Source organism: Pseudarthrobacter sp. HLT1-3 (assembly GCF_059383535.1).
The window spans coordinates 55,885-113,555 of the sequence record NZ_JBWZCJ010000004.1; the positions used below are offsets into that span (position 1 = coordinate 55,885).

Annotated in this window: 46 protein-coding genes and 2 tRNA genes (1 of these 48 running past the window's edge); 20 read left to right on the forward strand and 28 right to left on the reverse strand. The window is 64.4% G+C overall.

Annotated elements, in window-relative coordinates:
- From AC50X9_RS04930 to AC50X9_RS04965, 8 genes are all read right to left on the reverse strand, one after another.
- Positions 1 to 1,734: the 5' portion of a penicillin-binding transpeptidase domain-containing protein gene (locus AC50X9_RS04930; RefSeq protein ID WP_494890874.1), read on the reverse strand. 264 nt of this gene lie to the left of the window's left edge; the window shows 1,734 of its 1,998 coding nt (coding positions 1-1,734); it begins with the start codon at positions 1,732 to 1,734; the stop codon falls past the left edge of the window.
- Positions 1,735 to 1,822: 88 nt separating this feature from the next.
- Positions 1,823 to 2,479, reverse strand: a complete 657-nt coding sequence (locus tag AC50X9_RS04935; RefSeq protein ID WP_494890876.1) for a response regulator — start codon at positions 2,477 to 2,479, stop codon at positions 1,823 to 1,825.
- Positions 2,476 to 3,882: a sensor histidine kinase gene (locus tag AC50X9_RS04940; RefSeq protein WP_494890878.1), complete on the reverse strand. Its 1,407-nt coding sequence runs from the start codon at positions 3,880 to 3,882 to the stop codon at positions 2,476 to 2,478. The genes AC50X9_RS04935 and AC50X9_RS04940 overlap by 4 nt, the downstream gene beginning before the upstream one ends.
- 175 nt (positions 3,883 to 4,057) lie before the next feature.
- Positions 4,058 to 5,497 carry a phytoene desaturase family protein gene (locus AC50X9_RS04945; protein ID WP_494890880.1) on the reverse strand — a complete coding sequence of 480 codons (1,440 nt, stop codon included), beginning with the start codon at positions 5,495 to 5,497 and terminating at the stop codon, positions 4,058 to 4,060.
- On the reverse strand, positions 5,490 to 6,956 hold the full coding sequence (locus AC50X9_RS04950; RefSeq protein ID WP_494890882.1) for a glycosyltransferase family 87 protein: 1,467 nt from the start codon (positions 6,954 to 6,956) through the stop codon (positions 5,490 to 5,492). Before AC50X9_RS04950 ends, AC50X9_RS04945 begins: the two co-directional genes overlap by 8 nt.
- A 183-nt stretch (positions 6,957 to 7,139) precedes the next feature.
- Complete coding sequence (locus AC50X9_RS04955; RefSeq protein ID WP_494890884.1) at positions 7,140 to 7,280, reverse strand: hypothetical protein; 141 nt, start codon at positions 7,278 to 7,280, stop codon at positions 7,140 to 7,142.
- A 653-nt stretch (positions 7,281 to 7,933) separates the two neighbouring features.
- Complete coding sequence (locus tag AC50X9_RS04960) at positions 7,934 to 8,518, reverse strand: histidine phosphatase family protein (protein WP_494890886.1); 585 nt, start codon at positions 8,516 to 8,518, stop codon at positions 7,934 to 7,936.
- Positions 8,515 to 9,984 (reverse strand): CCA tRNA nucleotidyltransferase, encoded by a 1,470-nt coding sequence (locus AC50X9_RS04965; protein ID WP_494890888.1) that lies wholly within the window; start codon positions 9,982 to 9,984, stop codon positions 8,515 to 8,517. The genes AC50X9_RS04960 and AC50X9_RS04965 overlap by 4 nt, the downstream gene beginning before the upstream one ends.
- Before the next feature lie 219 nt (positions 9,985 to 10,203).
- On the opposite strand from AC50X9_RS04965, the gene AC50X9_RS04970 reads away from it, so the two are divergent.
- The 5 genes from AC50X9_RS04970 to trxA all read left to right on the forward strand — a co-directional run bounded on the left by AC50X9_RS04970 (position 10,204) and on the right by trxA (position 16,156).
- Positions 10,204 to 10,704, forward strand: a complete 501-nt coding sequence (locus AC50X9_RS04970; protein WP_494890890.1) for an NUDIX hydrolase — start codon at positions 10,204 to 10,206, stop codon at positions 10,702 to 10,704.
- A gap of 80 nt (positions 10,705 to 10,784) precedes the next feature.
- On the forward strand, positions 10,785 to 12,827 hold the full coding sequence (murJ, locus tag AC50X9_RS04975; RefSeq protein WP_494890892.1) for a murein biosynthesis integral membrane protein MurJ: 2,043 nt from the start codon (positions 10,785 to 10,787) through the stop codon (positions 12,825 to 12,827).
- 173 nt (positions 12,828 to 13,000) lie between these two features.
- A complete protein-coding gene (locus tag AC50X9_RS04980) occupies positions 13,001 to 14,662 on the forward strand; it encodes an ABC transporter substrate-binding protein (protein WP_494890894.1) in 1,662 nt (553 codons plus the stop codon).
- Positions 14,663 to 14,836: 174 nt separating this feature from the next.
- Positions 14,837 to 15,793 (forward strand): thioredoxin-disulfide reductase, encoded by a 957-nt coding sequence (gene trxB, locus AC50X9_RS04985; protein ID WP_494890896.1) that lies wholly within the window; start codon positions 14,837 to 14,839, stop codon positions 15,791 to 15,793.
- A 36-nt stretch (positions 15,794 to 15,829) separates the two neighbouring features.
- Positions 15,830 to 16,156, forward strand: coding sequence for a thioredoxin (gene trxA / locus AC50X9_RS04990; RefSeq protein WP_494890898.1), 327 nt, complete (start codon positions 15,830 to 15,832; stop codon positions 16,154 to 16,156).
- 5,117 nt (positions 16,157 to 21,273) lie between these two features.
- Here trxA and AC50X9_RS04995 read toward each other — a convergent pair.
- The 8 genes from AC50X9_RS04995 to rpmH all read right to left on the reverse strand — a co-directional run bounded on the left by AC50X9_RS04995 (position 21,274) and on the right by rpmH (position 26,974).
- Positions 21,274 to 22,494 carry a ParB/RepB/Spo0J family partition protein gene (locus tag AC50X9_RS04995; RefSeq protein ID WP_494890900.1) on the reverse strand — a complete coding sequence of 407 codons (1,221 nt, stop codon included), beginning with the start codon at positions 22,492 to 22,494 and terminating at the stop codon, positions 21,274 to 21,276.
- 68 nt (positions 22,495 to 22,562) lie between these two features.
- Entirely contained in the window at positions 22,563 to 23,630 is a 1,068-nt protein-coding gene (locus tag AC50X9_RS05000) for a ParA family protein (protein ID WP_494890901.1), read from the reverse strand.
- 54 nt (positions 23,631 to 23,684) lie between these two features.
- Entirely contained in the window at positions 23,685 to 24,368 is a 684-nt protein-coding gene (gene rsmG / locus AC50X9_RS05005; RefSeq protein ID WP_494890903.1) for a 16S rRNA (guanine(527)-N(7))-methyltransferase RsmG, read from the reverse strand.
- A 17-nt stretch (positions 24,369 to 24,385) separates the two neighbouring features.
- Complete coding sequence (locus tag AC50X9_RS05010; RefSeq protein WP_494890905.1) at positions 24,386 to 25,009, reverse strand: Jag family protein; 624 nt, start codon at positions 25,007 to 25,009, stop codon at positions 24,386 to 24,388.
- Positions 25,009 to 25,980 (reverse strand): membrane protein insertase YidC, encoded by a 972-nt coding sequence (gene yidC / locus AC50X9_RS05015; RefSeq protein WP_494890907.1) that lies wholly within the window; start codon positions 25,978 to 25,980, stop codon positions 25,009 to 25,011. The genes AC50X9_RS05010 and yidC overlap by 1 nt, the downstream gene beginning before the upstream one ends.
- 16 nt (positions 25,981 to 25,996) lie before the next feature.
- Complete coding sequence (gene yidD / locus AC50X9_RS05020; protein ID WP_494890909.1) at positions 25,997 to 26,392, reverse strand: membrane protein insertion efficiency factor YidD; 396 nt, start codon at positions 26,390 to 26,392, stop codon at positions 25,997 to 25,999.
- Complete coding sequence (rnpA, locus tag AC50X9_RS05025; RefSeq protein ID WP_494890911.1) at positions 26,385 to 26,795, reverse strand: ribonuclease P protein component; 411 nt, start codon at positions 26,793 to 26,795, stop codon at positions 26,385 to 26,387. The genes yidD and rnpA overlap by 8 nt, the downstream gene beginning before the upstream one ends.
- A 41-nt stretch (positions 26,796 to 26,836) precedes the next feature.
- Complete coding sequence (gene rpmH / locus AC50X9_RS05030; protein WP_062008104.1) at positions 26,837 to 26,974, reverse strand: 50S ribosomal protein L34; 138 nt, start codon at positions 26,972 to 26,974, stop codon at positions 26,837 to 26,839.
- A gap of 462 nt (positions 26,975 to 27,436) precedes the next feature.
- On the opposite strand from rpmH, the gene dnaA reads away from it, so the two are divergent.
- From dnaA to AC50X9_RS05085, 11 genes are all read left to right on the forward strand, one after another.
- Positions 27,437 to 28,858, forward strand: a complete 1,422-nt coding sequence (gene dnaA / locus AC50X9_RS05035; RefSeq protein WP_494890913.1) for a chromosomal replication initiator protein DnaA — start codon at positions 27,437 to 27,439, stop codon at positions 28,856 to 28,858.
- A 520-nt stretch (positions 28,859 to 29,378) separates the two neighbouring features.
- Complete coding sequence (gene dnaN / locus AC50X9_RS05040) at positions 29,379 to 30,503, forward strand: DNA polymerase III subunit beta (RefSeq protein WP_494890915.1); 1,125 nt, start codon at positions 29,379 to 29,381, stop codon at positions 30,501 to 30,503.
- Between the two features lie 99 nt (positions 30,504 to 30,602).
- A complete protein-coding gene (gene gnd / locus AC50X9_RS05045) occupies positions 30,603 to 31,487 on the forward strand; it encodes a phosphogluconate dehydrogenase (NAD(+)-dependent, decarboxylating) (protein WP_494890917.1) in 885 nt (294 codons plus the stop codon).
- Between the two features lie 26 nt (positions 31,488 to 31,513).
- The gene (recF, locus tag AC50X9_RS05050) at positions 31,514 to 32,698 is read left to right on the forward strand and encodes a DNA replication/repair protein RecF (protein WP_494890919.1); all 1,185 of its coding nucleotides are present in this window, start codon (positions 31,514 to 31,516) and stop codon (positions 32,696 to 32,698) included.
- Positions 32,695 to 33,258, forward strand: a complete 564-nt coding sequence (locus AC50X9_RS05055; protein WP_494890921.1) for a DciA family protein — start codon at positions 32,695 to 32,697, stop codon at positions 33,256 to 33,258. The genes recF and AC50X9_RS05055 overlap by 4 nt, the downstream gene beginning before the upstream one ends.
- 407 nt (positions 33,259 to 33,665) lie before the next feature.
- Positions 33,666 to 35,750, forward strand: coding sequence for a DNA topoisomerase (ATP-hydrolyzing) subunit B (gyrB, locus tag AC50X9_RS05060; RefSeq protein ID WP_494890923.1), 2,085 nt, complete (start codon positions 33,666 to 33,668; stop codon positions 35,748 to 35,750).
- Positions 35,751 to 35,810: 60 nt separating this feature from the next.
- A complete protein-coding gene (gyrA, locus tag AC50X9_RS05065) occupies positions 35,811 to 38,582 on the forward strand; it encodes a DNA gyrase subunit A (protein WP_494890925.1) in 2,772 nt (923 codons plus the stop codon).
- Entirely contained in the window at positions 38,579 to 39,208 is a 630-nt protein-coding gene (locus AC50X9_RS05070; RefSeq protein ID WP_494890927.1) for a DUF3566 domain-containing protein, read from the forward strand. Before gyrA ends, AC50X9_RS05070 begins: the two co-directional genes overlap by 4 nt.
- 98 nt (positions 39,209 to 39,306) lie before the next feature.
- A tRNA-Ile gene (locus AC50X9_RS05075) sits at positions 39,307 to 39,380 on the forward strand.
- Positions 39,381 to 39,450: 70 nt separating this feature from the next.
- Positions 39,451 to 39,567 (forward strand): DLW-39 family protein, encoded by a 117-nt coding sequence (locus AC50X9_RS05080; RefSeq protein ID WP_494890929.1) that lies wholly within the window; start codon positions 39,451 to 39,453, stop codon positions 39,565 to 39,567.
- A 72-nt stretch (positions 39,568 to 39,639) separates the two neighbouring features.
- Positions 39,640 to 39,715: transfer RNA gene (locus AC50X9_RS05085), tRNA-Ala, on the forward strand.
- Between the two features lie 104 nt (positions 39,716 to 39,819).
- Here AC50X9_RS05085 and AC50X9_RS05090 read toward each other — a convergent pair.
- On the reverse strand, positions 39,820 to 40,188 hold the full coding sequence (locus AC50X9_RS05090) for a cupin domain-containing protein (protein WP_494890931.1): 369 nt from the start codon (positions 40,186 to 40,188) through the stop codon (positions 39,820 to 39,822).
- Positions 40,189 to 40,297: 109 nt separating this feature from the next.
- Between AC50X9_RS05090 and AC50X9_RS05095 the strand changes: the two genes are divergently transcribed.
- Positions 40,298 to 41,212 carry a DMT family transporter gene (locus AC50X9_RS05095; protein WP_494890933.1) on the forward strand — a complete coding sequence of 305 codons (915 nt, stop codon included), beginning with the start codon at positions 40,298 to 40,300 and terminating at the stop codon, positions 41,210 to 41,212.
- Positions 41,213 to 41,261: 49 nt separating this feature from the next.
- Here AC50X9_RS05095 and AC50X9_RS05100 read toward each other — a convergent pair whose 3' ends face one another.
- Together AC50X9_RS05100 and AC50X9_RS05105 are read right to left on the reverse strand one after the other, a co-directional pair.
- Complete coding sequence (locus AC50X9_RS05100) at positions 41,262 to 42,137, reverse strand: glycosyltransferase family 2 protein (RefSeq protein WP_494890935.1); 876 nt, start codon at positions 42,135 to 42,137, stop codon at positions 41,262 to 41,264.
- 153 nt (positions 42,138 to 42,290) lie between these two features.
- The gene (locus AC50X9_RS05105; protein ID WP_494890937.1) at positions 42,291 to 43,283 is read right to left on the reverse strand and encodes a hypothetical protein; all 993 of its coding nucleotides are present in this window, start codon (positions 43,281 to 43,283) and stop codon (positions 42,291 to 42,293) included.
- 156 nt (positions 43,284 to 43,439) lie between these two features.
- Between AC50X9_RS05105 and AC50X9_RS05110 the strand changes: the two genes are divergently transcribed.
- Together AC50X9_RS05110 and AC50X9_RS05115 are read left to right on the forward strand one after the other, a co-directional pair.
- A complete protein-coding gene (locus tag AC50X9_RS05110; protein WP_494890943.1) occupies positions 43,440 to 43,985 on the forward strand; it encodes a peptidylprolyl isomerase in 546 nt (181 codons plus the stop codon).
- A gap of 8 nt (positions 43,986 to 43,993) precedes the next feature.
- Positions 43,994 to 44,875: a rhomboid family intramembrane serine protease gene (locus tag AC50X9_RS05115; RefSeq protein WP_494890947.1), complete on the forward strand. Its 882-nt coding sequence runs from the start codon at positions 43,994 to 43,996 to the stop codon at positions 44,873 to 44,875.
- 1,268 nt (positions 44,876 to 46,143) lie between these two features.
- Here the strand turns inward: AC50X9_RS05115 and AC50X9_RS05120 are convergent.
- The gene (locus tag AC50X9_RS05120) at positions 46,144 to 46,746 is read right to left on the reverse strand and encodes a DNA-3-methyladenine glycosylase I (protein WP_494890949.1); all 603 of its coding nucleotides are present in this window, start codon (positions 46,744 to 46,746) and stop codon (positions 46,144 to 46,146) included.
- Positions 46,747 to 46,864: 118 nt separating this feature from the next.
- A complete protein-coding gene (locus tag AC50X9_RS05125) occupies positions 46,865 to 47,119 on the reverse strand; it encodes a cell division protein CrgA (RefSeq protein ID WP_494890951.1) in 255 nt (84 codons plus the stop codon).
- A gap of 185 nt (positions 47,120 to 47,304) precedes the next feature.
- Here AC50X9_RS05125 and AC50X9_RS05130 point away from each other — a divergent pair, with 185 nt between their 5' ends.
- Entirely contained in the window at positions 47,305 to 47,946 is a 642-nt protein-coding gene (locus AC50X9_RS05130; protein WP_494890953.1) for an aminodeoxychorismate/anthranilate synthase component II, read from the forward strand.
- 52 nt (positions 47,947 to 47,998) lie between these two features.
- On the opposite strand, the gene pknB is transcribed toward AC50X9_RS05130, so the two are convergent.
- From pknB to AC50X9_RS05165, 7 genes are read right to left on the reverse strand one after another with little or no spacing between them, the layout of a single operon-like run.
- Positions 47,999 to 49,951, reverse strand: coding sequence for a Stk1 family PASTA domain-containing Ser/Thr kinase (pknB, locus tag AC50X9_RS05135; protein ID WP_494890955.1), 1,953 nt, complete (start codon positions 49,949 to 49,951; stop codon positions 47,999 to 48,001).
- A 6-nt stretch (positions 49,952 to 49,957) separates the two neighbouring features.
- Complete coding sequence (locus AC50X9_RS05140; RefSeq protein WP_494890957.1) at positions 49,958 to 51,775, reverse strand: protein kinase domain-containing protein; 1,818 nt, start codon at positions 51,773 to 51,775, stop codon at positions 49,958 to 49,960.
- A complete protein-coding gene (locus tag AC50X9_RS05145) occupies positions 51,772 to 53,229 on the reverse strand; it encodes a peptidoglycan D,D-transpeptidase FtsI family protein (RefSeq protein ID WP_494890959.1) in 1,458 nt (485 codons plus the stop codon). Before AC50X9_RS05145 ends, AC50X9_RS05140 begins: the two co-directional genes overlap by 4 nt.
- A complete protein-coding gene (locus AC50X9_RS05150) occupies positions 53,226 to 54,677 on the reverse strand; it encodes an FtsW/RodA/SpoVE family cell cycle protein (RefSeq protein WP_494890961.1) in 1,452 nt (483 codons plus the stop codon). The genes AC50X9_RS05145 and AC50X9_RS05150 overlap by 4 nt, the downstream gene beginning before the upstream one ends.
- Entirely contained in the window at positions 54,674 to 56,389 is a 1,716-nt protein-coding gene (locus tag AC50X9_RS05155) for a PP2C family protein-serine/threonine phosphatase (RefSeq protein ID WP_494890970.1), read from the reverse strand. Before AC50X9_RS05155 ends, AC50X9_RS05150 begins: the two co-directional genes overlap by 4 nt.
- A 2-nt stretch (positions 56,390 to 56,391) precedes the next feature.
- Entirely contained in the window at positions 56,392 to 56,871 is a 480-nt protein-coding gene (locus tag AC50X9_RS05160; RefSeq protein WP_494890975.1) for an FHA domain-containing protein FhaB/FipA, read from the reverse strand.
- A complete protein-coding gene (locus tag AC50X9_RS05165; protein ID WP_494890979.1) occupies positions 56,868 to 57,617 on the reverse strand; it encodes an FHA domain-containing protein in 750 nt (249 codons plus the stop codon). Before AC50X9_RS05165 ends, AC50X9_RS05160 begins: the two co-directional genes overlap by 4 nt.
- Positions 57,618 to 57,671 lie beyond the last annotated feature (54 nt).

Genomic DNA, 57,671 nt, shown 5'->3' on the forward strand with positions numbered 1-57,671 from the left:
GGTGACCGGAGTGCCCGAGGTCGTGGCCGGTGCCGGGGCCGGGGCGGCGCCTGACGTAGTGGCTCCGGCTGGCGGGGCTGCCGTGGTGGAGGCGCCGGCGCCCGCTGCGGCCTCGCCAGTTCCGGGGTTCAGAACGAGCTGCGGCGAGACGGGCGCACCCTTGGCGACCGATCCCGCCATGACGGCGGCGGCCAGGGGGGACATCAGCACCTTGCCCTGGCCGATCATCGAGGCGGCGTGCTCGGTGCCCGTGGCGACGCCCGGGACGGAGCCGAGAAACGCGGATGCACCCAGCGAGGGCGCTTCCACCGCGACGCCCAGGGCGGTGGCGGCGGCTTCCAGCTGCCCCTGGCTGACGGTGCCGCGGGCGTTGATGAACGCGGTGTTGCAGGAGTGCGCGAAGGCATCGCGCAAGGTTACGGATCCCAGCGAGGAGGCCGGGTAGCCTTCGGCGTTTTTAAAGGTCCGGCCGTCGACAGTCAGGGTCGCGGGGCATTCCACCGTGGACTCCGGGGTCATTCCGTTGCGGATCATGGCCAGGGAGTCAACGATCTTGAAGATCGAGCCAGGGGCGTACTGCCCCAGCAGCGCGGTGTCGTATCCGTTGCTGCCCGGTCCGGAGGCGGCGGCCAGGACAGCGCCGCTGGAGGGCCGGAGCGCCACGATGGCCGAGGCCGGACCCACCTTGCCCAGCACGTCTTCGGCCAGCTGCTGGAGGGCCGGGTCGAGGGTGGTTTTCAGCGGGGTTCCCGCCTCCATCGGCACGGTGAACAGGACGCGGCGGCCGCCGTTGGGCAGTCCCTGCCGCTGTTCCGCGGTGAGGCCTGCCCTCTGGGCAAAGACCTGGGTGCCGCTGGTGCCGCGCAGCTGCGCGTCGTACTGCTGCTGCAGTCCGCCCGTGCCGGCGGTGTCCCCGGGCTGGAGTGCCCCGGCGGATTTTTCGATCTGCTCGGCGCTGGCCTCGCCGACCGTCCCCAGCACGGCACGGGCAAAACCGCGGGTGGGAGCGAGCGGAACAGAGTCGGCAACGGCCCGGGCGCCGGGAATCGCGGCAATTTGCTCGTCCGTGATGCTCCGGCCGTCCTCACGCAGGGTGATGGCGGAGACAAAGGCCTCCGGACCGGCGGCCTGGACCTGCTGCGTGTAGGCCGCGGGGTCCACTCCCACCAGCTCGGCGAGCTGGGTGGCGGATGCCGCCGGATCGGCGGACGCCAGCAGGGGTTTGTCGATGCCAACGTTCACGACCGGCCGGTAAGTGACCAGCTTGGCGTCACCGGCGCCCAGGATCTCCGCCCGCTGCGGGGACTCGGTCGACGTGCCGAGGGCTTCACCCGCGGCCAGCTCGGGGACGAGCGTCGCCGGGTTCCAGACGGTCAGCCACTTGCCGCCGGACTTTTTCAGCTCAGCGAAGGTGGTGTACTTCCACTCTCCGGAGCCGATCTTCCAGCTGTAGTTCAGCGGGACCGTGGCGGTGTCCTTCTCCAGTGTCAGCTCCCCGCTTTCCACCGCGGGTTTGGCCGGGGCCAGTGCCTTGAAGACCTCTTTGAGCTGGTCGTTGGCGGCGCCCGAGTCCAAGCCGTCGACCGGCACCGCCCCGACGTCGAGCGCGGCGACGGCGGAGGCAAGCTGCTTGGCCGCATCCTGGGCGCCGGCGCGGCCGTCGTCGCAGGCCACCAGCGAGACGCCAAGAACCAGACCAACAAGGACAGCTGAAAGTTTTGATATGTTCCCCACCGCGCCATTATGCACCGTGCCGCAGACAATTCCCGTGTCACACGGTGTAGGCCGCGGCCCCTGGTGGCCCCAGCGGCGGCGGCCGCACTCAGAAGCGCCGGATGATCCTGCGCTGCGCGGCCACGGAGATCGCGGCCGTGCGGTTGTCCACGCCGAGCTTGCCGTAGATGTGCACGAGGTGGGTCTTGACCGTGGCCTCCGAGATGTACAGCTGCTTGGCGATGGCCCGGTTGCCCAGGCCGGTGGCGAGCAGCTCCAGCAGCTGGATCTCGCGGCCGGACAGGACCGGTTCGGGATTGCGGATCCGGCCCATCAGCCGGGCGGCGACCTCGGGCGCCAGCGCTGTCTGGCCTGCCGCGGCGGAAAGCACCGCCTGGCGGATCTGTTCCGGCGGGGCGTCCTTGAGCATGTAGCCGCTGGCCCCGGCTTCCACCGCGGCGAGGATATCGGCGTCGGAGTCGTACGTGGTGAGGATGAGCACCGGCGGCGCCGGCTGGCCGGCTTCGCCCGCCTTGATCCGGCCCGTCGCCGTAACGCCGTCCATGCCGGTGCCCATCTGCAGATCCATCAGGACGACGTCGACCGGCTCGCCGAGGGTGTGGAGCCGGGAGAGCTCGGCCAGGGCCGCGCCGCCGTCGGCCGCCTCGGCCGCGACGGAGATGCCCTCGAAATCGCTCAGCATGGCCCTCAGTCCGGCGCGGACCACGGGGTGGTCGTCAACCAGCAGTACCCGGATATCGCTCACGGTTCGTTCCCTGCCGGGGAGTCACCGAGCGGCAGCCGGATGGCCACCACCGTTCCTTCACCCGGGGCGGACTCGATGTCCAGGCTGCCCGCCAGTGCCGCCACCCGCTCCTGGAGCGACTTCAGCCCGTAGCCCGACCCGTCGGGGCGCCCGGTGTGGCCCGTGACCGCCGGGGGATCGAAGCCCACGCCGTCGTCGTAGATATCCATCGCGACTTCGCTGCCCAGGAAGGACAGGGTCACGACGGCGGTGCCCGCCTTGGCGTGCACCCAGACGTTCGCGAGGCTTGCCTGGGCGGCCCGGAGCAGGGTGGTGCGGTACGGGTTGGGCAGTTCCACCGGTGTTCCTTCAAGGTCGAAGCGGCAGCGCAGCCGGGCGCCGCGGGCGGCCGCCTCGGTTTCGGTTTTGTCGCAGAGCCGGCGCAGGCTGCTGACCAGGGGATCCTCCGGTGTTTCCCGGGGGGAGTTGCCCGGCTGGATCTCAGCTGAATTCTCTGCTGAGTTCCCCGCCGACTGCTCTGCTGAGTTCTCCGGCTGGTTCTCCGCAAATGCGGGTGGCTGCAGGCCCCGGACGAAGTTGCGGGCCTCGGCCAGGTTGGCCGAGGCCGTCTCCTGGACCGTCCGGAGCCGGTCCCGGGCGGTGGCGGTGTCCCCGTCGTCGAGCGACTTTTCCGCCGAACGGCCCATCAGCACAATGCTGGAGAAACCCTGGGCGAGGGTGTCGTGGATTTCGCGGGCCAGCCTGGCCCGCTCGGCAAGTGTGCCCGCGTTATGCTGGCTGCGCGCCAGTTCCGCGCGGGTGCGGCGCAGTTCCTCGGCCGCGAGCCGCTGCTTTTCCGCCTCCACATAGAGCGCCCGGTACGCCAGCCCGGTGACCACCGCAAAGGCTGCCCCGAACGCCGGCCCCAGCACCATGGGCAGCTGCAGGGCCCCCCCGTCCGCTACGGCGTTGTGGAACCACAGCGCCACGATGACCAGGACCGTGCTCAGGGCGATCGCCGGCAGCGCCAGCCGCAGCGGCAGCACGTGCAGCTGCAGAAAGAAGAGCGGAAAGGCCAGCCACACGAAGTCGGCGCTGGTCCAGATCAGCAGCAGCCAGAGCAGGCAGACGGCACCCAGCCACAGGTCCGAATACGGCATCGGGTCGAACCGGGACGGATCCGTGGAGTGGCGTTTCTCCAGGACGGTGCCCAGCACGTAGACGGCGGCAAGAATCAGCGCGAGGACCAGGGTGACCCAGTTCATGTCCCGGAGTCCCGTCCCCAGCAGCCGCACGAGGGCGACGAGCAGCAGTACCGCGAAGCCGCTGTGAAGGCACACCCGCAGAACGCGCAGTATCACCGCGGCCTCCGTCGTGCCTGCCGTGGCATTCCCTGCCAGCGCACTGCGGTCCTTGTCGTCCATGCTTTCAGCGTAGTGCCGGGCGTGGCCGATTCCGGTCTCAAATGCCGGCCGCCGGACCAGGATCAACCTTTTGGTTGACCGCGTTGATTGGAGCCGCGGGTGACCCGCTCCGGCGGGCCGGCACCAGCCCCGGAACCGCTCGCCGCGGCCCCTGGCCTGACGCCCGGTTGATGACCTAAATCCCGAGCGTCGGCACCCGAAGCCCAAATATGTCCTTTAGGGCATATTTTGCGGCGTGGAACCCTGCCATGCCGGTCACGCCGGGGCCCGGCGGGGTCGAGGACGAGCACAGGTAGACGCCGCGCAGCGGAGTCCGCCACGGGACCGGGCCCAGGACCGGCCGCCGGATGATGCCCCGGAGGTCCACCCGGCCGGCGCTGAAGTCCCCGCCGACATAGTTTTCGTTGTAGTCGGCCAGTCCGGCCGCCGTGGTGACGTGATAACTCACGACGAGGTCGCGGAATCCGGGGGCGAAGCGCTCCAGCTGGGCGATTACCGCCTCGGCCATGTCCACGGTGGAACCGGCCGGCACATGGCAGTAGCTCCACAGGATGTGCCGGCCTGCGGGTGCGCGTCCGGCGTCGAAGCGCGAGGGTTGGGAGGCCAGGACGTAGGGCCGGTCCGGATGCCGTCCGGTGGCGACGAGGTATTCCGCCTCCGCCATCTCCGCACGCGTGCCACCCACGTGGATCGAACCGGCGTCGGCCAGTCCCGGCGCGCTCCAGGGGACCGGGCCGGAAAGGATGAAGTCGACTTTGCAGGCCGCGTTGCCGAACCTGAAGGATTCCAGCGCGCGGCGGTACCGATCCGGGAGTCTGCCGTCAGCGAGCCTAAGCAGCCCGGGCGGTGCCACGTCCAGCAGGGTGGCCCGGACCGGTGGCAGCTCCGCAAGGGATCCGATCCGCACCCCGGTTTCCACTGCTCCGCCGTGGGCTTCAATGTCCGCCACCATGGCCTGCGCGATCGCTGCGGAACCGCCTTCCGGGACCGGCCAACCCACAGTGTGGGCCAGGGCCGCCAGCAGGAGGCCCGCGCCGGCCGTCGCCGGGGCCGGGAGCCGCCCGACCGCATGCGCCGCAACGCCGGTAAGCAGCGCGGGCGCCAGGTCCTCCCGGAATCTGATCCCCCACAGGGGCGAGCCCTGCTCCAGGACCCGGGCGCCGAACAGGGCAGCCGCCAGCGGGTCCTTTGGTATCCGCAGGAGCTGGTTCAACGTCAGGTCCGTGATGCCATCCGCCCGCTGCACGAGGGGGGCCATCAGCCGCCCGAAGGCAGCGCCGTCCCGCCCCAGGCCGGCAACCGTCCGCTCAAGTGAGCGGTACGCCAGCGCTGCCCGGCCGCCGTCGAGCGGCGTACCGTACGAGACCTCAGGAACGTCGAGCCGGATCCGCCGGGACAGCTGGAACTGCCGGAAGAACGGCGAGGCCAGGGCCATCGGGTGCACCGCCGAGCACACATCGTGAAAGTGGCCGGGCTCCAACAGCTCGGTGGTCCGAAGCCCGCCGCCCGCGGTGGGCGCCGCCTCGTACACGTGCACCTTCAGTCCCGCGCGGGCCAGGGTTACCGCCGCGGCGAGTCCGTTCGGCCCTGATCCCACGACTGCGACGTCAGGCATCAGCGGCCTTCCGCCAGGGCAGCAAGGAGGCCGAGGGGTGGAAAAGGTCCACCCGCAAACGGTCCGGAGCACCTTCGAACGGCCCGCCCTGCGGGTCATCCAGCCCGGACACGCGGACGACGTCGTGGCCGGGGTCCCAGATCTCCCAGGCCACCCGCGCCATCAGGTAGGCGGTGGCGATCATATGGAAGACCACGGCGAGGACGTAGTAGGGCATATCAATATTGTGCTGGGCCACACCGCCGCTCGTCACCTGCCCGAGGTACATCCAGACGGCCGCCCAGTGCAGCCCCTCGAACGTTTGCCAGACCAGAAAGTCCCGCCAGCGCGGCCGGGCCAGCGCCAGCAGCGGGATGAGCCAGATGACGAACTGCGGCGAGTAGACCTTGTTCGTCAGAATAAAGGCGGCGACGATCAGGAAGGCCAGCTGCGCAAGGCGGGGCCGCCGCGGCGCAGCCAGAGCCAGAATCCCGATCAGCACGCAGGCCAGCACAAAGAGGTTCAGGGCAAGGGTGTTGATCACCTCCGGCTGCAGCGGAACCCAGGCCAGCCGGCCGGCGACCAGGTTGTAGGCAAACCAGGGGGAGCTGTAGCCGGCAGGCCGGTCCTCGGTGAACTGGTAGAAGTATTTCCAGCCCTCCGGATTGCCGACGGCGACCGGGACGTTGACGGCGAGCCAGGCGGCCGCGGCGGCGCCTGCGGTGACGAAGATGGCCCGGATCCGCCCGGTACGCAGGGCCAGCAGCAGCACCGCGCCCAGAATCAGCACCGGGTAGAGCTTGGTGGCCGTGCCCAGGCCGATCAAGATCCCGGCGAGCACGAGTTTGTCCCGCGAGAAGCAGTACATCCCGAGGGCCAGCAATCCAACAGCCCACATGTCCCAGTTGATGGTGCCGGCAAGGATGATGCCGGGGGCCACGGCGACCATTGCGGCGTCCCACTGCCGGCGGCGGGCCATCCGCGCCGTGGCGAGTACCGTGACGATCCAGACGGCGGCTATGAGAGTGGCGTTGATATCGAAGTAGGCCAGGATCCGGCCGGCCGAGACGCCGTCGCCCGGAACCAGCAGGGCCGTGGCTCCCGCGATGAACCCCATCAGAACGGGGTATTCAAAGAACGTTCCCTGGGTGATGAAGGGGAAGGCACCGTCGCCGAGCCCGCGGTTCTTAAACAGCTCGGGGAAGTCCGAATAGCAGCTCGCGTAGAACTGGCCCGGGGTTTCCCAGCCGTTGAGGCGGCAATACGACTTGAGCAGGATTCCGAGGACAGCTGCCAGGACGGTGAGCAGGATCAGGACGCGTTCCACGGTGAAAAACCCGGGGGAGACGATACCCGGGGCCGAACGACGGCCCATGGGTCCGCCAATCACCTCCGTGAAGTTCCTCAGCAGGGGATCGCTGCGGCTCGGGATGACCAATCGGACCCGTCGGCGGTGCTCCGGCGGCTTTGTCTCCTGCATGCCCCCGAGCTTACCGGGGACGCCCGGGCTCCCGGGTTCGGGGTTGCCCAGTGGCGGGACGAGCGGCGAGGCCGGTGGCGCCGGGGCCGGGTTAAAAGGGGGAGCCCACGCGTCGCCGCGTGGGCTCCATGGCGGTCAGTGCCGGTGTGGTCATCAGGTCCTCCGTCGACGGCCTGGACTGCATCAGCGGATGAAACCCGTCTGGTGCATAGCGACGTAGACGTCCTCACGCTTCTGGTCGAGGAGTTGTCCGTTGAAAAGCGTCGTGTGCCCGGGGGACTGCCGGAGGCTCAGGCGCAGGATTCGCTGGAGTTTCTGCTTCAAGGTGGTCACCTCCCGCCGGTGGCTCTCGGGGCATGGTCGGTCGGTGCTGCTGGCAAGAGTCACAATGGACCTTTCATTGGTTGTGCCGGCGATGCTGGAGCAATTGGGCATGACAATTAAGGCCTCTGTGATTTGAGGAAGAAAAGGCCGTAATTGGGCAGCGAATTACCCGGCGCTAATTAAATGATTTCGCATGCGCGAAAGGCCTGTTACCGAACGCTGGAATGCCGCAACCCCAACAAGAAGCTGGTTCCGAACTTTGGGGATGCGGCGCAACCGCGGGGGTCCGCCTGGGTCAGTCCGCTGTCACCGCACTCCCGGTAACGGTGGTGCCGTTCCCGCCGCGACTCCGGGGTTCCAGGAACTGGAAACCAGGCCGGAGTGGAGGGGTCAGGAGGCAGACGGGCCGAAATTTGGGCGCGGTTCAGCGGCAGAGGCCGGGGTGGCGGTGATGAGATACATCCATCCGCTAGTCAAAGTAATCATTTTTCCCAACCTCCTTTACTGCTCTTCCGCGGCTCCGGCTGACTGGCCGGGCGACGCGTTCCACGACCCCGGCAGAACGCTCTGGGGTCAAACATAAAAATACACCATCAATACGGCCCTTGACTACCGCATTCATAAACTTTTCCCAGCTATTTTCTAAACCGTATTTAGAGTCCCCAGCGGACCACTGCCGGGGTCTTCTTATCCCAGCCGAGCGTGCAGACTTTCGCGGTTCCCAGGATGAAGTGCCGGCCCTCGTGCGCATCGAGCCCCAGCCACCGCGCGGTGAGGATCCGGGAGAAGTGGCCGTGCGCCACGATCAGCACATTGTCCAGGCCGGATTCCAGCACCCGCGCGACGATTTTGTCAGCCCGCGCGGCGACGTCATCAAGGGCTTCGCCGTTCGGCACGCCGTGGGTCCAGATCAGGTACTCCGGATTGTCCTTGCGGATGAGGTCCGAGCTGATGCCCTCGTAGTCGCCGTAGTCCCACTCGACCGCGAGCGGTTCCAGCTGCGCGTCGGGAAACCCGGCCAGTTCAGCTGTCCGGCGTGCCCGCCGCAGCGGTGACGTGAGTACCAGGTCGAAGTCGACACCGTCGAGCACCTTGCGTGCCTCCACGGACTGCTGTTCACCCTCCACGGTCAGCGGGAGGTCGGTGAGGCCGGTGTACTGGCCGCTCTTGGACCATTCCGTTTCGCCGTGCCGCAGGATCCACAGCTGCGGGCGGGGGCCGTTGGAAGGTGCAATCACTGGGACTCCTCGGTTGAGAGTGCGACGGCGGACTCGGGCTGGGCAGCCCACCATTCGTGTAGCTTGGCCTCGGCCACGGCGGGATCCAGCGGGCCGTGTTCCATCCGTTCCTCGAGCAGGAATTTGTAGGCGCGCCCGACGACGGGACCCGGCTTGAGGCCGAGGAGTTCCATGATCCGGCCGCCGTCCAGGTCGGGGCGGACGGCCTCGAGCGATTCCTGCTCGCGCAGGGCGGCGATCCTGGCCTCCAGATCGTCGTAGGCGAAAGCGAGCCTCTCGGCCTTCCGCTGGTTGCGGGTGGTGACGTCCGAACGGGTGAGCCGGTGCAGCCGCTCCAGCAGCGGTCCGGCGTCGGTAACGTAGCGGCGCACGGCCGAATCGCTCCAGCCGGCGTCGCCGTAGCCGTAGAAGCGCATGTGCAGCTCCACCAGCTTGGCCACGGCCTTGATGGTGTCGTTGTCGAAGCGCAGCGCCTTCATGCGTTTCGACGTCAGTTTGGACCCGACCATGTCGTGGTGCCGGAAACTGACCGCGCCGCCCGGCTCGAAACGGCGCGTGGCGGGCTTCCCGACGTCGTGCATCAACGCCGCGAACCGCAGGACGAAGTCCGGTCCGGGCACGGCGCCGTCGTCCCCGGTTTCGAGTGCGGCGGCCTGCTCCAGGACCTGGAGGGAGTGCTGGTAGACGTCCTTGTGCCGGTGGTGTTCATCCGATTCGAGGCGCAGGGCGGAGACCTCGGGCAGCACGAAGTCGGCCAGCCCGGTGTCCACCAGCAGGTCCACCCCGGCCCGGGGGTGTGCGGCGCAGATGAGCTTGACCAGCTCCTCGCGGACGCGTTCCGCGGAGATCATGGTAATCCGTTCGGCCATCCGGGTCATGGCGGCACGGACGTCCTCGTGCACCGTAATGCCCAGCTGGGCGGCGAACCGGGCAGCGCGCATCATCCGCAGCGGATCGTCGGAAAAGGAGGTTTCCGGGGCGCCCGGGGTGGCGAGGAGGGAGGCGTGGAGGTCGCGGACACCACCGAATGGATCCACCAGCTCCAGCGCCGGGAGGCGCAAAGCCATGGCGTTGATCGTGAAGTCGCGACGCAGCAGGTCATCCGTGAGGGACTTTCCGAAGGCCACCACGGGTTTCCGGGAGTCGGGATCGTAAGCATCGGCGCGATAAGTGGTGATTTCGATCTGGAAACCGGCCTTACGCATCCCGATGGTGCCGAAGGCCCGCCCGATTTCCCAGTAATTGTCAGCCCACTTCTTGATCAGGGCAACCGTCTGGTCCGGGGTGGCGTCGGTGGTGAAGTCCAGGTCGGGGGAAACCCTGCCCAGGAAGAGGTCACGCACCGGGCCGCCCACCAGCGACAGTTCATGGCCGGCGTCGACGAATCGCTGCCCAAGCTCCAGAACCACAGGGTCTACCTGGAAATCAACAGTTTGCGAGTCAGTCTCGTGATGTGCGTGCGCCATAGTTTCTTAAGCTTGTCAGAAATCCCGGCCAGCACCACACTGAATCCTTCCCGGAGTCCCGCCGTCGGCGCTGAAGACGGGGGCGTCCCGGGCGATCCACTTTCCCGGCCGTCCACTTTCCTGCCATGTTTAGGTCATCAAGAGCGGACAAGAGTCGTTAGAGTGGACTTCATGGCCCATCCCGTACCGAGCGCTCCCGGCAGGAGGACAAACCCACCGTTGCCTTCGGCAATCGGTGCCCACGTCGCGCCGGTGCAGCACTCCGGACAGGCCTCGCTTCCCACTGTGGAGGAAATCTCCGCCGGCGGCGTCGTAGTGGACACGTCCGACGCCGAGCTCCGCGTTGCGATCATTGCCCGCCTTAATCGGGGCGGGCGGCTGGAATGGTGCCTGCCCAAGGGCCACCCGGAAGGCAAGGAAAGCAACGAGGAAGCCGCCGTGCGTGAGATCGCGGAGGAAACCGGCATCGAGGGAAAGATTCTCGCGCCGCTGGGCAGCATCGACTACTGGTTCACCGTCAGCGGCCACCGCGTCCACAAGACCGTCCACCACTACCTGCTGCAGGCCACGGGCGGGGACCTGACGATCGAGAATGATCCTGACAAGGAAGCCGTGGACGTCGCCTGGGTTCCCATTCTGGAACTGGCCCGGAAACTTTCGTTCCCGAACGAACGCCGCATCGCGGACCTGGCCAAGGAAGTACTGCCCGAACGCCGTTAGGGCAATGCAGACGCTCCGCAACCCTCTTAATAGGATGCCGATAGCGCCCAAAGCCTTGCCCAGGTGAGACGATGAAGGCAATGTCATCTGCCAAACCCACCCCTGCGCCCTCCGGCCCCGCCGATTCTAAAGCTGTCCAGTCCGGAGAAGTCCGTTCCAGCGCGATCATGGCCGCCGGAACGCTGGTCTCGCGTTTCCTGGGATTCGGCAAGACCTGGATGCTGGCGGCCGCCCTGGGTCTCGGTTCCACGGTCAACGACACCTTCATCAACGCCAACAACCTGCCGAACCTGATCTTCCTGCTCGTGGCGGGCGGCGTCTTCAATGCCGTCCTGGTGCCTCAGATCATCAAGGCCAGCAAGGCCCCGGACAAGGGAGCAGACTACATCAGCCGGCTGCTGACGCTGGCGGTCCTCGTGCTGCTGACCCTCACGCTGCTGGTGACGCTGCTGGCGCCCTGGGTCATTGAGCTGACAACACAGGGCTATTCCCCGCAGCAGAAGGCCCTCGCGGTGGCCTTCGCCTTCTGGTGCCTTCCACAGATCTTCTTCTACGGCCTTTACGCCCTGCTGACCCAGGTGCTGAACGCCCACGGGGCCTTCGGGCCCGCGATGTGGGCGCCGATCCTGAACAATATTGTCGCCATTGCCGGCCTTGGCATGTTCATCTGGACGTTCGGCGCCAACGTTGCCAACCCGCACACCCTGGACACGTGGGACTCCAGCCAGACCTTCCTGATCGCCGGATTCTCCACCATCGGTGTCATCTCCCAGACGGCCATCCTGCTGGTTCCGGTGTTCCGGCTCCGGCTCGGCCTGCGCCCACGCTTCGGCTGGCGCGGGGTTGGGCTGGGCCAGGCCGCCAGGCTCAGCGTCTGGACCCTGGCGACGGCCGCCGTCGGGCAGTTGGCTTTCCTCTACGTCATGCGCATCGCCACGATCCCGGGCGCGGAACGGCTCCGTCTGGAACAGGCAGGGGACCCGGCCGCCGGCACGCTGCCCGGCAACGCCGTGCTGGAAGTGGCGAGCCAGCTCTACCTGCTTCCGCACTCCATCATTGCGCTCTCGCTGGCCACGGTGCTGTTCAACCGGATGACCCGGGCCTCACAGGACGGGGACCGGGCCGCGCTGCGCCGCGCACTCTCCCACGGGCTGCGGACCATGGCCGTGGCGACGGTGTTCGGCGCGCTGGCGCTCTTTGCACTGGCCGGACCGCTGGGAATGTTCTTCTCCGGCGGGGTGCCCCAGGACGGCGTGATGCTGGCCCAGACGCTGACCATCCTTGCCCTCAGCACGCCGTTCATGAGCGCCAACTTCATGATGTCCCGTGTGTTCTACGCCAATGAGGATGCCCGGACACCGTTCTTCATCCAGCTGGTGCTGGCCCTCGTAAATCTGGTTGCCGCTTTCATGATCCAGTTCCTTCCGTTCGACCAGATCATCTTCGCCATCGCCACCCTTTATACTGGCGGCAATATCCTGTCCGTGTTCCTCAGCGCCATCTTCCTGCGCCGGCTCCTGGGGCATCTGGACGGTCCGCGGATCGTCAACTCCTACATCCGGATGGGATACGCCGCGCTGGGATCCGCGCTGGCAGGTGCAGTGGCTTTGTGGCTGCTCGGGAGCTACTCCCCGGACGGGTTCGCCTGGAGTACCCCCCTTGCCGCGCTGGTGACGATCGTCGTCGTCGGACCCGTTATGCTGGCGGCCTACCTGCTCCTGCTGAAGCTCTTCCGCGTGACCGAGCTGAGCGACCTGCTGCAGCCGCTGCTGGGCCGCCTGCGCCGCCGCCCGACCGTGGAGCCCACCGCAGATTCACCCGCCGGCGCTGCGACACGGACGAGGCCGGACCGGGCAACTGTTGCGGTGGACACCGGCCTCATTCCCAGAATCTCAGGGGAGTTCGACGCAGCATCCTTCCGCGCCGGCCCGGACCTTGACGAACACGACGAACGGGCCGGGCGCGCGGGACCTGAAGGCGGCTACCTGCCGGCCGAAGATCAGCCCACCACGGCAGAGAACGGCCTGGGCCGCGGCGATGTCCCGCTACCCGGTCGAAGGACCTACCAGGGGCCCGCGGGTCACAACCCGTATTTCCCCTTTGGCGGTAAGAAGAAAAAATAGTTTCCAGCAGGGTACGCGGCGCCGTGCTTCCGCGGCCCGGACACTGCATCGGCTAGGATCGAAGACTAACAAGGGGAGTTGCAGGCTTGGCGTCCACCGGCTTTACCGGGGCGCCCGCGGTCACTGATGAAGTGATCAGTCCGGCAGCTTCCGGACAGTTCTAGGAGGAACCTGTGTCCCACCCGATCGATGTCGGATCAGTACTAGGCGGCCGTTACAAGGTCACTGCCACTGTATTGACTTCCCATGACCAGGATCTGGTGCTGGACGGCGTGGACCAGGTGCTGAACCGATCGGTGAGCATCCTGGTTGCCGGGCCGGACAATGCCGAGCAGGTGGCACAGAGCGCCCGGGAAGTCGCCACGGGCGAGCGTCCCGGCAGCGTGCAGATCCTCGATCTGGGGGTCAGCGATGCCACCACGTACCTTATTACCAACCACACCTCGGCCGCCGATCTGCTCGACCTGGTCGTGTCCTCACATCCGCCCTACGTCGAACCGTTCTTCACGGACACGCTGGGCAGTGAAATCTTCGGCCAGCCGCGCTCCCAGGAACCGGAGACCTACGACGGGCTTTACGACGATGAAGAAGTAGACGCCGGGTACATCAACTACGGGCAGAACCAGCAGCAGGCCGCCCCGGCATCGCGTGTTCCGCCCGCCGCGCCGCGTGTCACTCCTGCCGGCCCACGAAACACACCCGCCGTGCCGCCAGTTTCCCCCGCGCGTGCGCCGTTGCGTCCGGCGACGTCGCCCGCTGCCGGCGCCGGAGCAGCAGGGGTTGCCGGACTCGCCGCGGGTGCCGCCGGTGGTGCGGCCGCGGCTTCCTCCAAGGCGAAGTCCTCCGGAACTACGCCGGAGAAATCCACTCCTGAGGTCACGGCGCCCCAGCCGGTGCAGGGAACTGCGCCGGGCTCCGGTGCACCTGACAGCACGCCGCCCGCCGCCGAAACCGGAACACCCAAGGTGTCGCTGTGGTCCGACGACGACTACGATCATCCTGCTCCCGAGGCATCCCAGACGTCCCGCCAGGGTCGTGCACCGGAGCTTGCTGCAGCCGCTGGCGGTCCAGCCGCCGACACTGCCGCGGCGGACCGCGCTCCCGGAATTTTCCCCGGTTCGGCCCGTAATAGCGATAGCGACGCTGAGGCGGATGACGAGTACTACGGGCAGGATGAAGAACCCCGGCGCGAGCCCCGCTCGATGCGCTGGTTGGTGGGCGGACTGCTGGCCGCGGTCCTCGTGGTCGGTCTGGTTCTTGCTGTCACCAATCTCGGCAGTCTCTTCAAGACCCCGCCGCAGGCCGCCGCGAGCGGCACCACGTCCAGCAGCGCCCCCGCCCCGAGCTCGGCACAACCGTCGGGGACCGCCACCGCCGCACCGGCCGCAGGTCCGCCGGCGATCGCGGGCGTCACCCGGCTGGGCAACTTCGATTTCGCCGGCACCTATGACGCCGACCTGGTCAAAACCTTCGACGGCAATGCCGCCAGCTACTGGTCGGACATGGAATTCGCCACGGACAACTGGGGTGGCCTCGCCACCGAGGTTCCGCTCGTCGTGAAGTTGAAGAGCCCTGCCAAGGTTTCCTCGGTAACCCTGAGCCAGTTGGGGGCCTCAGGCGGCAGCATCAGCGTCTTCACGAACGACCGCCCTTCCCTCGAAGGCGCCAAGCAGGTGGGCAGCAACAGCTTCACTTCCCCCGATCTGACGATGCCCCTGCCCGAACCCATTACGGCGCAGTACGTAATCGTTTCGATCAAGGCCCTGCCCCAGCTGGCCTCGCCAAAAACCCGCTATGGATTTGGCCTGCGTCTGGCTGAGATCAAGGTCCAGTAGCCCGTTCGAATCGACGGGATGGCCGGACGGACTTCATAGCCAGGACGGCCCCTGAGTGCTGGTGTGCTTGTGGGGTGCCCGACCCGACCGGAATATTCAGCACCAAGTAGTAGTTGTGCCATGTGGCCGGCCACCCAGGCGGGCGGATAGACAAAGGAAGAGGTTCACCGTTCAGTGAGCAACGCAGAAAACACCGCGTCCGAAATACGTGATGTCATCATCGTAGGCTCCGGCCCCGCGGGCTACACCGCTGCGGTGTACACGGCGCGCGCCAACCTGAAACCTCTGCTCCTGGCAGGATCAGTAACTGCCGGCGGCGAACTGATGAACACAACCGACGTCGAGAACTACCCGGGATTCCCGGATGGCATCATGGGTCCGGACCTCATGGAGAACTTCGAGAAGCAGGCCGCCCGGTTCGGTACCGAAATCCAGTTCGAGGACGTCACCGAACTGGATCTCGACGGCGATATCAAGACCGTAACCATCGGCACGGGGGAGACCTTCCGGGCACGCTCCATCATTCTGTCCACGGGTTCGGCCTACCGCGAGCTCGGGCTGCCCAACGAAAAGCGCCTCTCCGGCCACGGCGTGAGCTGGTGCGCAACCTGCGACGGTTTCTTCTTCAAGAACCAGGACATCGCAGTGATCGGCGGCGGGGACTCCGCAATGGAAGAGGCACTCTTCCTCACCAAGTTCGCGAAGTCCGTTACCGTGGTTCACCGCCGCGACAGCCTGCGGGCGTCCAAGATCATGGCCGACCGCGCACTGGCCCACGAAAAAATCAGCTTCGTCTGGAACGCCGGCGTCGAGGATGTCCTTGGTGAGGACAAGGTCACCGGCCTCCGGTTGAAGAACCTCGTGGACGGCACCGAAACGGAACTCGCCGTCAGCGGTGTCTTCGTGGCGATCGGCAACGATCCCCGCACTGAACTCATCAAGGGCAAACTGGACCTGACCCCCGAGGGCACCATCGCCGTCGACGGCCGGACCTCCAAGACGAGCGTCCAGGGTGTCTTCGCGGCCGGAGATGTCATCGACCCCAGTTACCGACAAGCCATCACCGCCTCAGGCTCCGGGTGTGTAGCCGCACTAGACGTCGAGCACTACCTCGCAGACTTCCACGCCTAAACGGCGCAGCAATCAACCGAAGAGAAAGACAGGGCTATGAGCAACGCAAAAGACGTAACGGATGCTAGTTTCGGCACCGACGTACTGGCTTCTGAGAAGCCGGTCATCGTGGACTTCTGGGCCGAATGGTGCGGACCGTGTCGCAAGCTCGGACCGATCCTCGACGAGATCTCCGTGGAGTACAGCGAGAAGGTGGACGTCGTTAAGGTAAACGTTGACGACAATCCGGCGATCGCGGCCCAGTACGGCATCACCTCCATTCCCGCTGTCTACCTGTTCCAGGGCGGCGAGGTGAAGGGCACTGTCATCGGAGCCCGTCCCAAGCAGTACTTCGAGAAGGAATTCGCGGACGTTCTGTCCTGATTCTTTGGTTGGGTCTGCACGCTGTGCGGACCCAACCCTGAGTGGCCCCGCTTCCTCCCAGGAAGCGGGGCCATGTTTCTGTACGCTGCCAAGTACCGGTCCGGTACTAGCCTCTGCGTCCCCACGGACTTTCTGATTCCGGTGTATTCAACATCCATCGGCTGTCTTTTGCTGAACAATCTCGCTCTTCCGGCCTGTACGCCCAAGTGCGGGCCGGCAGGAGAAGGGGAATCCCAACTCTTGGGCCGGATGATGCCAGTCTCCCGGACGAGCCGCACTTCCTGCTCGGTCCGTTGGAGCCGAAGTGTTGCCCATCTAGTTCGCCTTCTCACTTGCGGGCTCCGGCTACGGTTTCACGTGAAACATTACTGGCGGCGGCATCGACCGGGACATGTCTATCCTTGCAGCCCGCGATTCCGATTAGGAGTCGCACGTTTCACGTGAAACATAGGTGGGGAGTGGTTATGGAAATCAAGATCTACGGGAATTCTTGATGTTCGCAAGACGCCGTGATGGTGGTCCTGCTCAGGATTCTTTCGGCGGTACCCACACTGGGCACATGAACTACGCTCAGACGGCCATTCTCCAATCGCCGTAGTCGGGCAACAGCCCGTCGGCAGAAACCGGGAGGGCAGGGAAAGTGTTCATTCAGCTAGCTTCGCGTCCGCGTCTGGGGCCTTGTCCGGCTCTTGATCCAGCTCGTCGGCTACGAATCAACTTCAGCCCACTGACAGCCTTGGATCACCCGCATGAAACCCGCACAAACCCATACATCAGCCATCCTGGCCATGATGCGGGATCTCCATAGCGAAGCTACGTTTCACGTGAAACCATGCTGTGGCACCCACGGCGCACCTGGCCACCTCGAACTGCCTGCAGGCACGTGACTAAAGTCGGTGAAGGGAAGCGGGATTCGGGCGTGTGTGCCGGTGGACCACGTTGTTGGGTACCGCTGATCCGGGGACCCGGCCGGCAAGGCGGGTTGGCCAGACCGGCCGGGATTCGCTGTCGCCGCGGGTCTGGGGGCCTATTCCCGTAGCCGGTGGCGGCCTTGGCTTCCTGGCTGCGCAGCCGTCGCATATCCATCGCGCCGAGGTTGAGTATGCAGGGCTTGGCGCCATCCGATTCACGGTGGAGTCGGCGGCGATCCTTTCGGGAAGGGTTTCGACCCAGCAGGCGGCGCCGGACTGGCTGACCATGAGTGTTGTCAGTCGGTGGTCACGGTTGGCCAGGACCGCGAAGAAGGTCGCTGGCGGCGATCGGGTCGATTCCCACGGTGAGCAAGTCACCGATACTGGGTAGGTCAACGTCGCTGAATTTGATGAGCAGTTTTTGGTGGCCGACCCAATCCCCGCGTGAGATGACAACGTCCAGCAAAGAAGCGGCAACGCCCGATGTGCCGCGATTCGAAAAGAAAAGCACCCAAACTGAGCACAGTCCCAACCACGGGAAGGCGGTACCAACTACGGGTACTACCAGTACCAAATCGGACTATCCGCCCGGGTCTACTGTCGTAAAGGTCGCCTTTCGGCCGCTTAGTCACAGCGTTTCACGTGAAACGGTCCGCCATCAACGCCTTCTCACGCGAAGTCACAATTTGCCCTTGTTCGAGCCGCGGCTACGGACCGGAAAGCTCACCTGATATTGGACTCTCAAATAGGCCTCATCAGTCAACAGTCTAACGACGAAGTGCTTGACGCGAGACACACACACCCGGACATATCGGATTCATCGCTCACCCACTTACAAAGCGTCGCCAATCAGCACCAACGTCCGTCAAGACCTGGTTTTCCGACTCTTACAGCACGGCCCGGCCGCATTTGCTCCCAGGCGGCGTACAAGCCAGCACCCTGGATGATTCACGTGAAACAGGGTATCCCCCCGGCAGGAGGCTGGTGGGGGACAGGTAAGCTCACTTCGCTGCCCCAGCGACCGGCTTCGCTGGAGTTGAGTGGGTTCCCGAAGGCGTATCGGAGGTGATTCCGAGACCCTAACAAATGGCCAGGCCCAATTCATTGTGACATCAGTAGGGGGAGGGCTTACATTGTCCAACCAAGTGCTCCTACTTAGTGGCATTCGAAGATCGGTACCAGTTCGGCCCAGGGCTGGCCTGACAGAGGGGGGCATCCCTAGACGGTTCCAGGCAGCGTCGAGAACCGCTTAGGCGCAGTGCCGATGGACGCAGGACGAAAGCAAACTAATCTGCAAGACAGTTATCTGGAAGACCCGATCCTCGACATCTGTTGAATGCGACCCGCGCGGTGATGAGCTGCAGAGGCTATGAGCAGCAGAGGTTATGAGCTGCAGGCCCGCGGGGGATCTTCAGCCAGACCTCGTAAACAGGGATCCTCGAGTTCGAAAGTTCAGATCCTGTCGTCGGCGCTGACGAAGTTCCACCGGCAAGAGCTTCGGCGCTCCTCAGGGGAGCCGCTGAGGAGCCTTCCGGTTCCTACCGCGCCCTGTCCTACGCTCGACAGCCACTAGACAGCAGACGAACAGTTTGGCTGTCGACCGATGACTGATGCGCAAACAGGGACGCATACTCATACACGGGAGGGTGGGCTTTATACCCACCCGAAGCGTGCCACAAACCCGCACCACGGGGCTGCGCCGCAGTAACCGTCGTACCCGGCGCAGGCAGCAATTTCCCCCACCTTCTTTCACGTCGGGTCCTCCGACTTCCGATTTCCACATGGTTCTCCACAGAGGTTATTCACATAGTTATCCACAGCTGATGCGACTGTTCTCACAGCACCGCTCAGCTTGACTCCAGCCCAGGCAGGCCCGGAGCCGCCGATCTGGCATTGCCCATACCCAGTCTTCGTAACAAGAAAATCGGGATGATCAGCTACCGCAGCGTGAGCAATTCGCAGGGGTGGCCGGGAAACCCGGCTAGTTCCGACCAAAAATTAACCTACAACAGGGGAGTTTTGGCTTTGTGAGCGCAGCTTCCGCATCAACCCTCATTCGAACGGAACATGTTTCACGTGAAACACGTCGCTGCCCAAATCCAACAAGGCGCAGTGACCTCCCCATCGTCACCTGAATATCCTCCAAGGTCAGTAGGACACAGGGGACAGACCCTCGACGTAATCCACAAAGTTATCCACAGCGATATCCACCGGGCTATCCACCGCTAGACACTGAGCCCCCCAGCGCCGTGGCCCGAGGCTGCAGCTTCTCCAGACCTCTCGGGGTGACCCCTGCCAACCACACTCCACGAAGTGGAGCTGTAAGGCCGCCGCGTTCAACGGACAGGATGTACATAGGTGCGCGTAGTGTCCGTCCATACTGTCGTCTCGTTGATCAATTCCGCGAGCCCAGCAGTAAGTCAAAAACCAGGTCGGGTGTGCCCAGTCCTTATCCGAGCTATCCCAGATGGCACCCTCCCATACTGCCCGGCCCGGCGCTTGGGGGCTGCAGGGGCCGGCACAAACAGGAAAATGATGGGAGCTCAACACCGTTGGGGACAGCCCCAGTGTGGAAGGCATACATACGAGCCAACATGCCTTCTCAGGCAAGCAGACACGGTCAGGAGATTCCTGCAGGCACCACATCCACAAATGGCGTTCTGCGGCCACTCCCACTGGCCATTACGTACGCTCGACCTTCCGGACCACAACCATTGCATCCGTGGTCATCACCCGGCACAGGGATGTGGACAATTGCGCCTGCCTACCCGGCCGGGAGATCTCGACACGGGGGCGCTCAGCGATCTCACCGCGATATTTGCAGCCGGAGCCGGCAGCATCCTTTACCAGAGCCTGAGGGGGGCTGGAGGATCCAACGCCCCTCTTTAGCGGCCATGTATCTCGACGCCGCTTAACGAGCCGGTACCGTCCTGCTGATAACCCTGGTTGGCCCCCACGGGACGCACAGCCACCTCCGTGACCCTTCCCAGGGGATCCACCAGCCNCCCGGCACGCCGTTGCCTGCCATTCACTCGCCCGTGGGTTCCGACCCCATGGCTCTGTCGCCTCCGAGCTGCCCAGTCACCTAGGGGACTCATGCTGCGCATCACCCAACTGCCGAACCGAATAGGAACGTCGAAACCCGCTCCGAATAGGGACGTCGGAACCCGCTGGCCGCCCACTGTGCCGCTGAACGGGTTTGGTTTTAGGCATGAAGGCATTGGCGTCTCCATAGGCGATCCCGGCGCGGTTATGCCGACGGGGGATTTGGCCAAAACTCCATTTCGCAAGTGCTGTTCAGCCCTGTTCTGATGCCCTGCAGAGACAAAGTGCGGGGACGGGAGCCAAGGATGACCTTGGGGCTCTCAAAGCGCGTCCTGCGCCCTGCGACGGCTCGTTTGCCTCCTGTCTACGGTCTGCTCCGACCGGGAGCCCCCTGTCACGGGGAACCAATGACAGGAGCCCAAGTGTTGTCCCGACGCTAAGATGTTTCACGTGAAACCGTGTGTCTGTCAGAGGCGGCGGTGACAGGGCTTCGACCACATCCGAGCGTCCTATCTGGCTATTTCTAAGGCAGGTGAGCTATTCGCTGCAGTTCGGCCCTTTAGGACCCCGAATTAGCTACCCAGAAGTCGAGGAGTCGAAGTGTCGAAGTGCTATCGGGCAAATCAAACCAAAACGCGCACAGGAACGCCTGCAGAAAATGTATTGTCCAGTCGCAGAACACATGTTTCACGTGAAACACAGTGCCTCACCTGTGTGTCCTGTGCCCTGCTGTGTCCTGCCACACCCTAGGCTGCGGTGCCTACAGATGCCCCGGGCTTGCCAGGATGAAGCATCAATATCCAGGCCGTGTGAGTCTGCGCACAAGAGAATAGCGAAATTCTGGACTGAACCAGGGGCGGCCGACGCCTGCCCCTCGAATTTCGCTCAGCCTGAAGCCGTAGGAGCCTTGATCCTGTGGAGGGCATCGCGTTCAGGCTGGTGTCGAGCTGATTCAAACGGCCTGCGAGCCCGCAATCGCTTTGGGTGGTCATGCCACGGCCCACTCTGGCCCCCCGCCCCAAAAGGCTCGTCAGTCCCGATCCACGCCCGCCAACCGAACGCGAGATGAACTCCAAATCTCCTGTCCGAAGCAAGGCTTCCCCCAACAAAGGAGGGGCCGGTTTCACGTGAAACCGGCCCCTCAAAGATGAACGTGTTGAATCAGCTGGCCGCCCCGGGCGTGAGGACGTCCATAATCCGGTTCAGGTCCTCGACACTTGCGAACTCGATGCTGACACGTCCCTTGCGTGCACCAAGCGATATCTTGACGTTGGTATCGAGCCGGTCAGAGAGCGAAGAAGCCAGATAATCAAGGCGTTCGTGTCGAGCGCCTGGGCGGGGAATATTGTTCTTGGGCGTGGAAGCAGGATTCTGATACAGCGTTACGGCTTCTTCGGTGGCACGAACTGACATGCCTTCTGCCACAATCTTCTGGGCCATGCGTTCCATGGCGGCGGCATCCGGTAGTGCGAGCAGGGCCCTTGCGTGGCCGGCAGAGATGACGCCGGCCGCGACGCGGCGCTGTACCAGCGGCGGGAGCTTGAGCAGCCGGAGTGTGTTCGACACCTGAGGACGTGAACGACCGATCTTGTCTGCGAGCTGTTCGTGGGTGGTGCCGAAGTCCTCCAGCAGTTGCTGGTAGGCAGCTGCCTCTTCAAGCGGGTTCAGCTGACTCCGGTGAAGGTTCTCCAAGAGGGCATCCCGAAGCAGGTCATCATCCGTAGTGTCACGGACTATCGCGGGGATGGTTTCCAGGCCTGCAGCCTGTACTGCCCGCCACCGCCGCTCGCCCATGACGAGCTCGTACGGTTCGCCACCTTCTTCGGTTGAAGTTCGCACAACAATTGGCTGCAGGACGCCGATTTCGCGAACCGAATGCACCAGCTCGGCCATGTCGTCCTCATCGAAGATCGACCGTGGCTGTTTTCGGTTGGGGTGGATGTCTGTCACCGGGATTTCCGCAAAACGGACACCGGGCACTTCTACTAGTTCCACTCCCGAATTGTTGTCTTCTCGAACAGTTGGATCCTGCTCTGCGGTCTGCTTCGGCGAACCTGGATCCGCCGCGGCAGGCTGACTCGCACCCTTGGCGGCGGCAGGCTTACGCGCAGGTGCCTTCCGGTCCGCGGCAGTCGCCTTCGTTTCCGCAGCGGGGGAGGCCGCCGTCGGGGAAGTCGACTGCGATGCCGAGGTCACTTCCGCGCCGGACAGCGGATCGGTCTCTTCCGGGACCGCGACCCCGGTGGTGGGCGTACGCTTTCGGGACTCGGGAAAGAACAGATCCACGGGACGGGACGGCGCTGATCCGTTGCCGGCAGGCGCGGCGGAACTTGGAATGAGTGCCCCAAGTCCACGGCCGAGGCCGCGTCGCTTATCGCTCATGGATAAATCCCTCCATTGGAAGAGCCGCGCATCACCGGACTCTAGCTAGTGCAATTCTTGAAAAGATTCTAACGTTCCGCGATTTCGGCTGCGGCCTCAAGGTAGGACAGGGCGCCGCTGGAAGAGGGATCGTAAGTCATCACGGTCTGCTGGTAGCTGGGGGCTTCGGAAATACGCACCGAACGGGGAACAACAGCGCCGAGGACCTGCTCGGGGAAGTGCTCTCGAACCTCGGCGGCCACCTGGGCAGCCAGATTGGTACGGCCGTCGTACATGGTCAGGAGGATGGTGGAGACGACCAGATCGGCGTTCAAGTGCTTCTGGATCATTTCGATGTTCTTGAGCAATTGGCTCAGTCCCTCGAGCGCGTAGTACTCGCACTGGATCGGAATAAGCACCTCGTTGGCCGCGCAGAAGGCGTTGACAGTCAGTAATCCGAGGCTGGGCGGGCAATCGATGAAGATATAATCCAGCCGTTCCTCACCGTTCTTTGCCCGCTGTTTGGCGTACACATCAATGGCACGGCGGAGGCGCTGCTCTCGGGCAACCAGGCTGACGAGTTCGATCTCCGCACCGGCGAGGTGGATGGTAGCCGGCGCGCAGATCAGATTGGCGATATCCGGGCACAGCGCCACGACATCCTGCAACGGGAAGTCGTTGATGAGCACGTCATAGATACTGTCAACGTCTGCGTGGTGCTCGACTCCAAGGGCCGTGGAGGCATTTCCCTGCGGATCGATATCGATGACCAGGACCTTCAGTCCCGCGGCGGCCAGGGCGGCCGCGATGTTGACGGTGGTCGTCGTCTTCCCGACTCCGCCTTTTTGGTTCGAGACAGTGAAGATTCGAGTCTTCTCCGGCTTGGGAAGTTCGCGGCCCAGAAGACGATCGCGGCGCCTGTTCTCACGGGCCAGTTCCCGGGCGATGGGACTGGAGTCATCGATCGAGTCCAGGACGTTCGGGCCGGCATCAACTGATGTTTCACGTGAAACGTTCATCATTCCGGTTGTCTTCGCAACCGCAGCCGGATGTTTTGCGGGGATATCGCGACCGACGGGAGGCACACTGAAGGCCCGTGCTGACCCCAGGGACACAAACGGGGGAATCCGCTGTGTGGAGGCTTCGCTACTGGTCACTGTGACACACTCACTCTCGTTCGGCTTCTAGCTGCCGGTTACTAGCCTAACCGCTTAGCCTTGGCGTCCGCGGGCACCGGGCTGATGCTTGGCAATCTTTTGAGGCTTATTCACAACGATTCGGACAACGGTCGTCGGTTCTTCGAGCAGCCCCTCACCCACCAGGACCACGGACGTCTCGGTGCCGCCCAGCTTCCGGATTTTCTTGGCGGCCTTTTCGATTTCCTCGCCGGCGCTGCGACCCTTGATGGCCACAACTTCACCCTTGCCTGCCAGCAACGGAATGGTCAGTCCGGCAAGATTCGACAGTGCCGACACGGCCCGCGCCGTGACGACGTCGGCGTCGACCATACCAACGGCAAGCTCCGCCCGGGTGCGCATTACTGTGACGTTGTCCAGGCCGAGGTCATCCACAACCTCCTGGAGCCAGATGACGCGGCGTTCGAGTGGTTCGATCAGAGTCAGCTCCAGATCGGGACGGGCAATCGCCAGGCAAAGGCCTGGGAGGCCGGCGCCGCTGCCGACGTCGGCCACGTGGCTTCCTTCGGCGATCTGGCTCTCGATCACGGCGCAGTTGAGCACGTGCCTGCTCCACAGGCGCGGAACTTCACGGGGGCCGATCAGGCCGCGCTCCGTCCCGGAGGTGGCCAGGTGCTCCACATAGCGTTTGGCCAGGTCCAGGCGGTCGCCAAAGATCGTCTGGGCTGCCTGCAGTTCGGCGGCGGTTATCTCAACCATCAAGCGGTCCGCAGGCTTCAGTCTGCGGAAACGACGATATGGCGGTCAGCGCCTTCGCCTTCGGACTCGCTGATGAGACCAAGGTCAGCAACGGCGTCGTGCACAATCTTCCGCTCGTACGCGCTCATCGGAGCCAGCGCCACCGCTTCACCGGACAGCTTGACGGCGTCGACGGCGTCCTCGGCGAGCTTCTGCAGCTCGCCGGCACGCTCTGACCGGTAGCCGTTAATATCCAGCACCAGCCGGGAGCGGTTTTCCGTGGCGGACAGCACCGCAAGGCGGGTCAGTTCCTGGAGCGCTTCGAGGACTTCGCCGTCCTTCCCCACCAGGTTCTCCAGACCGGCCGCTTCTTCCTCGGCGACGATCGAAATGTAGGTGCGGCCGTTGCGGACTTCAATGTCAATATCGCCGTCGATGTCAGCGATGTCCAGCAGCTCTTCGAGGTAATCCGCTGCGACGTCCCCCTCTTCCTCGAGACGGCTGGCAGAGGTGCCCTTATCCTCAGCGTCCCCAGCGCCGTCCGCACCTGCGTCGGCGCCCTCTTCAGTGTCCTGTTCGGCGTCCTGGACTGCACTCAGGGCGTCGTCCTGCTCGTCGATGGCTTCAGCGGAAATAGCCTGTTCGGTGCTCTCGGCGGACATTACTTCCTCTTCCTGTTCTTACGTTGTGGCTGGACGCGCTGGCTCTTGGCCACCAGTGCGGCAGCGGCGGCAGCTTCGGCTGCTTCGGCTTCGGCTTTCTTGGCGCCCGTGAGGGGCAGGGCCGGCAGGCCCTTGGCGGCACGGCGCTCGGCCAGGGCCTTGGCGGCAGGGGATCCCGGCGTCGGCATGCGGCGGATCACGAAGAACTGCTGCGCCATAGTCCAGAGGTTGGTGGTGGTCCAGTAGATCAGGACGCCGATGGGGAAGTTGATGCCACCCACGCCGAAGACGATCGGCAGGACGTAAAGCATCATCTTCTGCTGCTTCATGAACGGGCTGGCCATGGCCTCTTCGGACATGTTCTTGGCCATGATCTGCTTTTGCGTGATGAACTGCGAAGCCGTCATCGCAAGGATCATCAGGATGGAGAGGACGACGACCGCCACATTGGTTGCTCCGCCATGCAACAGGGCGGCAGACAGTGGAGCACCGAAGATGCTTGACTCATCAAACTGCACCACCTGCTCGTGGCTCATGGCTCCGATGCCCTTGCCCTGTGTCTTGGCTGACGTGATGCCGGACAGGACTGTAAAGAGGGCGAAGAAGAACGGCATCTGGATCAGCATGGGCAGGCAGGCCGAGAACGGGTTGGTGCCGTGCTTCTTGTACATGGCCATCTGTTCCTGGGCCATGGCCTGGCGGGACAGCTGGTCGGTCTTGCCCTTGTACTTGTCCTGCAGCTTCTTCAAATCCGGCTGCAGCAGCTGCATGCCGCGCTGCGCCTTGATCTGCTTGACGAAGACGGGAATCAGGGCGGCCCGGATCACCAGCACCAGCCCGATGATGGACAGGGTCCACGTCCAGCCGTTGGCCGCTGGCATGCCGATAGCGCTCAGGCCATCGTGGAAGACCACCATGATGGCGGACACAAGCCACTTGAACGGAAACATGATTGTTTCAAAGAAATCCATACGATATCCCTATTCGTCAGGCCGCGGAGCGGCCTTCTCCATCAGTCTGAGCAGCCAGGTACTTGTCCGGGTTATTCAGGACAACAATTGTGGGGGTGCGGTCTGTGGGCCACTCGCATTTACCGGCGGGGACATGGTCCACACCACCGGCATTCCAGGGATGGCAGCGCAACAGGCGTCTAACCGCCAGCCAGCTTCCTTTCACCGCGCCGTGAACGGTGACCGCCTCGAGGGCATAGGCAGAGCAGCTGGGAAAGAACCGGCAAACCTGGCCGTACAGGGGGGAGATCACCTTGCGGTACGCCAAAAGCAGCAGAATGAGGATATTGCGGGGCAAGTTCCAGACTGCCCGGCCCAGCCATGCTGCCGCGGATTTTGCAGGAGGGACGACGGCGGCAGTTGAGTTACGCACGCGGGGTCCCTTCCTGTGTTGTCCCGTTAGAAACTGAAGAAGCAGCCTTCGGAAGGCGGCTGCCCAGTCGTTTCATGTTGCTTTCCAAGGCGGCGTCATAATCCGTGCGCAGCTGGTCCCAGCTGGCACCGGCCGCGGCGGGCAGGGCCCGGACCACGATCGCAAACCCGCTGCCGTATTTCTGCAACGACATGGCACCGACTTCTCTCAGTCTCCTCTTAACGAGGTTCCTGACAACTGCGTTCCCGACACTCTTGGAAACGATGAATCCGATCCGGCTTGGTTCATCGGCAGCGAGGGCTGCCGTATATAACACTACGTTCCGGCGTCCATTGCGGACACCGGAACGTACGGTTGTTGAAAAATCGGTTGGTGTCCTCAGACGGTTGCGGGTGGCTAGCACCTTTACACTCGCACAGGGATGTGGACCGACGAGTCAGTTATTTAGGCCGACAGCTCGATGCGACCCTTGCCACGACGGGCTGCCAGGATGGCACGGCCGGCACGGGTACGCATACGAAGGCGGAAGCCGTGCTTCTTGGCTCGACGGCGGTTATTCGGCTGAAAAGTCCGCTTGCTCACGTTAGTTACTCCAGTGGGATCAAAGGTGCGCCCACCCGATCAAGGGGAAGAACTGGTCGACGCGAAGTTTTGTATGTGCCGCTTCCCTCGACTCGCACAACGCGGAACGTCGGGAGAGATTCAAATGAGGCAAAAAGCGTACACATGGGACTTCACAACATTAGAGGTTGCTGCCCTCCCGGGTCAAACCGGGGGTCGCCTCACAACCTTTCCCCAGCTGTGGCTAACTGCCTCCACAGCCTGTGGATGAAGCGCGTCACAGGCCCCGCTGGAAACGACAACGGTGTAATTATCCACAGGAGAGAACCCAGCTATCTTCTAGGCTTTTCATCCCATACAGTGGCTCAGTAGCCCATTATCCACGGACTGTGCATAACCCTGTGGATTAACCGGCGTCCAGCTCGCTGGATCCAACCGTGCGGCTGCCGGTAATGAAGGCACGCAAGTTTGAGGAACTGATTGATGACAGTAGACGAAGCCAACCAAGCCAACACTGTCGGAAGTTCCTGGCGGCGGGTCGTGAGCCTGCTGGAGAACGACCACCGTGTTTCACCCCGGCAGCGCGGCTTCGTCATCCTCGCCCAGGCGCAGGGCCTCATCGGTTCCACCCTCCTGGTTGCGGTACCGAATGAGCTCACCCGCGAAGTGCTGCAGACGCAGGTGAAAGAAGCCCTCGACGACGCCCTGCGGAACGTCTTCTCCGACGAAATCCGCTGCGCGATCGACGTCGACACCGACCTGGTGCCGCTCCACACGGAACCCGAACCCGCCGTCGAGCTGTCCCTGGTGGCCGATGCTTCGGTGGAACTGAAACCGCAGCCAATGCTGCCCAGCACGTCACACGAATTTGGCCGCCTCAATCCGAAGTATGTCTTCGACACCTTCGTGATCGGTTCCTCGAACCGCTTCGCCCATGCCGCCGCCGTCGCGGTGGCCGAAGCGCCGGCCAAGGCCTACAACCCGCTCTTTATCTACGGCGATTCCGGACTGGGCAAGACCCACCTGCTCCACGCAATCGGCCACTACGCCCGCCGGCTCTACAGCGGGATCCGGGTCCGCTACGTGAACTCCGAGGAATTCACCAACGACTTCATCAACTCCATCCGCGATGACGAAGGCACCAGCTTCAAGACCACCTACCGCAACGTGGACGTCCTCCTGATCGATGACATTCAGTTCCTGGCCGGCAAGGACCGGACGCTGGAGGAGTTCTTCCACACGTTCAACGCGCTGCACAACAACAACAAGCAAGTGGTCATCACCTCCGATCAGCCGCCCAAGCTGCTCGCCGGTTTTGAGGACCGGATGAAGTCCCGGTTCGAGTGGGGCCTGCTGACGGACATCCAGCCGCCCGAACTCGAGACCCGGATCGCGATCCTCCGGAAGAAGGCTCTCAGCGAGGGTCTTTCCGCCCCGGACGATGCACTGGAATACATCGCCTCGAAGATCTCCAGCAACATCCGGGAACTCGAAGGTGCCCTGATCCGCGTAACCGCCTTTGCCAGCCTCAACCGCCAGCCTGTCGACGTTGCCCTGGCCGAGATGGTCCTCAAGGACCTCATCACTGATGACGGCGCCCAGGAAATCACCTCCGCGCAGATCCTCACGCAGACGGCCGACTACTTCAAGCTCAGCATGGAAGAGCTCTGCAGCAAGTCACGGACCCGGACCCTGGTGACCGCCCGGCAGATCGCAATGTACCTGTGCCGCGAACTGACGGACATGTCCCTCCCCAAGATCGGACAGGAGCTCGGCGGCCGCGACCACACCACCGTCATCCACGCGGACCGCAAGATCCGCGAGCTGATGGCCGAGCGCCGGGTCATCTACAACCAGGTGACCGAACTGACCAACCGGATCAAGCAGCAACAGCGCAATTCCTGAGCTGCCCAACCCGGCACTCCTAACCTTATTAACAGGCACCTGTGGACAAGCCTGTGGATAGTTAAGGGGACAACCACCGTTAATGGGCTTAAAACCCTTAAGGCGCCTGTGGATCAGCGATGGGGACAAAAATGTTATCCCCATCCACACCCTGTTTAAAACCTGCTCCACCCACAATCCATGAACAGGGCTGAACCGCGGAACCGCGCCGCCAAACGAGGTTATCCACAGTATCCACAGCAGTTATTAACACTACTAATCCCTAGAAAATGAAATTCCCTCAAATAACAACTTCGTTCCGGCCCCCACACCGGCCCAGGCCCGTTCCGGACCCCGGCCGGGCACGGCACCGGCAGGGGCCGTCCCGAACCACACGGATGTAAGCCGGGGATGGGAGAATCACACTTCTTGCGGCTAAGCTGTCTGCAGTGTGTCCGTCTGGACATCTTTTGGAATTCCCTGCCGGGCCGGTGGCCCGGCCACCAGCGATGACAGCAGCAATGAAAGGCGGCACCCTTCCGTGAAGTTCAGAGTCGAACGGGACGTCCTGGCAGAAGCCGTCACCTGGACCGCCCGGTCGTTGTCTCCGCGGCCGCCAGTACCCGTACTTTCCGGCCTTCTCCTCAAGGCTGAAGCCGGTACGGTCAGCCTCTCGAGCTTCGACTACGAGACGTCCGCCCGCCTCGAAATCCCCGCTGACATCACCACCGAAGGCACAATTCTGGTGTCCGGACGGCTGCTTGCCGACATTTGCCGCAGCCTGCCGTCCGCTCCCGTCGAGATCGAAACCGACGGCCACAAGGTCACCCTGAGCTGCCGGCGAAGCAGCTTCCACCTGGCCACGATGCCGGAAGCGGAGTATCCACCGCTGCCGGCGCTGCCCACCATCAGCGGAACCGTCCCCGGCGATGCGTTCGCCCAGGCCGTCTCGCAAGTCATTATCGCCGCGAGCAAGGACGACACCCTGCCGATCCTCACCGGTGTGCGGATGGAGATCGAGGACGACCTGATCACCCTGCTGGCCACCGACCGCTACCGTCTGGCGATGCGTGAAGTCCCGTGGAAGCCGGTCACTCCCGGCATTTCCACCAGCGCGCTGGTCAAGGCCAAGACGCTGAACGAAGTGGCCAAAACCCTCGGCGGCAGCGGCGACATCAACATTGCCCTCGCCGACGATGACAGCCGCCTCATCGGATTCGAAAGCGGTGGTCGCACCACAACGTCGCTGCTGGTCGATGGCGACTACCCGAAGATCCGCTCGCTCTTCCCTGAGTCCACACCGATCCACGCGACCGTCCAGACCTCGGAACTCGTTGAGGCGGTGCGCCGCGTCTCGCTCGTGGCCGAACGCAACACCCCCGTCCGGCTTGCCTTCACCCAGGGCCAGCTGCACCTCGACGCCGGCACCGGCGAAGACGCCCAGGCCTCGGAAGAGCTCGAAGCCCTGCTCACCGGCGAGGACATCACCGTGGCCTTCAACCCGCACTACCTGATCGAGGGTCTGAGCGTTATCGAGTCCAAGTTTGTGCGCTTCTCCTTCACCAGTGCGCCCAAGCCGGCCATGATCACGGCACAAAACGACGCCGACGGCGAGGATCAGGGCGACTACCGTTACCTCGTCATGCCGGTCCGGCTGCCCAACTAGCCGAACAGCCGCTGCCGGGCGGAAGACTCCCAAGGCACGCACCGTCGGCCAGACCGCCGCCGCCACCTGAAAAACCCATCGCAGAAGAGAGTTCATACCGTGCACATCGGACTGATCGGGCTTGGAAAAATGGGTTTCAACATGCGCGAACGGCTGCGCAAGGGTGGCATCGAGGTCACCGGTTTTGACCGGAACCCGGACATCACCGACGTCGCCAGTGTTGACGAACTCATCGCCGCCGTGCCCGCACCGCGCCTGCTCTGGGTGATGGTCCCCTCCGGCGAGATCACCGACGCCGTGATCACCGAACTCGGCACCAAGCTCGACGCCGGCGACCTCGTGATCGACGGCGGCAACTCCCGCTACACGGAGGACCAGAAACACGGTGCCCTGCTGGCGGAAAAGGACATCCGTTTCGCGGACTGCGGTGTGTCCGGCGGTGTCTGGGGTCTCCAGAACGGCTACGGCCTGATGGCCGGCGGGGACGCCGCCGATATTGAACGGGCGATGCCGGTCTTCGATGCGCTTCGTCCCGAGGGCGAACGTGCGGACAGCTTTGTCCACGTCGGCGGGATCGGCGCGGGCCACTACGCCAAGATGGTTCACAACGGCATCGAATACGGACTCATGCAGGCCTACGCCGAAGGCTATGAACTCCTGGCCGCCAAGGACATCGTTACCGACCTGCCCGGCACTTTCCGGGCCTGGCAAAAAGGGACCGTCGTGCGGTCCTGGCTGCTGGACCTCATGGTCAAGGCCCTCGAGGAGGATCCCGGCCTGGTATCCATCGACGACTATGTCGAGGACTCCGGTGAAGGCCGCTGGACCGTGGAAGAGGCCATCGCCAATGCGGTGCCCGCCCCGGCCATCACGGCGGCGCTTTTTGCCCGCTTCTCCTCCCGCGAGGACAACTCTCCGGCGATGAGGATGGTTTCCGCCCTGCGCCACCAGTTCGGCGGACATGCGACCCGCCCGTCCAAATAGCCCTGCCCTGAAATCCTGAACCCGGCGTGTACCTCGAAAAACTTTCGCTCACGGATTTCCGCAGCTACGCCCAGGTGGACCTGAGCTTCGAGCCAGGCATCACGGTGCTGGTCGGCTCCAACGGCATCGGTAAAACAAATCTGATGGAAGCGATCGGATACCTGGCCACCCTCAGCTCCCACCGGGTCAGTTCGGATGTGCCGCTGCTCCGGTTCGGCACCGAACAGGCTTTGATCCGCGCGAAACTGGTCCGCGGCGAGCAGTCCACCGTGCTGGAACTGGAAATCAACGGCTCCCGCGCCAACCGTGCCCGGATCAACCGCAGCAATCCACTCCGGGCCCGGGACATTCTGGGCATCTGCCAGACCGTTCTGTTCGCCCCGGAGGACCTGGCCCTGGTCAAAGGTGATCCGTCCAGCCGGCGCCGCTTCCTGGATGAGCTCCTGGTGAGCCTCATCCCGCGGCACGCGGCCACCCGCAGCGACTATGACCGGGTGCTGAAACAGCGCAACGCTTTGTTGAAATCCGGGCGCGCCGGAAAATTCACCAGCGGCCATGAGGCAACCCTGGATGTCTGGGACCAGCACATGGCCCGGGCCGGTGCCGAACTGCTGCACGCGCGGCTGGAACTGCTGGAGCGGCTCCGCCCCCACCTGAGAAATGCCTACGCGCAACTCACCGACGGGTCCAAGGACGCGGGAGCCATCTACCGCTCCACGCTGCAGGGTGCTGTGGACGACGACGGCGGCCCGGAAACCACCGGGCCGGATGAGGACCTGCGCCTGCTGTCCGTCGACGAACTCACCGAACGCTACGTGCGGGCATTCGCATCGTCACGGCGCAGGGAACTCGAACGAGGGATCTCCCTTGTCGGGCCGCACCGGGACGAGCTCGAACTGGTCCTGGGGACCGCCCCCGCCAAAGGCTATGCCTCGCACGGAGAGACCTGGTCCATGTGCCTGTCCCTGCGGCTGGCCTCGTACTACGTCATGCTCGATGACGCCCGCACCGGCGGATCCGCCCCCATCCTGATCCTGGACGATGTTTTTGCCGAACTGGATGTCCAGCGGCGGCGTAAACTGGCGGCAATAGTATCCAGCGCCGAGCAGGTGCTCGTGACCGCCGCCGTCGAGGACGATATCCCTGCGGAACTGGCAGGGCGGCGGGTGAAGGTGGTCCCGGGAGGAATCGATGAGCGGGCAGATCGATGAATAAGGATACCGACGGCGGCCTGCAGCCAGGCCGCGATCCGGACGACATCGACGCTGCCCAGTCGGCCCTCAACAGGATGCGGGACGCCGCCGCCTCCCGAGGTGAAATCCGGCGCAAGGCCCCGCCGCGGCCCGGCAGCACCCCGCAAAAATCAGGCCGCAGTTCCGGTGCCACCCGAGGTTTCGGACAATTCCACGGCACAGGCCGGGACCCAATGGGGCTTGGCAAGGTTGTGGGGCGGCTCGTTGCGGAGCGCGGCTGGAGTTCCCCCGTAGCGGTCGGCTCGGTGATGGCCGAGTGGGCAACACTCGTCGGTCCGGAGATTTCCGCCCACTGCACACCGGAAAGTTTCACTGACACCACCCTTCACGTCCGCTGTGACTCCACCGCCTGGGCCACACAGCTGCGCCTGCTCAGCCTGAGCCTGCTGGAGAAATTCCGCACTGAACTCGGCGATGGCGTCGTGACCAAGATCCAGGTGCTGGGACCTGCGGCCCCGAGCTGGCGGAAGGGCGGCCGCACCGTCAACGGCCGCGGTCCGAGGGACACCTACGGGTAGCTCCCGCCCCTCCCGGCCCACCGGATCTGAAGCAGTCCTTGCAAAACTCTTGAAAAATGCACAAACGGCGTGTAGGCCGCTCAGGCGCCCCGGAGTCGTATAGGAACCCCATCCCCGCACTCCTCGGGCCTTGCAGGCGGAGCCGGTGGCCTCCCAGCGGCACATTCCTCCCCGTTTGGCCCCCTGGAATGCGGGTTCCGGTCCTATAACACGCTAGAATCGTGATAGATAACTGGGCGCCGGTGAAACGTTGACTGAGTCCGTTTCCGACGCAATATCCGCGTGCGGTAAACGGATCATCCAGCGGTCATCCGGTGCGACCAGTGACGTGCCCGCTGGCAGTAGCTGGTTCCTCCGGGAAGCAGCGACGGCCGGCCATTATTGAAAAAGAGGAGTCGAAAGCGCCTGTGGCTAACGACAATGCAGTGATCCCGGCAGTGGAACCAGCATCGGGCAAGGCGGCGGACACCCCGTCGGGGACCGCAACCACCCACGGCTACGGCGCCAGCGACATCACGGTGCTCGAAGGCCTGGAAGCAGTCCGGAAACGTCCCGGCATGTACATCGGCTCCACAGGGCCGCGCGGTTTGCACCACCTGGTCTATGAAGTCGTGGATAACTCGGTCGACGAGGCACTGGCCGGATACTGCACCCACATCGAAATCGTTCTGCAGGCCGACGGCGGGGTCAAGGTGGTCGACGACGGCCGCGGCATCCCGGTCGACATGCACCCGACGGAGCACAAACCCACCGTTGAAGTCGTAATGACCATCCTCCACGCCGGCGGCAAATTCGGCGGCGGCGGCTACGCCGTGTCCGGCGGTCTGCACGGCGTGGGCATCTCCGTGGTCAACGCGCTGTCAAGTCGCGTCGACACCGAAATCCGCCGGCAGGGCCACGTCTGGAAAATGTCCTTCGCAGATGGCGGCAAGCCGCAGGGAGGCCTGATCCAGGGTGAAGAGACTTCCGGAACCGGCACCACCCAGACGTTCTACCCGGATGCCAGCATCTTCGAATCCACGCATTTCGATTTCGAAACGCTCCGCGCCCGCTTCCAGCAGATGGCCTTCCTTAACAAGGGGCTGAAAATCACCCTGACCGATGAGCGCCGCGCCACGGAGGAACCCTCCGACGATGAGGACCTTGACCTCGACGTTGTCCCCACGGAAGGTGAAGTTCCGGCCGAGTTCCACACCGTGGTGTACCAGTACAACGACGGCCTGCTGGACTACGTGAAGCACCTCAACTCCGGCAAGAAGGTCGACGTGGTCCACGAGGACGTCATCGCCTTCGAAACCGAGGACACCGAACGCCACATCGCCCTGGAAATGGCGATGCAGTGGACCAACGCGTATTCCGAGAGCGTCCACACCTACGCCAACACGATCAACACCCACGAAGGCGGCACCCACGAAGAGGGCTTCCGCGCCGCGATGACCTCGCTAATCAACCGCTATGCGCGCGAGAAGAGCATCATCAAGGAAAAGGATGACAACCTGACCGGCGACGACATCCGCGAAGGACTGACCGCCGTCATTTCGGTCAAACTGGCCGAACCGCAATTCGAAGGCCAGACCAAAACCAAGCTCGGCAACTCCGAGGTCAAGGGTTTTGTGCAGCGCGTTGTCACCGACGGGCTCGGCGACTGGCTGGAACGGAACCCCGGCCCGGCCCGCGATGTCATCCGCAAGGCCATCTCCGCGGCGCAGGCCCGGATGGCAGCGCGCAAGGCCCGCGACAACGCGCGCCGCAAGAGCCCGCTGGAATCCTTCGGCATGCCCGGCAAGCTCTCCGACTGCTCCTCGAAGAACCCGGAGAAGTGCGAGGTCTACATCGTGGAGGGCGACTCCGCCGGCGGGTCCGCCAAGCGCGGCCGCAACCCGGAAACCCAGGCGATCCTTCCGCTGCGAGGCAAGATCCTGAACGTGGAGCGCGCCCGGCTGGACAAAGCCCTGGGCAACGCGGAAGTCCAGTCCATGATCACCGCCTTCGGCACCGGAATCGGCGAGGACTTTGACCTGAGCAAGCTCCGTTACCACAAGATCGTCCTGATGGCGGATGCCGACGTCGACGGCCAGCACATCACTACGCTGCTGATGACCCTGCTGTTCCGCTACATGCGGCCGCTGATCGAGAACGGCTACGTCTATCTCGCGCAGCCGCCTCTCTACCGGATCAAATGGTCCAATGCCCCACACGACTACGTCTACAGCGACCGGGAACGGGATGCCCGGCTGCTCTCCGGCCAGGCCGCGGGCCGCCGCATCCCCAAGGACAACGGCATCCAGCGCTACAAGGGCCTCGGCGAAATGGACTACACCGAGCTGTGGGACACCACCATGGACCCCGACCACCGCACCCTGCTGCAGGTCACCATGGACGACGCCCTGGCCGCGGACCAGACCTTTTCCACCCTGATGGGCGAAGACGTCGAATCCCGCCGAAACTTCATTCAGCAGAACGCCAAGGACGTCCGGTTCCTCGATATCTAGAGGTTTTGGAACCCTGAATATTCCCGGACCGATATATACCTGAAACGGAAAATATAGACTATGAGTGACGAAACTCCCGAAGTTCCGGCCGGACCGGCCGATGCTGAGCCCGTCGTTGAGGGCCTGGTCCTCGACACGGATGTCCTGACCGACCGCGTTGAACAGGTGGACCTGCAGACGGAAATGCAGCGTTCGTACCTCGATTACGCGATGGCCGTCATTGTGGGCCGAGCCCTTCCGGATGTCCGCGACGGACTTAAGCCCGTCCACCGCCGGGTGCTGTACGCGATGTTCGACGGCGGCTACCGCCCGGAGCGGTCCTTCAATAAGTGCGCCCGTGTGGTTGGCGAAGTCATGGGCCAGTACCACCCGCATGGCGACACCGCCATCTACGATGCGCTGGTCCGGCTGATCCAGGACTGGACCATGCGGTATCCGCTGGCGCTGGGTCAGGGCAACTTCGGTTCTCCCGGCAACGACGGCGCGGCAGCGCCGCGGTACACCGAAACCAAAATGGCACCCCTGGCCATGGAGATGGTCCGCGACATCGACGAGGAAACCGTCGATTTCCAGGACAACTACGACGGCAAGAACCAGGAACCCACCATCCTGCCGGCCCGTTTCCCAAACCTCCTGGTCAATGGCTCCTCGGGCATCGCAGTCGGTATGGCCACCAATATCCCGCCGCACAACCTCCGCGAGGTTGCCGACGGGGTCCAGTGGTACCTGGCTAACCCGACCGCGAGCCGCGAAGAGCTGCTCGAAGAGCTGATCGTCCGCATCAAGGGCCCAGACTTCCCGACCGGCGCCACCATCCTGGGCCACAAGGGGATCGAGGACGCCTACCGCACCGGACGCGGCTCGATCACCATGCGCGCTGTGGTCAATGTGGAGGAACTCCAGGGACGCACCTGCCTGGTGGTCACCGAGCTGCCGTACCAGGCCAACCCGGACAACCTGGCGATCAAAATTGCCGAGCTCGTCAAGGACGGCAAGGTCTCGGGCATCGCCGACCTGCGCGACGAAACGTCGGGACGCACCGGCCAGCGCCTCGTGATCGTGCTCAAGCGCGACGCCGTCGCCAAGGTTGTGCTCAACAACCTCTACAAGCACACCCAGCTGCAGGACAACTTCGCGGCCAACATGCTGGCGATCGTCGACGGCGTGCCCCGCACCCTGAGCCTCGACGCTTTCATCCGCCACTGGGTCACACACCAGCTCGACGTCATTGCACGCCGGACCCGCTATCGCCTCCGCAAGGCCGAAGAAGAAGCGCACATCCTGCGCGCTCTCCTCAAGGCGCTCGACGCGCTCGACGAAGTCATCGCACTGATCCGGGCATCGAACACCACCGAGGCGGCCCGCGACGGGCTGATGCAGCTCCTGGACATCGATGAGCTTCAGGCCCGTGCCATCCTGGACATGCAGTTGCGCCGGCTCGCGGCACTGGAACGCCAGAAGATCCAGGACCGCCACTCCGAACTCGAATCCATGATCACCGAGTTCAACTCGATCCTGGCCTCAGAGGTGCGCCAGCGCGAGATCATCAGCACCGAGCTGGCCGAGATCGTGGCCAAGCACGGCGATGACCGCCGCACCAAGGTCCTGCTGGGCTTCGACGGCGACATGTCGATGGAGGACCTGATTCCCGAAGAGGAAATGGTCGTCACCATCACCCGCGGTGGTTACGTCAAGCGCACCCGCAGCGACAACTACCGTTCGCAGCAGCGCGGCGGCAAGGGCATCAAGGGTGCACAGCTGCGCGGCGACGACGTCGTCGAGCACTTCTTCGTGACCACCACCCACCACTGGCTGTTGTTCTTCACGAACCTTGGCCGGGTGTACCGGGCCAAGGCGTACGAACTCGTGGAGGCCGGGCGCGATGCCAAGGGGCAGCACGTGGCGAACCTGCTTGCCTTCCAGCCGGACGAGCACATCGCCCAGGTGCTGGACCTGCGGGATTACCAGCAATCGCCGTACCTGGTCCTGGCCACCAAGCGCGGCCTCGTGAAGAAGACCCGGCTGGAGGACTACGACACCAACCGCTCCGCCGGAGTTATCGCGATCAACCTGCGCGACGGCGACGAGCTGGTCTCCGCCCAGCTGGTTTCCGAGACGGATGACCTGATGCTCGTCTCCCGGATGGGACAGTCGATCCGCTTCACGGCCACGGATGAGGCCCTGCGGCCGATGGGCCGGGCAACGTCCGGCGTCACCGGCATGAAATTCCGCGAGGACGACGAGCTGCTGGCGGCCGACGTCGTCACGGACGGCTCGTTCGTTTTTGTCGTGACCGAGGGCGGCTACGCCAAGCGCACCGCCGTGGAGGAATACCGTTTGCAGGGCCGTGGCGGCCTGGGTATCAAGGTGGGCAAGTACCAGGAGGAGCGCGGCCACCTCGTGGGCGCCCTGATCGTCCAGGAAGAAGATGAGGTCCTGGTGGTCATGGAAGGAGGCAAGGTTGTCCGTTCCTCCGTGGCCGGAGTGCCCGCCAAGGGCCGCGACACCATGGGGGTCATCTTCGCCAAGCCGGACAAGAATGACCGCATCATCGAGGTGGCGCGCAACAGCGAACGCGGACTGGAAACGGACGACCCGGCCGAAGGCGAAGATACCGGTGAAGATACAGCCGAGGACACAGGCGTGGATACGGCCGAAGTTGCAGACGTGGCTGCCGAAAGTCAGGCATCGGCGCCGGATGACGTAACGTTGGCTGAAGATACCGGATCACATGAGGGGTCCGCAGCGGAAGAATCAGCACCGGCCCCGGAGTCAGATGAGTCATCAGGCAATGCCGAGCTGGACGAAGACAACACCGGAGGTAACGAGTGAGTAATTCCGACTCATATCCCAAGTCGAGCAGCGGCGTTCCCGGCGGCGTGCGGCAGCCCACCGCCGCACCGCGGGTAGGTGCGCCGTCGCGTCCCGAGCAGCGTCCCGGGGTACCGGGGAGCGTCAACGGCGCGGACCAGCGGCCTCCCGCTCCGGGCCAGCGTCCCGCGCAGGGACGCCCCGTGACGCCGGGCCAGCGCCCGGCGACGCCGGGCCAGGGCCAGGGCACGGCCGGGCTGATCAAGCCGGCACCCAAGGCTAAAGTCCGCCGCGCCCGCCTGCTGGTGAGCAAGGTTGACCCCTGGTCGGTGCTGAAGATGGCCTTCCTGCTGTCCGTGGCCCTGGGCATCGTGACCGTCGTGGCCGCAATCGTGCTCTGGACGGTCCTGGACCTGACCGGGATTTTCGATCAGGTCGATGGCCTGCTGGGAACCCTGGCTGGCTCAGAGGGCGGTGGCTTCGAATTGAAGAAGGTTGCCTCGCTCGGTCAGGTGGCATCCTTCGCCACCATCATCGCCGTCATCAACGTCGTGCTGCTGACGGCGCTCTCGATGCTCTCGGCGGTGCTGTACAACATCTCAGCCACCCTCGTGGGCGGCATCGGCGTCACCCTTACGGACGACTAAAACCCGTAGTTTTTCCGGATTATCTCCGGGGAAATGCCTCGATTTGAGATCGGGTCGGGATGTGCTGTACAGTCATATCTCGGCCCGATGAGGCATCGGGGCGTATAGCTCAGGCGGTTAGAGCGCTTCGCTGATAACGAAGAGGTCCCAGGTTCAAGTCCTGGTACGCCCACGGAATCTGTACTGATTCAAGTGGAGGTTTGGTAGATATTCGTTTATCGCCGAACCAGAACGGGGTGCATGTGAAGAAGTTGCTGGTTATCGCAGCCACGATCGCAGGCGTCCTGCTCTACAAGAAAGTGCAGGAATCCGAGGCCCGGAAAACGGTCTGGAGCGAATCAACCGACAAGGTTGACTAGCCCGGATATCCCCGGATCGGGAGCCGGTAGCGGGTCATCGAACTAGGGTATGATTGTCGGGTTGCTTCTTATGGGGGCATGGCGCAATTGGTAGCGCACCTGCTTTGCAAGCAGGGGGTTCGGGGTTCGAGTCCCCGTGCCTCCACCATAAGAAAGGCCCCGGACAGCGGAAACGCGGTCCGGGGCCTTTTGCATGCCCGGTACCTTCGGGCTCGCCCGGGAACTCTCAGGTCCGGGAGTAAACGCCCGGGCTTACTCCTTGGGCTTAGCGTAGTCGTCCATGCCTTGCCAGTCGATAAAAACGTAGGGCTCGTCCCCGACAACCCACGCATCGTGACCCGGCGGGATCACCCCGAAGTCACCGGGGCCGAACTCGTTCTCCTCGCCGTCGTCCATCACGACCTTGAGGTGGCCCGAAATCGTGTAGCCCTTGTGGGCAACCATGCAGCTGTCCGTCTGGGCGATCGGCTTGACGTGCTGGGACCACTTCCAGCCAGGCAGGAATGTCACCCGTGAAACGGCACCGGCGTCGAGATTGACGAGCTCCACCTGGCCCATCCCGTCTTTGACGGGGCGGGTTTCCTCAGGATGGTCCAGGCTCTTGCGGATGGTTGAAGCCATGATGGTCTCCTTCGTGGATGATGGTGAGACCGGATTTAAGACTGGCACCGCCGCCGGGGACGGTCAAGGCTGCGCCTGCTGTCCCCTCTCGTCCCACTACTGTGGGACCGTGAACTTCTTCCTTGCCGCCCTGGGCGTTCTCGGTGTGGCCTCCTCCGGCCCGCTTATTGCCGCCACCCTGGGAGCCACCTCGGTCAGTGCCCTGGCGATCGCCTTTTGGCGCAACGCGATCGGATCGGTCGTCATGGCCGGGCCCGTGCTGGTGCGGAACCCGCGGCAGTTCAGCCGGGTGACCGGCAGGGAGTTCCGCTGGTCGCTGGCCGCGGCTGTCGCCCTGGCGCTGCACTTCGCCTGCTTCATCACGTCCCTGCAGTTGACCTCGGTCGCAGCGGCCACCGCGCTGGTCTGCCTGCAGTCGGGCTGGATCGCCATCTTCCAGCTCTTCCGGGGCGTCAGGCACCGCTGGCCGGTCCTGGCAGGCCTCGGGCTCGCCTTCGGCGGCGTCATCGTGATCACCGGCTTCGACATGGGCAGCTCGCCGGAGGCGCTGCTGGGCGACCTCCTGGCGGTCGCCGGCGGTGCCCTCGCGGGCATCTACACCCTGGCAGGCGGCAAGGCGCGCCAGACCATGGGGACGGGTATCTACACCACCCTCTGCTACGGGATGTGCGCGGCCGTCGTCGCGGTGCTGGCACTGGTCTCCCAGCAGCCCCTGGCCGGATTCGAAGCCGCCGGCTGGCTGGGCATCCTGGCGATTACGGTGTGCGCGCAGCTGATCGGGCACACGGCCTTCAACCACCTGCTCGCCACAATGAGTCCGCTGCTGGTTTCGATGATCATTCTGCTGGAGATCCCCGGTGCCGCGCTGCTCGCTGCGGCGTTCCTGTCCGAGACCCTGCCGGCCGGCACCTATGCCGGCCTGGCGCTGATCCTGGTGGGGCTCGCCGTCGTCGTCCTGGGGCAGCGCAGCTCCCGCTCCGTGCGGTGCCGTGCGGCCACGCTGGCGGAGCTGGGCACCGACTGACTTTCGGAGCTGGGGGCCGGAAGTCTTTCGATGGCGGGCACCGGAAGTGCTACTGGCCGCCGCGCCGGACGGGCTGGGCCGTGTTGACGGTGTGGATCGCGCGGAGCAGCTTTGCCGGGAAATACACCGAGAAGAAGACGACCATGGGGGCCTTCAACGCCATCTTCTTGACGTTGTGCGCTTTGTACGTGCGGTCGAAGCGCGTCACGTAGTAGCGGTAGTCGCGGGGAGAATCCTCCAGCCGGCGGGCGGACATTCCGGAGACCATCTGCGGCCAGTACTGGATCCGGAGCTCGTGGTCGGCCAGGTGCAGGGACAAATCGATGTCCTCGTGCATCTCGTCCTTCTCGTCCCGGCACGTCTCGGTCCGGATGACTTCCCACGCTGAGCGGCGGAGGGCCATGTTGGAGCCAAAGAGAAAGTGGTACTGGTGTTTGGCGAGCTTGAGCATCAGCTGCCGCATCTTGTCGTCGGCCTTCAGACCGAAGCGCCGCATCGGCATGTCGTAGTAGACCACCGGACCGGTCGCGGCGTGCACGGCCTGGTCGCGGAAGGCCTTCTGCACCTGTTCGACCCAGTCGGGCTCAAGCACGGAATCGGCGTCGATCCGGCCGAGGATGTCACCCGTGGCTTGGTCGAGGCCGTAGTTGCGGGTGGGGATCAGACCCTGGTCCGTGTCCTGGCTGAGCAGGATGATGGGGCTTTCGGGATATTCCATCTGCATCTGCCGGACGATGTCGGCGGTGCGGTCCTTCGACATGTTGTCCACAACGATGATCTCGTGGGCCGGGACAGACTGGTACACGGCGGCAATGAGGCACTGCCGGATGACGCTTTCCTCGTTGTAGGCGGGGATGACAATGGACACAGCCGGGGTCTGCACGGCGTCGTGTAAGGCATCCTCAGCGGATTTTTCGGGTGACATCTCCACAAATTTAGCACCATCGGCGTGTCCCCGGCCCGGTGCCGGGCAGAGACCCGGCTACGAACTGGTAAACATCGTGCGCACAAGAAGGGAGGGACCCCGCCTAGCGGAATCCCTCCCTCAATGCTGCCCGCGGGCAGCATTCTGGCTGTTTTAGGCGCCGGTGTTCTTGTCCGTGCCGTTGTTGCGGCTGGCGGCGATGTTCCGGACCGCAGTCTTCGCGTCGGTGGCCACCTTGGCAGACGTGTCCTGGGTGTCCTCGACAGCGTCCGTGGCCGCGTGCTTGGCGGTGTCCGCGGTGTCTGCTGCGGACTCGGCTACCTCAGCCGAAGCATCCGCTGCGTCGTCCGCGGCTGCCACCGTCGCTGCGCCGGCCGTGTCAGCGGTGCCCTTGACGGATTCCTCAACTGAATCCTTGACCTCGTTGACGGTCGTGGCCGAAACGGGGGCCGGTGTCACCGGAGCCGGCGTTTTCCACGGATCCTCGACCGGCTGGGAAGCCTTCCAGGCGGCCACACCGGCAGCCACCGCCGCGGCAATGACGCCAAAGACCAGCCATCCGCGGTGCTTGGGCTTCTCCGGCTTGCCCAGTTCGACGCCGACGGCCTTGCCGGCCTGGTTTGCAGCACCCTTCAGGCGTCCCCCGGCCGTCTTCGCCTGCTCCTGGACGGTGTGGATAATCCCCACGTCGCCCAGCTTCTGCGCGACCGCATCCACATGGCCCGGCGCGCTTTCCAGCGTCCGGTGCACAGCGTCGGAGGCGTGGCCGATCTGGTCCGAGAGCCTCGGCAGGTATTCGACGACGACCCGGTCGCGTGCGTTTGCGATGACTGGCGTCGCCTTGTCCAGGGCACCATGCAGGCGCGGTGCGGCACCCTCGACGGCGTCGTGGATCTTGGGCGCGAGGTGAGCCAATCCGTCCTGGATGCGCGGCGTTACGGTGGCGACTCCGTCGGCGAGGTTGTAGGCCGCCGACTTGAGGCCTTCCTGGATCTTGGGAGAAGCAGTATCCAGGCCCTGCTGGATGCGCGGAACAGCCCAGTTGACTGCCGCTTCAACCCGCGGGGTGGCCCATTCCATGGCGTTTTCTACTCCGGTGCTGACTGACTGCTCCAGCTCACGGGCAATTCGATCCGATTTCTTCACAACTACCTCCCGATTAATGTGGCGGTTCTGGTGTTAGCCTACGTGTCCCAGACCTCACCGGCTATTCACCGGGCCCGAATTTGGGCGGATTTCACCCAGCGCGGAACTGGCGGACCGGCCCTTTCTATAGCGGGCCGTCGTGGAAGAATGGGGCGTATGACTGCCATCGCAACTGCAAAAGCAACCATCCACACGAGCCTGGGCGACATTGTCGTCAACCTCTTCGGCAACCACGCCCCCAAGACTGTCGAGAACTTCGTCGGGCTGGCCACCGGCGAGAAGGCCTGGACCCACCCGGAATCCGGCGAGGACAAGACCGGAACGCCGCTCTATGACGGCACCATCTTCCACCGGATCATCAAGGACTTCATGATCCAGGCCGGCGATCCTTTGGGCCGCGGCGTTGGCGGACCGGGCTACAAGTTCGACGATGAAATCCACCCGGAACTGACCTTCAACGAACCGTACAAGCTGGCCATGGCGAACGCCGGCATCCAGATGGGCCGCGGCACCAACGGCTCGCAGTTCTTTATCACCACCATTCCCACCGGCTGGCTGCAGGGCAAGCACAGCATCTTCGGCGAAGTGGCGGACGAGGACTCCAAGAAGGTTGTTGACGCCATCGAGGGTGTCCGCACGGGCATGGGCGACCGCCCGGTCGAGGACGTCACCATCAACAGCATTGATGTAGTAAAGCTCTAAGCCCAGCGATGAGCTACGGAATTCCGGCGGCAGAGCCGTCCGCGCAGATCCCGGTGTGCCCCCGGCACCCGGACCGGCCCGCCTATGTGCGCTGCCAGCGCTGCGGGCGCCCTGCGTGCCCCGACTGCCAGCGGGCGGCCGCCGTCGGATTCCAGTGCGTTGACTGTGTCAACGAAACCAAACGCACGACGCCGGACGTCAAGACCGTCTACGGCGGCGCCGTGGCCACCGGCAAGCCCATGGTCACCGTCGGGATCATCGCCGTCTGCGCAGTAATCTATGTGCTGCAGTGGCTGATCCCCAATGACGGGATCTACCAGAACCTGGCGTTCGCCACCGTGTACGCCACCCCGGAGTACGGGGTCTTCGAACCGTGGCGGATGCTGACCTCTGCCTTCCTTCATTCACAGGACTTCATCCTGCACATCGTCCTGAACATGTACACGCTGTGGATCTTCGGTCAGGCGCTGGAACCATTGCTGGGCCGCATCCGGTTCCTGGCCGTCTACCTGATCTCCGCCCTGGGCGGTTCCGTCGGCTACCTCCTGCTGACCCCCGGCTACATTCCAGGCCAACCGCTGAGCGGCGTGGTCGGCGCCTCGGGTGCGATCTTCGGCCTGTTCGGCGCCATGCTGGTGGTCCAGCGGCACCGCGGCGGCGACACCAGACAACTCTGGGTCCTGATCGCCATAAACGCAGTCATCGGTTTTATGGTCCCCCAGATCGCCTGGCAGGCCCACCTCGGCGGGCTGGTCACCGGCGGCCTGTGTGCTGCCGTCATCGCCTACACACCCCGCGGTCCGCGGCAGGGCCTGCTCCAGGCCGGCGGCCTCGTGGCCGTATTCGCCCTCCTGGTCGCCGCCACCGCCTTCAGAGCGGCCATCGCCTAAACCTGCCGGCAGCATGGACGCCATTCGCCACAGATGGCCGCTATTCGACGTTCCATTGCGGCCATCTGTGACGGATCGGTGACGTGGCGGCCGCATCATCGGCCGCATATCCCGACGATCTGCTTACCCCCAACCACGAAACGGCCCCGCCACTGAGCATGCTCAATGGCGGGGTTTTCTTCGTCCATCCCAGTTAACGGGTGACGACTCTCCAGCCCGGTTACCTGGTGACGACGGTCCGACCCAGTTGCCCGGTGCCGGAGCCCGGTCCAGCTCGAGAAGGACGCGGGTTCCAACGAGTGGGGACTGACGGGTGGAGGCGATTTGGCGGGAGCGCCGTTACGACCACCACGCGAAGGTAACTGCGTGGCAGAAATGCGGTTTTCCACAGCATGATTCACGTTTTCCACAACACGGTCCGACCGCCGAGACAATCACCGCTGCCGCATGCGCGGTTGTTGCCCCACCGGAAAAGGGGTCCCCTACGGTCACTGGAAAAGTTTTCCACAGGCGTTATCCACACTGTTGGTAACTTACACGACTGTAGTTCGTGCAGGCCTTCCGGATCTGAGCGCCAGCACTGGCGATTTTGGTTCGGAGCTGCCGGAGATCTCCACAATTGTGGATAAAGCCTGTGATCAGTCCTGTGGTTAAGTGGAAAACCCGGCCCAACCGGTCATCCAGGAGCCATCAGGGCGATAAAACGGTGCGGACACCCCTGCCTTAGGCCGCCCTGGCAGCGATCCCGGAGGTAGAAGCAAATCTGATTTCAACAAGGTTATTCACAGTGTTAATAACTTGTAGCTCGAAGTGGTTCATCGAAACTTGCCGCTGGTGGCCCTGAAAGCGGCCTCACCACGCCCGGGCGGCAGGGTTATCCCCACCTGTGGATAAGTTGTGGGTAGTGGCGTGTTGTTAAGTGGATAACTTCGCCACGGTCCATGGTGAACCGGGGTTGTCGGAGAAGTTGGGGACCAGCAGACCCAATTAACGGATTATGGCCGCGTACGGGAACTTATCCACAGGCCATCCACAATGTTAATAACTCATGCCACGGTCTGCGCCCAGAGACTGATGCCGGGTTCGCCCTCCTGAAGGCCACTATGCCCGGTAAATAAGTCCTGTGCAGGTGCGTCTGCAGGAAGTTATCAACAAATGTGGATAACTTTTACCGACTTGTGCACAGCAGTGAAGAATTGAGGGTGCCCGCGAACCTGAAGTGCAAGGGCCGAGAAACCTGAAGTGCAAGGGCAGAGAGCCCAGATGCCTCAGCGGGGCCAGATGCCTGAGCTGCCGCGGCGGTGGCTGTCCAGCAGGTGGGTGTCGACGATGCCGATCGCTTCCATCAGGGCATACATCGTCGTGGGCCCGACAAAAGCGAAGCCACGCTTCCGCAGCGCCTTGGACAGCGCGACGGACTCTGGCGAGGTGGTGGGGATCTCCCCGTGGTTGGACGGCTCCGGCGTGGATGCCGGCTGGAAGGACCACACGAACTCAACCAGTCCGCCGTCGTCCCTGAGGGCAATGGTGGCCTGGGCATTGGTAATGGCGGCCCGGATCTTAAGCCGGTTGCGGACGATTCCCGCATCCATCATCAGGCGCTCGACATCCGTTTCCGAGAAAGCGGCGACGGTCTCTGGATGAAAGCCGTGGAAGGCGGTCCGGAACGCTGGCCGCTTCCGGAGAATGGTGGCCCAGGACAGTCCAGCCTGGAAGGCCTCGAGGCTGATGCGCTCATAGAGGCCCTGCTCGTCGCGTACCGGGATTCCCCACTCGGTGTCATAGTAGGCCTGGAGCATCGGATCCACGGCCGCCCAGGGCGGACGGGCCAGGCCGTCGTCGCCGATCACCGATCCGGTTACTGCGGCCATACGGACTCCCTCGGTTCATCTTCTTCGTTACAGCATTATCGCCGCCGGGAGGCTCCAGGGTTAACGCGAAAGACCGGCACACAGGATGTACCGGTCTTTCCTCAGTTGCGTGCGGGCGTCAGGAGCGCCAGCGGGTGGTCATCAGGAATCCGATAATGGCGATACCAAAGCCGGCGACGATGTTCCCCGATCCCCAGGCGGCGACCGGAAGGGCGCCTTCGCTGATGTAGAAGGTGATGATCCACAGGAGGCCGATGATCATCAGACCGAACATCACCGGCTTGAACCAGACCGGGTTCGGCTTGTTCGCGCGGGCGGTGGAAGTCTGCGTCGTGGCGGGGGTGGTGCTTTTGCGGCGCTTTGACTCGGGCACGGGTCCTCCTAGGCGGCTGGAACAGGAGCGGGACCTGGCTTGATATCCTGCAAGAAGGAATACACCGGCGGTCAACGCGCTCCTGGTCACGTTTGAGTTCTTATTCGGAGCCAATTCTAGCGGTACGTCAGGCCGCAGGGGTGTCCGTAAATCACTGAACCAACGATTGGTACGGCAAGGCACCCATGAGCACAACCAAGATCCTCGTCGTCGACAACTACGACAGCTTTGTGTACACCCTGGTCGGGTATCTTCAGGAGCTCGGCGCGGAGACCACGGTGGTCCGCAACGACGACGTCACCCTGGCCGAGGCGATCGATCTCGCAGAAGCGCGCGACGGCGTCCTCATCTCGCCGGGTCCGGGAAATCCCGCCGGAGCAGGGGTCTGCATAGAGCTGATCAAGTGGTGCGGCAGCCACAACAAACCAATGCTGGGTGTCTGCCTGGGCCACCAGGCACTGGCGGAAGCCTACGGGGGAACAGTCACGCATGCGCCGGAGCTGATGCACGGCAAGACGTCCCTCGTGGAGCACCGCGGCGGCAGTGTCTTCGCCGGACTGCCTTCGCCCTTCACGGCCACCCGTTACCATTCCCTTGCCGCTGTCCGCGAGAGCATCCCGGACGTCCTGGAGATCACGGCGGAAACCGGGACCGGGGTGGTGATGGGGCTGCAGCACCGCACCGCACCGCTCTGCGGGGTGCAGTTCCACCCGGAGTCCGTGCTGACCGAAGGCGGCTACCAGATGCTTGGGAACTGGCTCGAATCCCTCGGCATGGCCGGTGCGGCCCAGCGTGCAGCGGCGCTAAGCCCGCTCATTAAGCACTAGCGCAGGCGCTAAGCCCTAACGCAAAAGAGGGCCGGGGAAAGCTCCGGCCTTCCTAGTCGCCTTTAGTGGACGTCGGGGTCGGCGTCGGAGTAGGGGTCGGGGTCGGTTCCGGCGGGGGCGGCGGAGCCTTGGCCACGGTGACGGTGACCGTCTTTCCCTGCTCCACCAGGGCCTCTGCGGCGTCAGCCTGCCCGGTGACCTTTCCCGGCTCCACCTGCGAGTTTTCCACTTCCGTGGCGTTGAGGCCGAGGCCAAGGGCCTTCAGCGCCGCCTCCGCTTCGGCCAGCGGGAGCCCGACGAGCTGGGGAACCGCCACCTTGCCGGTGGACACGATGAGCTCCACCGTGCTGCCCGCGGCCACATTCTGGCCCGGCGCAGGGTTGGTCGTAATCACGATGCCCGCCGGCGCTGTGGGGTGATTGGCCATGGTGGTGCCCGGGGCTCCGGCGAGACCCTTCTGGCGCAGGACATCTCGCGCGGCAGCCTCGGTGCGCCCCGGCAGGTCGGCCGGGATGGTAATGACGCTGGGGCCTTCAGAGATGTTGAGAGTGATGGCCGAATCGGGGTCCAGTGAGGCACCTGTTGCCGGGACCGTGCCGACGGCGATGCCCTTGGCTATCGTCTCGTGCTGCATTCGGTTGAGCTGGGGTTTCAACCCGGCGTTGTAGAGCTTCTGCAGGGCCTCAGTCTCCGTCAGCGACGCCACCGATGGCACCAGGACCTTGGCAACCGGCGGTGGCGCCTGGTTCATCAGGTTATAGAGCCACAGGCCACCGCCCGCCAGTACCAGGACCGTGACGAGCACCAGCGCAGTGGTCCAGGTACGGCGGCGGGACCGCTGGCGCTCGGTGTGCTCACGCCCTGGCGGCAGCACCAGCGGCAGGTTCCCGGTATCCTCGGCGCCATAGGCGACGCTGTGGGCCATCAGGGTGTTGTCATCATCCGCCAACGTGTCGTCGGCCGGCCGGAGCCGGCCCGAGGGGGTGTCGTCGAGAAACTTCGCACCGGTCACCGAGAAAGCGGCCGTCGGTGCGCTGTCCGGCGTCGGGACCGTGTCATGGGGATCGGTGGGAGCCTCGCTGGCAAGCGGAGCGGCGACACCGACACCACTGCGCGCTGCCCGCAGGGCGCGGCGGAAAGCTGCCGCATCCTGGAAACGGTCCGCACGGTTCTTCTGCAAGGCCTTCATCAGCACACTGTCCAGAGCCTCGGAGATGTCCGGATTCAGGCTGCTGGCGAGTTCGGGGATTTCGCGCACATGCTGGTAGGCCACGGAAACGGGGCTGTCGCCGATGAACGGGGGACGCCCGGTCAGCATCTCGTAGAGGAGGCAGCCGGCGGAGTAGAGGTCGCTGCGGGCGTCTACGGTCTCGCCGCGGGCCTGCTCGGGTGACAGGTACTGGGCAGTTCCAACCACGGCCTGGGTTTGGGTCATGGTTGCTGATGAGTCGGCCATGGCGCGGGCAATCCCGAAGTCCATTACCTTCACGCTGTTGGAATCCGGGCAGAACATCACATTCGCCGGTTTGATATCGCGGTGCACGATTCCGGCCTTGTGGCTGTAGTCCAGGGCGGCGAGCACGCCCAGGGAGAAATCGATCGCCTGGTCGATGCTGACTTCTTTGGCCCGGATCAGGTCCCGGATCGTCGTTCCCTTGACGAACTCCATCACGATGTACGGCACCCGGATTGTGTCCGCGTGGTCACCGGGGACCGCATCGTCGCCGGTGTCATAGATGGCAACGATCGAGGAATGGTTCAGCGCGGCGACCGCCTGCGCCTCCCGCTTGAACCTGGCCTGGAACTGGGGGTCCCGGGCCAGGTCGGGGCGCAGCAGCTTGACGGCCACAGTGCGTCCAAGGCGGGTGTCGGTGCCGCGGAAAACGTCGGCCATGCCGCCGCGGCCGATCAGCTCACCCAACTCATAGCGTCCGCTGAGGACGCGCTGGGTGTTCACGGGGCCGCCCTCCTCACGGTGGGAAGGGGTGCGGGCTGACTCTGACATGGTGTCCTACGATCCCGTTGGACTCGGCGTTGATTCCACGGCCGCGTCCTTGGCCAGGTGGTAGGTGACGAGGGAACCGGCGGGCACCTTGCTGCCGGAGGCGGGCTCGGAGCTGACGAACGTGCCGGCCTTTTCCTTTTTGCTCGTAGGATCGACAGGCGCGCCCGTCGCCCAGCGCAGTCCTGCAGCCTCGATGGCCTGCCGGACGGCTGATTCGGTGGCACCGGACTGCAGTGTCGGAACAGTGACCACTTCCGGGCCCTTGGAGTATGCCACCGTGATCAGGTCACCCTTCTGGACGGGGCCCGAGGGGTTGATGTCGATGACCGTATTGGGTGCGGAGGGGTCAAATACGGGTTCGCCCTTGACCTGCAGGCCCATGTTGTTGAGCTCCGTGCGGACGACGTTGAAGGCCCGGCCTTTATAGGCGTCCGGAATCAAATTGATCGCGGCCGGAGTGGACTGGGTGGGGGTCGCGGAACTGCTGGTTGGGCTGGCGCTCGAGGAGGTCGGGGAGGCGCTGGTACTGGTCGGCGCCGCGCTGGAGCTGCTGGCGACAGAGCTGCTGCTCGCGGGTGACTGCGGGAACAGGATTCCGGCCTGGGTGAGCATGAAGCCAACCAGGGAGAACAGCACCAGCAGGATCAGGGCAATCAGCGGCCAGGTCCAGGGGCTGCGGCCGCGGCGTTCCGGCTGATCGGCCGGCTCGTCGTCATAGTCGTCGTCCTCCTGCACCCAGTCGCGTTCCGCCGCGAGGGCGTCGGCCCGCGACAGGGTGTTGCGGGCTCCGTACGCGCTGGCGGCGGCCGCCCCGGCAGCGAGCCCCGCTGCGGCGCCCGCGCCGGCGGCGCCGACGACGGGCAAGGCCGAGGTGGCCGACGTCGAGCGGTCCGCCGCACTGATGACACCGGTGGCGGCCGTGGGGATGTCCACCGGCGCGGTGATGGGGCCGGTGGCCGCCTCGAAAAGGAGCATGCCCGGGACGGCGGCGTGCGCGGCTTCAATATCACCGTTGCGGATGGCTTCGGCGGCTGCGGAGAGTTTGAGGGCGTCGGCCGGGCGGTTTTTGGGGTCCTTGGCCAGCATGGACATCAGCAGGGCGCGGACCGGCTTCGGCAGTGTTTCCGGCAGCGGCGGCGGCGCGTCATTGACCTGTGCCAGCGCGATGGCTATCTGGGATTCGCCGGAGAACGGGCGGTGTCCGGTGAGGCACTCGTAGCCGATCACGCCGAGGGCGTAGATGTCCGAAGCGCCGGTGGCCAACTGTCCAGTGGCCTGCTCCGGGGCCAGGTACTGGGCGGTGCCCATTACCTGACCGGTCTGGGTGAGCGGGACCTGGTCCGCAAGGCGGGCGATGCCGAAGTCCGTCACCTTGACCCGGCCGTCCGGCGTGATCAGCAGGTTGCCGGGCTTGACGTCGCGGTGGACCAGGCCCTGGGCGTGGGCGGCGGAGAGGGCGCGCGCCGTCTGGGCGATCATGGACAGCGTGCGGTCCGGGGACAGCACCTGTTCGTGTTCGATGATGCTGCTCAGCGGCTGGCCCGGGACCAACTCCATAACGAGGTAGGCGGAACCTTCTTCCTCGCCGTAGTCAAAGACATTGGCAATTCCTACGTGGTTCAGCAGCGCGGTGTGGCGGGCTTCGGCGCGGAAGCGCTGGAGGAACCCGGGATCGCCGGTGTATTCCTCTTTAAGCACCTTGATGGCGACGATGCGGCCAAGGATCAGGTCCTTGGCTTTCCAGACTTCCCCCATACCGCCGATCGCAATACGTGTGGTCAGCTGGAACCTGCCGCCGAGGGTGATTCCTGATGAAGGCCTCACTTGTTCAACACCGCCTCAAAAATCTTCTTTGCGTTCGGACTGGTTAGCTTTGCGCCGGTGGTGATGTCCACGCCTTCCATGACAATCGTGACAGCCACCTGCGGGTCATTCGCCGGGGCGAACCCGGTAAACCATGAGTTGTTGAGACCGTTGCCAAGTTCAGCGGTACCGGTCTTGCCGGCCACCTTGACGCCGGATACGGCCGCCCCGCGGCCGATGCCGTCACTCACAACGCTGACCATCCACTCGTTGATCTGCCGGGCGATCTCCGGCGTCGTGGAGGTCTGCAGTACCTGGGGCTTCGGCTCGCTGATGGGCCGCAGGTCCGGCGAGCGGACGGCCTTGATCAGGTTCGGCTGCATCTGAACTCCGCCGTTGGCGATCGCCGCCGTCATTTGGTTGATCTGGAGCGGCGTGGCCCGGACATCGCGCTGGCCGATCGACGACTGCGCCAGGCTGGCGTCATCCAGCGGTTCGACCGGGAAGAAACTCGGGGCGGAGTCCAGTTTCAGCTGGTCGCCAAAGTCCTGGCCGAAACCGAACTTCTTGGCCTGGTCCGTTATGGCCTGTTGCCCGAGATCCAGGGCGATGCTGGCGAACGGCGTGTTGCAGGACTGCTGCAGGGCGAAGGAAAAACTCGCCGTGTCGCGGGTATAGCAGTTGCCGCCGGCGTAGTTGGGCAGCTTGTACTGGATCCCCGGGAACGACATTTCCGCCGGGTTGGGCAGGATGCTGTCCTTGTTGTACTTGCCCGAGCTGAGAGCGGCTGCCGTGTCGACGAGCTTGAAGACGGAGCCCGGTGCCAGCAGCGCCCCGGTGGGTCCGCTGACGTTCTGGTTCAGGTTGATTCCAGGGACCTTGTTCAGCTCCGCGAAATTGGCGGCCTCCGCCGCCGGGTCCTGGGTGGCGATCAGATTGGGGTCGTAGGAGGGCCTGGACACCATCGCGATAATCGCACCGGTTTTTGGGTTGGTCACCACGATCGACCCGCGCTGGCCGGCCGGGATGAGGTCGTAGGCGAGCTTCTGGATTTTGGGGTCGAGCGTGAGCTCCACCGAGGCGCCCTTGGGCTGGTTGCCCAGGAAGAGCTGGCCGACCCGGTCCAGGAACTGTTGGTCCGAGCTGCCCGCGAGCTCTTTGTTCATCGTCTTCTCCAGCCCGGTTACGCCGTAGCTCCGGGAGAAATACCCCGTGATCCCGGCATAGGGCTCCGGCTGCGTGTAGGTGCGCTGGAACATGCAGCTCTCCTCGGCGGCCACGGACTCGGCCACCGGGGTGCCGCCGACAATGATCGCGCCGCGGTCGTTGCAGTAGTTCTGCAGCAGGGTGCGTTTGTTCCAGGCATTGGCCTCCAGCTCGTCCGCGCCGACGACCTGGACATAGCTGAGGGCACCGAAAATCAGCACGAACATCGCGATCGCGGCGATCCAGGCATTGCGAATGGCTTGGTTCACAGCTTCACCGCCTCCGTAGGGGCGTCCGGACTGTTACGTCCGGTGCCGGGGACGGCGGCCGGCTTCGAGGGCATGGCAGGAGTTTCTTTCCGTGGATCGGGTTCTTCGCCGGGGGCCAACGGTGTGGTGTCCACCGGGCCGCGGGCCGTGTGCGAGATCATCAGCAGCAGGCCCACGATGATCCAGTTTGCCAGCAGCGAGGAGCCACCCGCAGCGAGGAAGGGGGTGGTGAGGCCGGTGAGCGGGATGAGCCTGGTGACGCCGCCAATCACCACGAAGCACTGCAGGGCAACGGCGAAGGAGAGTCCAGTGGCGAGCAGCTTCCCGAAAGCGTCCCGGGTCCCGAGCGCCGCCCGGAAGCCGCGGGTGAAGAGCAGCAGGTACATCAGGACGATCGCGAAGAGACCAATCAGCCCCAGTTCCTCACCGAAGGAGGCAATGATCATGTCGCTGTTGGCGAAGGGAACCAGGTTGGGACGACCCTGGCCGAGCCCGGTGCCAACCAGACCCCCGTTGGCCATACCGAACAAGCCCTCGACAATTTGCAGGCTGCCGCCGAATTCCCTCCCATAGACCTCGTCGGTGAAGGCGTTGAGCCAACCATCGATCCGGAGGCCGACGTGCGAGAAAACCCGCGAGGCAACGAAGCCGCCGGCGGCCATAAGTGCGACGCCGATAATCACCCAGCTGATGCGGCTCGTGGCGACATAGATCATCACGAGGAAGAGCCCGAAAAACAGGATGGAGGAGCCCAGATCCCGCTGAAAGATCAGCACCCCGATGCTCACGAGCCAGGCAGCGAGCATGGGACCCATGTCCTTGAACCGCGGGAACTGAAGCGGGCCGACTTTCCGCCCGGCCAGCAGGATGAGGTCCCGGTTGGAGGAAAGATACCCGGCAAAGAATATAGCGAGTGTGATCTTGGCGATTTCACCGGGCTGGAAGGTCATCGAGCCGAACTGGATCCAGACCCGGGCGCCGAGGATTTCACCGGCGGAGATGCCCGGCACAAGAGGCAGGATCAGCAGGACCGCACTGACCGCCAGGGAGATGTAGGTGAAGCGGCGGAGGATCCGGTGGTCCTTGAGAAACCAGATGACCGCGATCGAAACCGCCATCGCCACCAGGGTCCAGCGCAGCTGGTTGTTGCCCGTGTCCTCCCCGACGCGGTCGAGCCGGTGGATCATGGCGAGGCCGAGACCGTTGAGCGCCACCACCAGCGGAAGTATTACTGGATCGGCATATTTCGCGCGGATCCGAAGCACTATGTGGAACGCCAGGGCTGCGGCGGCGAGCAGGCTCGACTGGAACCAGAAGTCGGCGTCGAAAGCCTTCTGCTGATCCACCCCGACAAGGGCGTTGGCGCCAATGCCGACAGCGAGGGCGAGCACCAGAAGCACCAGTTCAACGTTGCGCCGCGGCCTGGGCGTGGGATCGATGGGGGTCATTTGCCGACCTCGCAGAAGGGCAGCGTAGGAGTCGGCGTGGCCGAAGAGGCGGCGTCCGGACTCGCCGTTTCCCCCGGGGTTGCTGGTGGCACCTGACCTGCCGAGGCGTCGGGGGTCGCCGTTGCGTCCGGGGTAGCGGGGGGCGGTGTCGGGGACGGGGTGATGCAGTCCTCGGCGGGGGACGTGGTTCCGGTGCGCTCAAGATTCTTGACGATGCGCTGGGCGTCATACAGGTCCCGGGCCGGCACGGTCTGGCGCACCCGCTGCTGGGAAAATTCGGGCAGATCTGACATCCGGATATCGGTCACCGTTTCGAGGGTGGAAAGCTGGATGGGCCCCAGGCGCTGTGAGACCCCGTTGAAGATGGCGACGTGCTGGTCTTTCTCTCCGATGTAGTACCGCGTCTGGGTCCAGGCGTAGCCGAGCCACAGACCCAGCGCGAGAAGCGCCAGGATGGAGGCAGCGATGGCGACGGTCACCCAGCGGCGCGGCGGGCGGGCAGGCCTGTAGTCCTCTGAGTCGTCCCTGGCCTGTTCCGACTTGTGGGTCAGCACGGTCGCCGCCCGGCGGGCCAGGGTGCGTCCGGCGATGGTGGGGATGGATCCGGTTTCCGCGGCGGTGGCGGCGGCGCCCACGAGTTCATGGGGACGGCTGGCGAGGTCCTCGCGGAGCACTTCGGCGGTCAGGTGCTCGCCAAGGTGCGGGTCGGTGGAGGACACCGGCTCTGATTTTCCGCCGTCTCCGCCGGCACTGCCGGCCTGCTCTCCGTCTGCCGCGCCGCCGTCGTTGACCGCCGGCCGGGCGCCGGGACTATTCGCTGCCCCAAGGGTGCTTCCGGCCTGGCGGGCAGCTTTATCGGAAACCACGGCCTCCACGGTGGAAGTCGACGGGCGCGGAACGATTTCGACGGCGGCTGTCCGCACGTCGTCGGTTGTCTGCTCGGCGATTTCCAGCATGACAACGGTGACGTTGTCCGGAGCGCCTGCCTCGAGGGTGAGGTCAACCAGCAGTTCCGCGCATTCACGCAGGTCGGGCGTCTCCCTGACGGTGCGTTCCACGACATGGCCCGCGACGTAATTCAGCCCGTCGGAACAGAGCAGCCAGCGTTCACCCGGTTCGACGTCGAGGGTTGCCAGGTCCAGCTCAGGGCTGGCGTCCACGTCGCCGAGGACGCGCATGAGGACGTTCTTGTGCGGGTGGGTTTCCGCTTCTTCGGGGCGGAGCCGGCCTTCATCGATGAGGCGCTGCACGAAGGTGTGGTCGATGCTGACCTGTTCGAATTCGCCGTTGCGGAGCCGGTAGGCACGGGAATCGCCGATGTGGGCGAAGTGCAGCTTGCCTTCGGCCAGCAGCAGGGCCGTGACGGTGGTGCCCATCCCGGCCAGCTTGGGATTCATGTGGACAAGTTCGGAAAGCAGTGAGTTCGCGGTTTGGATCTCGTCGGCCAGGACGGTGCCGGCGTCGCCGTCGTAGTCATCCTTGTCGAGATGGATCATGTCCAGCACCGTGGCGGCCGAAGCGACATCGCCGCCGGCGTGTCCACCCATGCCGTCGGCGACGACGGCGAGGTGGCGGCCAACGTAGGCGGAGTCGTCGTTCTTGGCGCGCACACGGCCGACGTCGGAACGCGCGGCATAGCGCATGATCAGCGGGCGCAGCGGGGCCGGTGTTTTGCCATCGGACTTGTCTGCGGGAACATTCGGGGTAGCCACGGCTACGGCCTCAATTCGATGACCGTCTTGCCGATTCTCACGGGGACACCCAGCTCAACGGGCAGTGCCCTGGTGAGCTGCTGATCGGCAAGATACGTGCCGTTCGTCGAGCCAAGGTCCTCAATGAACCAGCGGCTGCCCTGCGGGAACAGGCGGGCGTGCCGGCCGGAGGCATAGTCGTCCTCCAGCACCAGGGTGGCTTCCTGGGCGCGGCCCAGCAGAATGGGGCTCGCTGCGAGCGGGATCGTGGTGCCCTTGAGGGGGCCTTCGGTCACAACCAGCTGGCGGGGCTGCTGCCTGACGGGGGCGGCCGATTCGGCCAGCGCCGGATTTTTGCGCACCTCCCGGGCCGTCGGGGCGCCCGCAGCAGCCTTGCGGCCGATCATCAGGTCCCGGCGCATGGCGGCCACGATGCTGAAGATCATGACCCAGAGGAGCAGGAGGAAGCCAAAGCGCAGGGCAGTGATGGTCAGTTCACTCATCGGCGGCCACCTGGGCTCGCGGACAAAAGGCGGAAGATGATCTTGGTACGTCCCATCGTGATCGTGGAGCCATCGGTGAGTTCAGAAGAGCCCACGATCTTGTGGCCGTTGACGTAGCTGCCGTTCGTTGAACCCAGATCGAAGGCCTGGGCGACGCCCGGGCCCGTGCGGATTTCCAGATGGCGGCGGGAAACGCCCGTGTCGTCAATAAGGATGTCGGCGTCGGAAGACCGTCCCAGAATGATCGACGGCGCGTTCAGCGAGTAACGCTGCCCGTCGATGTCGAGCACCGGCTGCATCCGGGAAGGCAGGCGCGTCGGCGCGGCCGGCAGGCCGGGGTGCGCCGCCGGCTGTGCAGGCGCGGAAGGGGATGGGGACTTTTCGGTCCGGGACTTGATTTCGAAGTCCCCGGCGCGGCGTTCCTCGTCACGGCGGAAACTGATCCGCACGGGACCTTGGAGCGTGTAGCCCTGGCTACGCACGTGGTTGATGACGACGTCGCACAGTTCCTCGGCAAGCGGGGTACCCCACTCCTGGGCCCGCTCGAAATCGCTGTCACTGAGGAGGACGTCGAAGACATTCGGGGCGAGGGTCCGCCCGGCGGCAATGGTGATCGCCTTGTGGTCCACCTGGCGGCGAAGGTGACTGGCGATCTCGACCGGCTCAACCTGGGCGCGAGAACCGGTGGAGAAGACCCCGCGGACGGCCTTTTCGATGCCGCGCTCGACTTTGTCCAGCAATCCCATGGTCCTTCTCCTTTCGTGACGGCTGCAGGACAGCGTTCGTTCCGGAACTCGGTT

What these genes read in the sequence shown, in the direction of transcription:
- AC50X9_RS05110 (WP_494890943.1), top strand. Translation starts at nt 43,440, where the DNA reads ATGACTGCCATCGCAACTGCAAAAGCAACCATCCACACGAGCCTGGGC.
- AC50X9_RS05055 (WP_494890921.1), top strand. Translation starts at nt 32,695, where the DNA reads ATGAATAAGGATACCGACGGCGGCCTGCAGCCAGGCCGCGATCCGGAC.
- AC50X9_RS05010 (WP_494890905.1), bottom strand. Translation starts at nt 25,009, where the DNA reads ATGTCCGCCGAGAGCACCGAACAGGCTATTTCCGCTGAAGCCATCGAC.
- AC50X9_RS05090 (WP_494890931.1), bottom strand. Translation starts at nt 40,188, where the DNA reads ATGGCTTCAACCATCCGCAAGAGCCTGGACCATCCTGAGGAAACCCGC.
- AC50X9_RS04965 (WP_494890888.1), bottom strand. Translation starts at nt 9,984, where the DNA reads ATGGCGCACGCACATCACGAGACTGACTCGCAAACTGTTGATTTCCAG.
- AC50X9_RS05115 (WP_494890947.1), top strand. Translation starts at nt 43,994, where the DNA reads ATGAGCTACGGAATTCCGGCGGCAGAGCCGTCCGCGCAGATCCCGGTG.
- AC50X9_RS04940 (WP_494890878.1), bottom strand. Translation starts at nt 3,882, where the DNA reads ATGGACGACAAGGACCGCAGTGCGCTGGCAGGGAATGCCACGGCAGGC.
- AC50X9_RS05130 (WP_494890953.1), top strand. Translation starts at nt 47,305, where the DNA reads ATGAGCACAACCAAGATCCTCGTCGTCGACAACTACGACAGCTTTGTG.
- AC50X9_RS05150 (WP_494890961.1), bottom strand. Translation starts at nt 54,677, where the DNA reads ATGACCCCCATCGATCCCACGCCCAGGCCGCGGCGCAACGTTGAACTG.
- dnaA (WP_494890913.1), top strand. Translation starts at nt 27,437, where the DNA reads ATGACAGTAGACGAAGCCAACCAAGCCAACACTGTCGGAAGTTCCTGG.
- AC50X9_RS04950 (WP_494890882.1), bottom strand. Translation starts at nt 6,956, where the DNA reads ATGCAGGAGACAAAGCCGCCGGAGCACCGCCGACGGGTCCGATTGGTC.
- trxA (WP_494890898.1), top strand. Translation starts at nt 15,830, where the DNA reads ATGAGCAACGCAAAAGACGTAACGGATGCTAGTTTCGGCACCGACGTA.
- rsmG (WP_494890903.1), bottom strand. Translation starts at nt 24,368, where the DNA reads ATGGTTGAGATAACCGCCGCCGAACTGCAGGCAGCCCAGACGATCTTT.
- AC50X9_RS05165 (WP_494890979.1), bottom strand. Translation starts at nt 57,617, where the DNA reads ATGGGATTGCTGGACAAAGTCGAGCGCGGCATCGAAAAGGCCGTCCGC.
- gyrA (WP_494890925.1), top strand. Translation starts at nt 35,811, where the DNA reads ATGAGTGACGAAACTCCCGAAGTTCCGGCCGGACCGGCCGATGCTGAG.
- murJ (WP_494890892.1), top strand. Translation starts at nt 10,785, where the DNA reads ATGTCATCTGCCAAACCCACCCCTGCGCCCTCCGGCCCCGCCGATTCT.
- AC50X9_RS05160 (WP_494890975.1), bottom strand. Translation starts at nt 56,871, where the DNA reads ATGAGTGAACTGACCATCACTGCCCTGCGCTTTGGCTTCCTCCTGCTC.
- pknB (WP_494890955.1), bottom strand. Translation starts at nt 49,951, where the DNA reads ATGTCAGAGTCAGCCCGCACCCCTTCCCACCGTGAGGAGGGCGGCCCC.
- AC50X9_RS04945 (WP_494890880.1), bottom strand. Translation starts at nt 5,497, where the DNA reads ATGCCTGACGTCGCAGTCGTGGGATCAGGGCCGAACGGACTCGCCGCG.
- AC50X9_RS05120 (WP_494890949.1), bottom strand. Translation starts at nt 46,746, where the DNA reads ATGGCCGCAGTAACCGGATCGGTGATCGGCGACGACGGCCTGGCCCGT.
- AC50X9_RS04995 (WP_494890900.1), bottom strand. Translation starts at nt 22,494, where the DNA reads ATGAGCGATAAGCGACGCGGCCTCGGCCGTGGACTTGGGGCACTCATT.
- yidC (WP_494890907.1), bottom strand. Translation starts at nt 25,980, where the DNA reads ATGGATTTCTTTGAAACAATCATGTTTCCGTTCAAGTGGCTTGTGTCC.
- AC50X9_RS05100 (WP_494890935.1), bottom strand. Translation starts at nt 42,137, where the DNA reads ATGTCACCCGAAAAATCCGCTGAGGATGCCTTACACGACGCCGTGCAG.